This is a genomic window from Mannheimia sp. E30BD, assembly GCF_041807785.1.
Taxonomy (GTDB): domain Bacteria; phylum Pseudomonadota; class Gammaproteobacteria; order Enterobacterales; family Pasteurellaceae; genus Mannheimia.
Genome location: NZ_JBGTYX010000011.1, coordinates 1 through 57671 on the forward strand (window position 1 = coordinate 1; position 57671 = coordinate 57671).

Consider the following 57671-nt stretch of genomic DNA (forward strand, 5'->3'; position numbering starts at 1 on the left):
TGTATTAGCTGCTAAGTTATTAACTAGATGACTTTCATCACTTCCTTTAATTAAAGACTTATTAAAATCTACATGTATGGTTTTATAACCTAATGTTTCTCCAACTACTGATAAATCACTACTCGCATTAATACTATTTGGAGCTTTCCTAGAAAAATCACCTAGCTTAGAATTATTAGGTAAAACTTTTGTTGGCAATAACAACCCTGTTAATATTCCAGAGAAATTCTCTAACGCTTGTTGATCCCCTTCATAAGCTTGCTTCGCAACTGCTTTTACACCTTCCCAATATTCTCCCGTCATCAAAGCATTTAATGTATTTGATACTGCTTGGTTCTTTCCTGCTAGATCAATCTTTGCCTGATTACAATAACTATCGCCGACAGCACAAGTAGTTAACAGAGCAAATGTATCAAATACTGTATCTCCAACGAATAAAGCTGAATCAGCACCTTCCTCAACAACATCAATTACACCATTAATAAACTGTGATGCAGTATTATGACCAATTTTTTCTCTGACTTTTAGTTTCCACTTTTCAGCATCTGCTTTTTTATTTTCTCTCAACCTATCAACTACAAGTGAATTATTCTCCACCGCATTCTTCCCTACCTCTTGCCCAGTTTTCATCGCTTGAGCCGTTGATAGGGAATTTCCTCCGCTTGTAGATAATCCACCAGCCAACCCAGCCGCTACTTGGCTGAGTTCCGACACCGTTTGTTTCTCTGCTTCCGTTAGGTTTTCAGGGGATTTATCAAACACTTGCTCTGAAATAAGTTTTGCCCCCACTTCGCCTGTTACCGCTGCAACCGCTCCTGCACCAGCTTTGCCGCCTTGTGCATAGGCTTCCACCGCTCCCCAAAGGGCGTGAGCTATCAGGTTCGCTTCTGTATTACCCTCTGTTGCCTGCTTAATTTCTGTGTTGATATAAGGCGAAACCGCTCCCGTTATTACCCCTGCCGTTGGGCTGCCACCTAAGGCTAATCCTACTGCGTTGGTAATCGCATCCACACCTTGTCGGTAAGCTCCACCGGTTTCCCATTTCTCCGCTTCGTTTTCCAGTATTTTGGCTTTGGCAAGATTGCCTGCGGCTTTGGCTTGTTCTGCCTCTACCCGTTTACTTTCTGCGTGAGTGGCAACTTTTTCATTGATAGTTGCCAGCGTGATGGTTTGGAAATCGCTTAGGGCTTTTACCTGATAATCCAGCTCTTTTTGCAACTTATCTTTGTCAAAACGGTTTTCAAGTTTACCTGAATGGCTTTCAGCACTATCTGTTGTAATATCGGTTTTTACCTCCTCCTTTATTTGTGCTGTCGTTTTGCCTGTTTTATCAAGCTGGGCTTGCTCGTCTCGAATTATCAGGTTTTGGGTGTTAATGCCGGATGTTGTTTGGCTGGATTGACTGCCTTTATCCGAACCGTAACCTACATTCAGCCCGGTTTGTAATGAGGCTACACCTTTGGCTAAAACTTGGTTTCCGCTTTCATCTTTGACTGTTTTTGAACTCTGTGCTTGACCTTTATCTCCCAATGGCGTATCAAAATTCGCCGCTGCACTCGCACTTACTCCCATACTACTGCCTTTGTAGTTAGCATGATTATCCAAGTTTGTGGCATTCAGCGTGCCTGTGCTGAAACGGTTTTTACCTTCCGCTTCGGCTTTGTCCGTTGAGGTTACTAACCCAGCTTTTAAATCCGAGTGGTTGGCAATATCAATGTCATAACCCTCATCCCCCGCAAATATCCCTGCCTGTTGATTGACACTAGCATAGTCGGCATTCATTTTCGATTTGCTGTAACTGGCACTGCCTGAAACGCCATAGCCCACCGTCACTTGTCCGTTGGCACTTTCTTGCTTACCCACATACTTCATTGTGTCTTGCAAGCTTTGAATATTGAGATTTTCTGCATTCACTTTGACAGATTTACCCTTGACTTGTGAACCGACAATATTCGTATCACCTCCACTTTCAATTTCCGTTTGGCTAGTTTGGCTTCCTACTTGGCTGCCCACCCAAGCTCGGCTTTCACCGTTGCCATAGCCTTTTGCCACGTTACCACCTGCCGTTACGCCCAGTGCTGCACTGCCTGTGTTGTCAAGCTGTAATGCTATGCCAGCATTAAAACCACTCGATTTGTTTTGACTCCGTTCAAGGTGGTTTTCATCCACGGCTAAAATATTCACATCGCCTTCAGCTTTCAGATGCGTACCTCCTTTGCCTGAGACATCACTACCTGCAATCGTTAAGGTCGAGTTTTTGCCGTCTCCTTTGGTGTTGATATTTACCTTACCTCCGGCGTTAATTTGGCTTTTCTCTGCCTTGTTCCCTTCGCTATGTTGGGTTTCGACACTTTTTTGCTCGCCATAGGTTATCGATACGCTCACATCTTGGCTGAGGGCTTGTGCTGGGTTTTGCCCCATCGCGTCGACTAACTTGCCCACTTGCTCTGCGGTTCGCCACGCCTCAAAACCAGCATTCACCGCCCCTAATGCGTTGATTCGGTCATTTTTACTGCTACCCACCGATTTTGCAGAATTTACGGTTTTTTCGACCGCTTGTATCGCTTGCACCACAGGAATATTAACGGCAACCGTCACCCCTTTCTGCTCCATCGTCCGTTTATAATTACTCTCATAATCTGAACGCGTTGCGGTGATGTTGGCTGATTTGGCGGTAATATCTACATCACCGTCTTGAGAGGTCACGACGCTGCCGGTTTGTTGGTAATGTCCGTCTGTGCGGATTATTGTATCACCCGATAAGCTCCCCACTTGGCTACGAGCCGCACTTTGTTGGGTGTGGTCTAAAGTGGTTTCGTTTAAATCTATATCTTTATAACCAGCCCAGTTCATTGCATTTTTCGTACTTGAAGCTCCTAAACTGTGTGCAACGTGATCTAACGAAACTCCCTCATTCGGATTTTTTGCATTGTATGAATTGAGCTTATCCCAAATCGTGGCTTGATCTCGGCTTGCATTTGAAACCCCAAATATTCTTAGTGTATCAAAGCTATCCATTACTAATCACTTTGTATATAATGATTCAACTTGACATGAATTGCTAAATAAACAGAATCCCACAGCTGGTTTAAATCTATATCCCTTACTATATAAACATTCAAACATACCTTTATCTCCGTTATCAAATCTTTTACATTCTGAAAAAACAGAATATGTAGCTGGAGCAGCTCCATTTTTCCAAGAATTTATATATTCTCTACTGAACCCAACATACGTTTTTGCATTGTAAAATGCACATGAAGTTAGAAATAAACTTAATATTACAAAATAAAATGTTCTTCTCATCTATTTATTTCCCCCGATGGTGCGAGCGTCCTCGCTCGTACCAAAACAAGCGGTTGATTTACCGCAAAAGTTTGCAAAATACCTAACATAATTAACCGCTTGTAACTCATATTAAATAGCACTAGCGTGGATGCTAGTGCTAGCATAAGTATTATTCAGAATAACTTCATAATAAATCAACGATATTTCTGATTGATTTTACAAGTTTCCATATTACTTTCAGCAATACACCAATAGTAAGGTGCAGTGAATTTATATCCTAATTCAAAATAACATTGACTAATTATCGGTTCAGCATAATCTAAATACTTTGAGTATTCTTGATATTCGGATGGATTATTATATTTCATATTAGCTAATCCCTCTGATTTACCTTTATTACTTAAGGACAAAAAACGAATTCCTAAACTTTTATAAACCTTATTTGTACAATATTTCATATCATCATATGATATTTGCCTTGAGTTTTTTAAAAAATAGGTTGTAGCTTGTGGAGACCCATTAGCCAAATAGCAACCACCTAAAATTAATAATGATAAAGATAAAATTATTAATCTCATTTTTTACTCTCCTTAATTTGATGTTTTACATCTATGTTTCGATTTTAATTCCTCCTTTTCCCCCCGATGGTGCGAGCGTCCTCGCTCGTACCAAAACAAACGGTTGATTTACCGCAAAAGTTTGCAAAATACCTAACATAATTAACCGCTTGTAACTCATATTAAATAGCACTAGCGTGGATGCTAGTGCTAGCATAAGTATTATTCAAAATAGCTTTCACCATACTAAATCAACGATATTTCTGATTGATTTTACAAGTTTCCATATTGCTTTCAGCTATGCACCAATAATATGGTGCAGTGAATTTATAGCCTAAGTCAAAATAACATTTACTAACTAATGGTCTAGCTTTGTTAAAATACATTGAATATTCAGAATACTCTTCCCTATAATCATTAGGATTTTTATATTTAAGCTTATGGTGTAAGTACTCAAATCTATCTCCTAAGCTAGGATACACCTTTTTATCGCAATTTAAGATTTCATTATAAGTGATTTGTTTTCCATTTTTTACCCAGTAATCAGTTGAACTTGGGGAACCATTTGCTAAATAGCAACCTGTTAATAAAGGTATAAATAATGCAATTTTCTTCATTTTTATTCTCCTTTATACTCAGGTATAGAATTATTTAAAGGAACACTTTGAGTTTTGGGTCTCATTTTTTCCCATACCTTATGTTGATAATTTTTAATACGATTAAATTCATCTTCATTCCTTGCTAAAAATCTAATTACATCCTCATCACGATAATACGCTTTTGTATGATCCCCTGCGATAATCCCCCATATTGGTATTCCTGTCCAATTACTGCCTGTTGTATCTGTATTACCTATACCTAAACTAAAGCTACCAATTTGATACGGCAATCCAATTCCTGTTGCGACTATATCTCTAGGGGCAGCAGCGTAAGCTACTTCTCCATCTCTAAACAGAGATGCCGCTTTTTCTGCATAGCCTTTATCATATAAACTAAATGATAATCTTCCTCCAATCGTTTTATTTGTTATTGGGTAGGAAGTTCCGCCACATAGCCTTTTAGAGTAGTTTCATTTAAATCTATATCTTTATAACCAGCCCAGTTCATTGCATTTTTCGTACTTGAAGCTCCTAGACTGTGTGCAACGTGATCTAACGAAACTCTCTCATACGGATTTTTTGCATTGTATAAATTGAGCTTATCCCAAATCGTGGCTTGATCTCGGCTTGCATTTGAAGACCCAAATACGCTTGGTATATCTAGCCCTGCTCTTAAGCGTTCAAAAATAGTGAATGTCATTTCTTCTGCTAAACCTGCATAAGGTTTATAGCAGAACCTCATTTTTGAGTTATTAAACATAGCATTACCTAGAATATTTATCTTTATTTTGGCAAATATATGTGTTTTTAAGGTGATTTCTCATACACCAACCAAATTCTGCCTTAAACTTATAACCTTTGATATACATACAGTCTGCTATAATCTTTCCTTTCTGATTGTCGCTGATTGTTGAGCTTATATTAGAGCTACACTCATTAAAATCCCTATACGCTGCATACTTAGGTTGATTTATATCTTTTATCCAATAGACAGGTTCAGGATTAGGACCTAATCCTGATACATCTCTAAAAGTCAAACAACTAGATAACATAGAAATAAAAAATAGAAATAAACATTTTTTGAATATAATTTTCATTATTTAGACTCCAAATTTTTATAAAGAGGTCCTAGCTTTTGATCTTCACCTTTATTCCAAATATCCTTAAGAATTCCTTCCTCTTTTTCTCTACCATAGAACTCTAATACTTTTTCATCTTTAATATAACTTCCGTGATGTAGTAATAGATCAATAATTGGAATACCAACATCCTTATTCTCTGCCGTAGATGGTGTTCTACCAATCAATAAACAAGTACCAACACAATCTCTTGGAGCAATTGAATAATCCAATTTCGTTTTTCCAAACAGTCCTTTTGCTTTGTCAAAATAACCTGTTTGTAAATCACTATGTATTGGATAAGATGTTCCCAATGCCGTTAAATTTGCATTTAAGTTATCTAAACTTACTTTTTGATAATCTGCCCAATTCATTGCATTCTTCGTACTTGATACACCTAAGCTATGTGCAATATGCTTTAGATCTATTTCAGTATTTGGATTATATTCATTTAATTTATTCCAAATAGTTACTTGATCTCGGCTTGCGTTAGATGCACCAAATACACTTGGTAAATTAAATCCAGCTCGTAAACGCTCAAAGACAGTGAAGGTTATTTCTTCTGTTAAACCTGCATAAGGCTTTCTTACAATTAATGAAGAATTATTTAGTACATCCGAACCACCATATAAAATTCCTCCCTCAATTCGCTCATTATCATTCATATTAAAAATACCGTGAACATACATTCTTGAAACTAGCTCTGCTTCATCTTTAGTTAGCTTTCTATTTTTCAGTTTTTCCATATCAAGCTCAAAAGATTTTAAACAGCTTGGATCAGTACAATTTTCTGGTTTATATTTCACTAAAATATTCTTTTCATTTTTCTCCACGTCGTAATAAAGTTTATCGCCAATCGCAGAAAGGTTTTCCATAAACTCCTTAGCTACGCCTAAATCACGCTCAAAGTCAGATTTAACTCTTTCAATATCAACTTTCGCTACGGATTGATGAATATTGCCCTTATTTAAATCCGCTATTTTGGCGTTATTTTCCTTCTCATTACCTTTCGTAATCACAATATTTTTTGTGTTAATGCTACTTGTTGTGACACCTGTTTCATTACTATCACGGCTAACAACGCCTAAGGTACTTGCTGCTAGGGCTTTTGCTACGCCCCAATTACCTTGATTAAATACACCAGCTAAACCATCTAATTTCACACCAGTGTTACGCTCTTTTTCAGTATCCGATTTTTCCAGCTCTGCTTGAGAAATAGCTGTTCCACCCATTCCTTCAATAGTTTGAATAACTTTCTCATCTTCTGCAGTTGTAGGAATTTGTGTTTCTTGAGTCGGATTTGAAACAGAACTTGCATTATTTCCGAATGGAATACGGAAATCTCCATCCATTGAAACACCAGCATTTAATGAGTAGCCCTCTGTATTGTAGTTGGAAATATTTTTCAAATCACGATACTCAAGCGTCCCTGTTGAGAAGACGTTTTTATCATTATTTTCCGCTTTATCCGTTGATTGCATCACACCACCTACTAAATTCGTATGGTTTGTAATATTGACTTGATAGCCATCATCTCCCGCATAAATACCTGATTGTTCAACCACATTTTTATAGTGAGCATTCATTTTTGAAGAACCGTAACTACCAGAAACAGATGCCCCAACTCCCACAGTTGCAGAGCCTGAAACATTTTTCTGTTTACTGTCGTAATCAAGTGTTTCTTGTACACTTTCAATATGCAAGTTATCCGCAGTTAATACAACACCTTTACCTGAAACTTGTCCACCTTTTAGGGTTACATCATTACCTGAATGGATTGTTGTTTGGCTATTTGCACTACCAATATGAGAATAGGTATAGGTAACTTCATCACCATTGCCGTATCCTTTTCCATAGTTTGCCCCAGCTGTAAATCCAATACCCCCAGTACTCACTGTTACTCCAGTATTAAAACCACTCGATTTATTATTGCTACGCTCTTGATGAGTTTGTTGAGCAGCTTCAATGTTGATATTGCCCTCAGATACTAAATTTGTACCCGAACGACCTGCAATATTTGAACCAATAACATTAATTTGAGAATGCTCGCCATTACCAATAGCAGAGAGATTAATCTTACCACCAGCCTTAATTTCACTACTTGCCATTGTTGAACCCTTACTTTGGCTTGTAGAAACACTTTTTTGTTGCCCGTAAGTTGCAGAAATACCAAAATCAGAAAAAGTATTGCCTTGTATAGACCCTAGAGCTGATAATCCTGCGTCTATGGCTCTGAATGAATCCCAAGCCGCATTTACAGCAGAAAGAGCATTAATTCGGTTGTTTTGGCTTTCTCCTGCCTGCTGTAAGGAATTCATTGCTTTTTCTGCTGCATTAACTGCCGACATTACGGGGTGGTTAATCGCAACCGTTACTCCTTTTTGCTGTACCGTGCGTTTGTAATTGCTTTCATAATCCGAACGTGCCGCCGTAATGTTGGCTGATTTGGCGGTAATATCTACATCACCGTCTCGGGAGGTCACGACGCTGCCGGTTTGTTGGTAATGTCCGTCTGTGCGGATTATTGTATCGCCCGATAAACTCCCTACTTGGCTACGCGCCGCACTTTGTTGGGTGTGGTCTTGTTCAATCTGTTCTTTCTTCTTGCCCACACTAAAACCAATTCCACCTGTCCCCATTAAACCGCTTTTCGTTTTAATCTGTTCATCTTCCGCATAATGCGTGTTGGTGGCAGAGGTAATATTTACCCCTTCTTTACTATCAATCACTAGCTGCTTATCGGCAACCACCGCAGAGCCGTGAATATCGACTTTGCCAGCTTCCGAGTAGAGCGTGACATTATTGCCGTCTATCTCACTGCCGATATTTTCCGTGGTATCGTGATAGTGACGGCGGGTTTCAGTGGTTTTACTAAACCAACCTTTCCTACTGCCTTTCGAACTGCTGGCTAATTGTTCGGATTGCTCGCCTGATTCAATATGCACGTCGCCTTTTGAGCCGATAAAGGTTTCACCGTTTTCGCTGTTCACCGTGGCTTGGCGAAGCGTGGCATTTTCCATTCCAACTAGGCGAACACCGTCTTTACCTCTTAGGGTTGAGCCAATTTCACTTTGTTGGTCTAAACGATAGTAGTTATCCGCATTGCCGTTGTAGTGTTCTTTGTTGCTTACGTTCAGCGTAGTAATACTCAACGCCTTGTCTGCTGTCGCTTTTAAGCTGCCTTGGCTTTCAATATTAGCGGCTTTTATCGTGAGGTTATCGTCACTATGTAAAGTTAAACGTCCACCTTCACCGGTGACTTTTACCGAAGCGAGTTGGTCTAACACCGTGCGGGCAAAATTGCCGTCAGCACTTTGACTTGATGAGAGGGTAGAGCTGATTTCGAGATTTTTGCCTGCATAAAGGGATAAATCTTTCACCGCTTCAATCTTACCGCCTAAGTTGATGAGGTTTTGTTTAGCCGATAAATCCACCGTATCGCCCAAAATCGTGCCTCGATTTTCCAGTTGATTTGAGTGAATTCGGGTTAAATCCCGTCCTGCAATCACGCCACTATTTTGGAGATTATCAACATTACCGATAATTTGATTGGCTGAAATCACTGCACCTCGGGAAGTAATGTCACTATTACGAGCAACCAAATAAACTTGTGGCACAAGGGCTGTTACTTTTCGCCCATCAGCCAGTGTGATTTCTTTATTCACTAACCACACCATATCTGTTGTCAGTTCGGACATCTGTTTTGCGGTTAAACCAACCCCAACAGCAAGGTTAAATTCTTTAGCGTATTTCACTCCATTATTCATTAAGGCTTTGTATTGCTCTAAATCGTTAGAGTAACCTTCAATGTAACGTCTGCCAGTCAGTTGATTAATTTGTTCGTTAATTAAACGCTGTTCATAGAAACCATCACCCAAACGTTTATGCACGTTATCGTGGTTGTAGCGAAGCTGTTCAAACATATAGTCTGAACTAAGCCATTGTTTGCGGTCTGTAAATTTAGGATCGGTTTCGACCAGATAACCGTTTGGTGAATCTGGATTGATTTTATAAAGGCTGGCTTGTGGTAAACGAACATCTGGAAGATGAGTTTTTACCATCGGCATAGTCATATTAGAGATATCCTCAGCGCCAAATTTATCAATAGTTGTTTGTAATTTAGCTATGACTTGTCCTGAACTGATAATATTATGATTATCAATAGTCGGAGTAAGCGTAATTTCTGTATTGGTACCAATAGAAGAGTCTAATGGGATCTTACTAATAGAAATCGCATTCAGTTTATCTACATTATTCGACACGACCGATACGGTATCTAGCTGAATATCTTTTACTTTTGTTTTACCATCAACAGCTGCATTAGATGTAATTGGAGTACCAATAGTATTAAGTACGCGATTAAATGAAAAATGTTCAACTGGGTGATCATAAGGTCCATATTCCAATCCATTATGGTGGTAGTGGTAATGACCTTTTCTTCCTTTTTTCTTACGAACACGGTATTCAATTCTATAAGTGCCATTATCTTGACGATTAATTTCACCTATAATATCTTCATTATGAAGTTTTACTCTACCTCCATCTAGCGAACCATTTTGAGTATTTTTATCAAAAACAGTATCTCCTAGCCAAAGTTGTTTACCTACTAATAAATGACTATATTTATTATGTAGATTCTCCCCATCTAATTCCAATGAACCACCTATAGAGATTTTAGCTGGATCCGTATATTCTAGTGTCGTTGTATTCGTTGTTTGATTATAAAACCAAGAATACCAACCAAATCCCTCAATTCTCGTACCATTCTTTAATTGAAAATAAGAATATGGATTTCTCGAACCATTATTGACATTATAATAACCGTCTCGTCCTTCTCGATAACGGTCGGAATTCTTGCCTAATGCATGCTCAACTATTTTTTCAACTTTAGTATCAATCCCTGTTTTTACATAGAGATCTTGATTTAATAACTGAACTGTATTGATTTTACCGTTTCCAAGAGCCTCAATAGTTGCACTCCCATTATCTACAAAATCTGCTTTACCTGTTGCATGATGATTTTTATCTAATTGTCCACCAATTGAAAGTTTATCTAAGCTAAGAATCAGTGAGTGATCACGGTTAATCAGTTTTTCAACACCAAAATCTAATCTTTCTCTTGCAGCAATCGTACCAGCTTTAGTTTCCCCATCTACCGTTTCAGCTAAATTTTCGACCACAGAGGAATTAAATGCCACATGATTGCCATAGATTTTCCCTGTACCGATATTTGTTACAGTAGTACTATTGATTAAAGTTTTTACCCCGTCAATTAAACCTCGGTTCGTTAAAGTCTTTGAATTAAGTGTTGTCTCATTTGATGAAAGTTCTGAATTGGCGTTATTCACAATGTTATTTGCTGAAATTGTCATTTTATTCGCAATTGTCTGCTCAGTATTATTAGTGAAATTCCCATCTGTTTTAAGAGTGAGATTGCCGGCTTCAAAAGCATTATTTAAAATAAAGCTATCTTTTAAAGTAATATTTAAGTCACCTTTAGTTCTAATATTTCCTTCAGACAAGCTTTTTGCATTTAAATTAACGGTTTTATTACCTTGAATTAGCCCTTTATCATTATTTACTGTTAAATTACCACTATTTAATACATTTACTGTATTAACAGCTAATAATTCCCCTTCCTGATTATCCAAACGATTATTTGAAGTTATAGAGACATTATTCGAACTATAAACGCCCCCCTGTTGGTTATTGAATAATGAGGTTTTTAAAGAAATGTCTTTCCCTTGAATACCTTGTGTCGGAGTATTACCTTTTGCTTTTGTGCTTTGGTTATCCAGTTGCTCTGTATTAAGTGTTAATTTATCTGCATAAATGAGTGAACCATTATGAGATGTCGCACGGTTATTGATTGTCTGTGCATTAATATTTGCACTAGAAGAAGAGAGCTTACCTTCTTGGTTATCAAGTGCTTTGGTAGATAAGGTTAAATTACCGTTGCTTTGAATAATGCCCTGCTGATTTTGTGTACTCTCTACAGCAGTAATGTTAAGCTCGCTTCCACCATAGAGCTTACCTTGTTGATTAAGCAGAGTTGTTACGCCTTGTAAAACCACACTACCCAATCCAATAATCCCTTTTGCTACATCTTGAGTATTCCGGTTATCAATCATATTTTGGTTAGCATCAATTAAGAGTGAATTATCTGCACGAATAAGACCGTTCTGATTATTTATTTCACCTGAACGAATACTAGCCTGATTTTTAGAGAAGATTAGACCATATTGGTTATCAATCTGTTGTTGAGCAGTATTAATTACTAACTGATTTGATGAGGTGATATTACCTTGTCGGTTGCCCAAACCTTTGGTCATCAATGTAAGCTTATCTTCTGCACCAATTATTCCTTGTCGATTATTTAGTGCTGTTTGTGTAGTAATAGTTAAATTAGCAGATGTAGAAAAAATTTGACCTGCTTGGTTATTGATTTTATTTGCCTTCAACAAACCATCATTAACCACTAGAATTTCACCTGATTGATTTTGGATATTAGAGGCTTGAAGTGTAGCTTGATCCAAGACTGTAATCTGCCCGTGTTGGTTATCAAGTTGTTTAGCATTCAAGGTTAAATCTGTTACTACAATACCTTGATGCTTGTCTGAAAGCGTATTGCGATTATCTAAGGTTTGTAATGTTGTAACCCCTGCTGTTTTTGCACGAATAGCCCCCTGTTGATTATTAAGAGTATTAGCATCTAAGTTCAGCGTACCATTTTGTGCTGAAATAAGACCTTTTACATTATTAAGATCAGATTGGTTGCTATTAATAGTCAGTCTTTCCCCGAGGCTAGCAAGTACACCATTTTGGTTCTGAATCCCTTGTTTTACATCAACGTGTGCTGAGTGTTGTGCAATCAATTTACTCCCTTGATTGTTAAGGGTTTGTGCAGTCACATTCACTTGATTACCACTGATTTCACTCTGTTTGTTTGATTTAATGGAATCAGCAACTAAATTGACAATATTCGCAGTAATTAAACCTGTATTCTGTAAGAGTGTATTGGTATTTAAATTAAGCTGTGATTGTGTACGCATTTCCCCCTGATTATTAACGAGTGACGTAGTATTTACTGTACTATTTTTTCGTGAAAGAATATTGCCATTATTGTTATTCAGAGAGCCTGTATTTATCGTCAATGCATTCTGAGCGATAATTCCTCTATCACTCTGATTTTCCAATAGTGTATCTTGATTGTTAATTGATTGACTATTGCTATTGAGCGTAATGTTATTTGCAGAGATTAAGCCCTGACTGTTTTCAATAACTCCGCTGTTAATAATAATATTTTTAGCAGCAACAATACTTCCTTTTTCATTTTCTAGACTATGATTATTAGTATCAATCTTTAAAGAGCTTTGCTTGCTACCAATAGTTCCACTCGTATTATCTAACGTACTTCCTGCTTTAATATTGCCATCAAACTTCGAAATAATTCGGCTATCTTTATTACTTAATTCTGCTGATGTTGTAATATCCAGATTATCAGCAAAAATTAAACTTTGATTGGTTGAACTCAGTGAGTTTGCAGTTAAGTTTAATCTCTCTGCTTGGAGAGTACCATTTTGCTGATTGAAATTACCTGATAATGTCATATCTGCCTGCTTAGCAGAACGAATTCCCCCTTGATCATTAGTGAGGTTTTTAGCATTTAAAGCCAAATTTTCTTGAGAGTAAATCAAGCCTTGTTGATTATCGATATTTGTAACATTAAGAGTTTGATTCCCTACACTGACAATACGCCCTTGTTGGTTGATAATATTTGCAGACTGAATATTCAGCTTACCAAGTGCTACAATCCCTTTATCTTGAGTGTCTGTTAAAGTCTGCTTATTAGATAGGTTTTGTCCCTGAGTATTAATAGCAACATTTTGATTAGATTGAATTAAACCTTCATCATTAATGACCTCACCAGAGTTAATCGAAAGACTCTGATTAGATAGCATTACGCCATTTGTCGTATCAATTTGACGTGTTCCAGCATTAACAAATAATTTACCTTTTGCCAATAATCGACCTTGTCGATTATCCATTCCCAGGGAGTGAATAGTTAAATCACCTTGTGTTTTAAAGGTACCACCTTGGTTTTTAAGTTGATCATTGACCGAGATTTTCAGTTCATCCGTGCCGGTCTGTTCCCACACTGCATTTTGTGTATTGAGCGAACCTTGATGAGAAGTGATTTTTTCTGCTTTAAGGTAGCTTTGTTGCGTTTGGAGTTCGGTTGGTGTACTTAATGATAGGGTTTTATCTGCAATCAACGTTGCATTATTCGCTTGAATGTGACCTTGATGAGCGGACACATTCACAGAGTAAGCGTAAGCTTGGCTATTATCAAGATCGATTTCTGAACCTTGAACATTGATCTTACCTGAAGCAATATTTTTTCCCTGTAAGGCTGCTTTTGTCGTGGCCGAAACCGTAATATCTTTTCCTTGAGCAGAATGGGGTTCAAGAGAACGCACTTCACCTTGTGCAGTATCTTTGACTTCCACACCAGCAGCAATAAGTGATTGGGTTGAAGCTCTCACTTTAGGTGCTTGATAGGTAATGCTACCTTTAGCGACAGATTCTCCATTCTGGGTAATTTGGGAGGATGCTGTTTTATGGATATTACCATGACGAGCAACAATAGAGCCGTCTTGCTTAATATCAGCGGCAGTATTTAGCGTGATATCGCCCTGTTTATTTTCAATCTTGCCTTTGTTTTCAATCCCTTGACTTGCCGTTAAAGTAACTGGTTTAGCTGCATTAAGTGTACCGGTATTGACAATTCGACCTTGGCTATCAATTTGCAGGGTTTCAGCACTCGCCCCAATATGTCCGGCATTTCGCACTCCCACGCCATTTTCTGTACCAATTAAGTGAATTTTGCCGGAGTACATCCCGCCCAACTCGCCCACATCAATCGCCACCTGTGGTTTTGCCTCATTTGCAAGCGGTTGTTTTGTGCTGATAATTTGCAATTTTTTGTCAGAATCTGACCGCTTGACGGTGTTTTTGCCCGTGATAACAGTGGTTTCTTTCTTCGACCAAATCCCTGCATTGGCTTGTGTTTCTCGAGCAATGATTTCCGTGTAATCCACTCGACTGTTATCCATTCCTTTGCCCGATACTGTTACCTTGCCTTTTTCCACCACAAAGCTATCTAAATTGCCGTTGTTAATCTGCGGTTTGCCTGTGGCAAAGGTTGCACGGTCTGAATTGATAATACCGCAGCCTTCACAATGTAAACCGCTTGGGTTGGCGATAATCACATCGGCTTTTTTGCCCGCCACTTCCACATAGCCTTTCATTACGCTGGGCTTATTGGAATTGACTTCGTTTAAAATCACTTTTGCCTCGCCTCGTGCAAGATAAGGGTTGCCTGTCACTTGCCCTGCTAGTTGAGTTTGGGTGTTAGTGCGGCTGTTATTTAAAATTGCCCCCTTCTCGGCAACATCAAATTGCGAATATTTATTGTGGGAAAGCCCTTTATCATTCGGGGTTTGAATGTTGATTTGTGGTGTGCCGTTGGCGGTGGAGAGAATAATCGGCTGCTGGTTTTTCGGGGCGGATTGGTCGGCTCGAATAATCAAGGTTTCCGCTAACGCATTTTCAGCAAATGAAACAAAACCTAACGCACAGAATAGGCTAAATACAAGCGGTCTTAAACTGCAAATTTTTTGCAAAATTGCACCGCTTGCTAAGCCTTCGCTTTCAGCTTTTCCTTCGCTTTTGACTAATTCTGAAACCACAACTAAACGTTGTAGCGTTTTGCTGAAAATCACACGGAAACATTGTTTGTTCATAATAAATCCTTAAAAAGCATTTTTGCTTAAAAGTATAAAGTAGGTTGGGTTGAGTGAAACGAGAACCCAACAAGGTATTATTCATTACGTTGGGTTTTCGCAAGCTCAACCCAACCTACAATTCAAACTAAAAGCTATAGCCTACATTAAAACCTGCCACACCATTTGAGGTGCTAAATCCTTCCGGTTTGCGTATCGGTTTGCCAACAAACAAATCATAATAGAAACCTTTTATATCGCCTCTAAACCCAATCGCCGTTCCCATTAAATGATGTCCTAACTGCGGGCTTTCCGCTGACCAGCCAGAAATTCTTCCTCCATCAATCGCCCAGTAAAATGAATGGCTTGGCATAAATGCCCACACCAGTTCATTTCGCCAATTCCAGCCTCTCTCACCTGAAAGGGTTAATTCACCATCAAAGCCTCTTACTGTATAACGTCCACCAATCGAAAAGCGGTCTTGCAGAATAAGCGGCGTTTTATTCCATTGCCCGTGCCAACCGGAATTAAATTGCCAAGACTGATTACCCCACATAAAGGGCTGATTGTAAGAAAGCGAGGCAGTAATAATTTGTGGTCTCGACGTTCCCTCTCCCCATAACTCTTCTGGGGCTTGTAGCTGTCCTCTCGCTCCTGTGCCTCGCTTATAATTTGCTGATAGCTCTAACGTGCTATTGCCTAAATATTCTTTGTGAGAAAAGCCCGCTTCCCAACCTGCCATTCGACGTTTTTGCACTTCAATTTCTGCTTCATCAACATAGTTGTGTGATTGACGAGACCAAAACGATGCTGAAACGGTAGTTTTTCGGGTGCTGTCTCGATAAAGTAGGTAGGAAAGCGTAAGTTTATCCGTATTACTCTTACCTGCATAAAGATAACTTTTCGCAAAAGCCCCAAAAACTTCTTGATGATAGCGACTTTGATTATGCGAAAAGGCTAAATTCCAATAGCCAAAGGGAATGGAGTAATATAATGTTAGATTTTTGCTGGCACGGCTGCCTTTATCATCGCCTTTTTGTTTAATAGAATGAGTGAAGCTACCATAAAAAAGGTCATTGGCTGAAAAGATATTATCGATAGAGAGCGTTCCATTCGCTTGTAGTTTGCCCATTGATTTTGAGCCAGCATCATCAAGCCCTACATTCAGCCTAAACGGAAAGACCTGGCTGTAAGTAATTTTTAAATCACTATCGCCAACTTCCGCTTTTTCACTTTCACTCGGCAGAATTTCAATATTCGCCTCAACCGTTGGCACTCGTTTTAAATTCTCTAGTGACTGCTCAATATCTCGAACATTCAATAAATCCCCTGAAGCAAAGGTGAATCCTGTAAAGGCGTGTAGCGGTGTAAAACGAGGCACGTTGCCGTTATCCATAATCAAGGTGTTACGGATTTTTCCCGGAATCACCGTTAATGTGAGCTTTCCGCCTCGTAAATCCTGCTCTTCAACTACCACTCGGGTGGTAACATAACCCTTGCCAATAATTTCATTTTGCACTTGCTTCATTAAAATACTTAAACTTTCACCGCCAAAACAGTGTGGTAAGGTTAATTTAAGATTTTTCGCTGCTTGATTAAAAGCCCATTGGAATTGACTAGGCATAACTATATTGTCAGGAGAGTAATCAATAAGAGAAATGTGATGAATGGGATAGCAAGGATATTCTTGGTTAGAAAGTGAGAGTTTATCTGTAATACGAGTATCAAGCCGCACATCTGCACGATGTTGTAACTGCTCTGCTTGATTTTGTTGATATTGCTGTTGGCGTTGTTGCTGAGCAGCATCAATTTGTTGTTGGAACGGATCGATTCTTTCTGGTGCAATCGTATTAGCTTGAGAAGCTAGCGATACGCCCAATCCAATAGCAGTTAAAATAAAATCAGGTGCTTTTTTCATAATACAAACTAACTAAAGAAGAGAACTTGATTTTTCGAGTCTATAAGAATTTCTTTAGGCTAGCAAGCTCCATTTTGAGGATGAGTGTGCTTTTCTGACTTCTCTTCCTTTTTATGCTATCATTTCCGCCATTTTTATACTACAGAGAATAGAATAACCGTGTTAGTTTCAGATTTTCATTTTGACTTACCCGATGAGCTCATTGCTCGCTACCCGACTGCTGAGCGTTCTGCCAGCCGGTTGCTCCACTTAAATGGCGAAACAGGCAAGTTTGCCGATCAACAATTTGTGGATTTATACGATCATATTAATGAAGGGGATCTATTGATCTTCAATAACACCCGTGTAATCCCTGCTCGTCTTTACGGTCGTAAACCAAGCGGAGGGAAAGTCGAGGCGTTGGTCGAACGTGTGTTAGATGAACACCGCTGTTTGGCTCACGTTAAAGCCTCAAAAGCACCAAAAGAAGGGGCTGAGTTAATTTTCGGGGAAGATAAGTTAGGCGAAGGAAATGGATTTACTGCTACAATGGTCGCCCGCCACGATACATTATTTGAACTCAAATTTAGTGAGCAACAACCGTTGTTTGATTTATTACAACTGGCGGGGCATATGCCTCTGCCACCTTATATCGACCGTCCAGATGAAGATGCCGACCAAGAGCGTTATCAAACGGTTTACAGCAAAGTGTTAGGAGCTGTTGCTGCCCCAACCGCAGGCTTACATTTTGATAATGCAATGCTTGAAAAACTGAAAGTAAAAGGCGTAGATACCGCATTTGTTACACTCCACGTTGGGGCGGGTACATTCCAACCTGTTCGAGTAGATACGATTGAAGAACATAAAATGCACGCAGAATATGCCGAAGTGAGCCAAGAAGTGGTGGATAAAATTTTAGCAACTAAAGCTAACGGCAAACGTGTGATTGCGGTTGGTACAACCTCTGTTCGTTCGGTTGAAAGTGCCGCTCAAGCAGCCGAAAAGGAAGGCAAACTGATTTCACCATTCTTCTCAGATACATCCATTTTCCTTTATCCTGGAAAAACCTTCAAAGTCGTTGATGCGTTAGTAACGAATTTCCATTTACCAGAATCGACATTGATTATGTTAGTTTCTGCTTTTTCAGGCTACAAAAACACAATGAACGCCTATGCCCACGCTGTTGAGGCAAAATACCGATTCTTCAGCTATGGTGATGCAATGTTTATTAATAAAAATCCGAATGCGTTGAATGATGTGCCACTCTAACCTACAGCCCCAAAGAGCCTGAATTATGCCTAACCTAGTACGGCTTTGCCGTGCTAGGTAAACCTATTTGATCAATAAAACTGCTTATACCAAGGCGAAAATAAGTCTCTCGCTTGCGTAATTTTAAATGAGTTTTGATAAAACTTAACCCTAATCATTCCGACTTTTGCGGTATTTAATACTTCAATGCCTTTTCTTTCTAAACGCTCGACTACTTGCTTGTTTGGTAATTTCCACGGATTCCATCTGCCTGCGGAAATAAAAGCGAATTGCGGTTCGGCTAAGGCTAGTAAGGTTTCACTAGTGCTACTTTTACTGCCGTGATGCCCGACTTGTAAGAAATCAATTTTCCTGATATTTGGGGCAAATCGGCGTTCTTGCTCTATGCCAGAATCGCCTGTGAGCAAAATCTGCAAGCGGTCATTTTTTGCCAAAATAATGCAAGAGTCGTGATTTTTAGCTCGTTCTACAATTTGTGATGGGTAAAATGCGGATAAATGCCATTCTCCGAACTGCCACGACTTTCCTTGAATGCAAGGTTTTGGTGCAACATTGCGGTAACGAACTTTACTTGAGCTAATCAGCCGAGCATTTGGGTAAGCAGAGAGTAAATCGACTACTCCACCTGAATGGTCATTATCATCATGGCTGAGAAAAATGGCTTCTACAGAAATGCCGTTACGTTTTAGATAGGGCAATATTTCGAGCTTTGCCATTGAATTTATCTTGCCATCGCCAGATTGCCAATTTGAACCTGTGTCATAAATTACTGCTTTGTTTTGCTCATAAATCAATGCCATTGCTAACCCTTGCCCAACATCAAACATAATCCATTCTGATTTGGCTTGACTAGCCCATTTATGCAGATAAAAACTCAAGTTGAACAATATTGATAATGTAACTGCACTGAGCCATTTTTTATAAGAAAGCTCATATACTTTGCAATAAAGACATAATAAACCCAATAGATTAAGTGAAAGCAACTGCCATTGTTGCCAATAGCTTAGCGTAAACCACGCATTAGAAAGGGGTGTTAATAGCCATAAACTCTCTTGAGCAAGATAATCCGCCAGTTGCCAAGTAGAAAAGAGGTTGTCGGTTAATAGACTGAATAAAATCAGCGGCACAAGCAAAAAACTGTAAAGAGGTACAATAATCAGATTGGCAAGTAAGGCAAAGGCAGATACGCCCTCAAAAAAATAGAGCTGAACAGGTGAGAAAACCAGCCAAATTCCAATTTGTAAATGCAAAAGTGATAACCACAAGCGGTTGAATTTCATCATTTTTTTGCGAGTTTCATCAGAAATAAAGCGATTTAAAGGGAAAATTTGATACCACAGAATCAAGCTGACTACCGCTAACACAGAGAGCCAAAAACTGTCAGAAAGTAAACTGAGTGGGTCAATAACCACCAATAAGGCTACAATTCTCCACCAAAGTTGCCAAGCGGTGTAATGCCGCCTTAAATATTGGCAAAGCAACACAAAGGCAATAGCGAATAAGGCTCTTACTGTCGGCACGGCAAAGCCCGCTAAATAGCTATAAACAAAGGCGGTTAGAAAGCCCACTATTCTTGCAAAATAAAGTGAAAATCCGACCGCTTGTAACCACTTAAGCCTACTTTTCAAACAAAACCATTGCAGGCTTTTCGCCAAATAAAATCCAAACAGCATCGCAAGCCCAATGTGTAAGCCTGAAATAGCAATTAAATGAGCTGTGGCTGTTTGTTGAAATAGCCCCCAATCAGCTGTTTTTAGCCAAGCTCTTTCGCCGAAAGCAAGCGCTAATAATAAGCCTTGTGTAGGTAAATTTTCCGTGTCTGCTTTAACTTTATGTAGCCAGTCTGTCCGAAAGCTACTCTCTATTTGAGCTAATTGTTCCACTTTCCGAGCAGTCGCCGTCATATGGATATGATTGGCAAAATACCAACGCTGGCGATCAAAATTACTGATATTACTGCGGGCTGAAATCGGGCGTAGTGTGAGTTCTGCTTGATAATAGTGATTAAGCAATAATGGCTGCTCTGCTTGCCAATTTAGGTAGATATTCTCACCAGTTGGCAGTGTAGCAATAGCGGTTTGATAATCGGTTTGCTTAAGGATTTTGCTAATTTTAAATTGAGTGTTCTGTTTACTAGCGGTTATATTTTCCACATTTTTTGCAACTTGGAAAATGTGAAAATAACTAACGCAGATTATCATACCAAGTAGAAAAATAAGTTTGGCTCGAACATAAATGCTGTAGATTAAGATTACTCCACCCAAAGCAATGCCACCTATTAGCCAATCTCTAGGCAACAGCAAGATAGGCAGATGGAATAAAAAGAGAGCAATACAAAAACGATCCAACATAATCAAAAGGTTAATTTTTTAACCCAAGTATGCCGTTAAAGATGATAGTTTTCAGAAGAATTTGGTAAATTTTCGACGCAGATCGCAAAAATAAACCGAAAAAAGAAAGGCAGACTAAAAAGTCTACCTTATCCGAGAAAAGAGAAACTACGCTTTTTGATCTTCTGCGTAACTTACCGCTGCGGTAAATAGTACGTCTGTTGAAGAGTTTAATGCTGTTTCAACTGAATCTTGAATTACTCCAATCACAAAGCCTACACCAATTACTTGGGCTGCAATATCATTTGGAATATTAAATAAGCTACACGCTAATGGAATTAATAATAATGACCCACCGGCAACACCTGAAGCGCCACAAGCACAGATTGAAGCTACAACGCTTAATAATAATGCAGTTGCGAAATCTGGTTGAATCCCTTGTGTATAAGCTGCAGCTAAAGTTAATACCGTAACTGTAATTGCTGCACCTGCCATATTAATAGTTGCACCTAAAGGAATGGCTACAGATGCAATTTCATCACGCACACCTAAACGCTTCGCTAAGTTCATATTCACCGGGATATTCGCAGCCGAACTACGTGTAAAGAATGCAGTTACACCACTCTCACGCAAGCAAGTAAATACTAATGGATATGGGTTGCGACGTGTTTTCCAAAACACTAATAATGGGTTTAATACTAATACAACTAATAACATTGCTCCCACTAATACTAATAATAAGCGTGCGTAACCTTCAAATGCATCTAAACCATTTACAGCAACAGTTTCAGCCACCAAGCCAAATACGCCGATAGGTGCGAACGCAATCACAATTTTCACCACAAATGAAACTGCATTGGCTAAATCATTTAAAAACGCTTTTGAACTTGCTGAACCGTGACGGAATGCAATCCCTAAACCAATAGACCATGCAAGAATACCAATGAAGTTTGCATTGCTTAACGCTGCAAGAGGGTTATCCACTAAGTTAAAAATAACGGTTTTTAAAATTTCACCAATACCTTGCGGCGGCGTTAAACCATCAGGGCTTGAAGTTAGCTCTAAAGTTGTTGGGAACATAAAACTTAGCACAACAGCAGTTAATGCAGCACAAAATGTACCTAGTACATAAAGCACTAAAATTGGCTTTAATTTGCTGTCTGAACCTACTTCTTTATTCGCAATAGCTGATAACACTAATACAAAGACTAAAATAGGTGCAATAGCACGGAGAGATTTAACAAAGAATTGACCTAATACGCCAACGCTCACTGCCCAATCTTTATTAATAAATGCCAGTAGAACCCCTAGCACTAAACCGATGGCGATGCGTAATACTAAATTACCGCCAAGAATTTTTGATGATAATGATTGACTCATAACATTTCACTTCTGTAAGACAAAAATAAGGATAAATACTATTTACCCACCCGAAAAACAAGGTTGTTAGATTAGCGGAAAAATAGCCAATATGGAATAAACAAGCGGTCATTTTTTTCAATTTTTTTGCAAAAAGCTAATTTTGCTATTTTCAGATTAATTGATTTTATTCATACTAACTCCCTTGAAGATAACTTTTCTTTCAGTACAATAACATTTAACTTATTCACTTTTCTAACAACTTATGAAACCTAAAAATAAAGCTGATTTCCAACGTGTGATCAATGCAACAAATTATTCAATGAAAGGCTTAAAGGCAGCTTATATTAATGAAGCGGCATTCCGTCAAGAATTTTGGTGTGCAGTTATTTTATTTCCACTAGCCTTAATTTTAGGCGACACTAACATTGAAAAAGCCTTGTTAGTTGGAACACTCTTTTTAGTGCTTATTGTTGAATTATTAAATAGTGCGATTGAATCCGTTGTGGATCGTATTGGCTCTGACTTTCACGAATTGTCTGGCAGAGCAAAAGATTTTGGTTCGGCAGCCGTATTTTTATCAATGATTTTACTGGCAATTACTTGGATATTCATTTTATTCTTCTAATGCCCTGTTATAACACCAATACTTACTGAGGTATTTCTATGAACTTTAAGAAAACATTACTTTCTCTTGCTATTTTAGGCTCAGCCTCTGCAATAGCGTATGAAACCGATAAAACCTATAGTTTTACTGTGCTACATACCAATGACTTACACGGTCATTTCTGGCAAAGTGATAAGGGCGAGTATGGCTTAGCGGCACAAAAAACATTAATTGACGCTATTCGTAAAGAAGTTGAACAGAAAGGCGGATCAATCTTAGTGTTAAATGCAGGCGATGTGAATACAGGTGTACCCGAATCAGATATGCAAAACGCTCGTCCTGATATTGAGGGTATGAATGCGATTGGTTATGACGCTATGGTGTTAGGCAATCACGAATTTGACTTCCCTCTCCAAATCCTTTCAATGCAAGAACAATGGGCGAAGTTCCCTTTTATTTCAGCTAACGTTATTAATAAAAAAACAGATAAGCCTATTGTTAAACCCTATATTATTCTTGAGCGAGGTGGTTTAAAAATTGCCGTTGTTGGTCTTACAACTGAAGATACTGCAAAATTAGGTAATCCTGATGTAACTGAAAATGCGGTATTTAAAAACCCGATTGAAACGGCAAAAACAACGCTTGCAGAAATTAACAAAACTGAAAAACCGGATGTGCGTATTGCTTTAACTCATATGGGCTACTATTTTGACGGTAAACACGGTACAAACGCACCGGGCGATGTAACAATGGCAAGAACGCTTGATAAAGGAGCTTTTGATCTAATCATTGGTGGACATACACACGATACCGTTTGTATTGATGAGAAGGGTCAATTCAAAGCGAAATATACACCGGGCGAAGAGTGTAAACCAGATTTCCAAAATGGTACTTGGATTGTTCAAGCTGGCGAATGGGGTAAATTTGTCGGCCGTTCTGATTTTGAATTTAAAAATGGCAAAACTACTTTAGTAAAATATGAGTTAATCCCAGTAAACTTGAAAAAAACCATCAAAAAAGAAGATGGCACGAGAGAATATGAGCTTTACCAGCCTGAAATTAAAGCTGATGAAGCAACCTATGCTCTGTTAAAAAAATATCAAGATGAAGGCGACCAAAAACTAAATATTGAGGTGGGTAGCGTTAAAGGCTTATTAGATGGTAAACGTGAACATATTCGCTTCCATCAAACGAATCTCGGCCGCTTAATTGCTCAATCTCAAATGGAGCGAGTAAAAGCAGACATCGGGATTATGAACTCGGGTGGTATTCGTACCTCAATTGAGGAAGGCAAAGTAACCTATAAAAACTTACTGACCGTTCAACCATTCGGTAATATGATTGCAACGGTGGATTTAAAAGGGCAAGAACTATTAGATAGCCTTACTGCTATCGCATTAAAAGATGTTGATACCGGTGCTTATCCTCAATTTGCAGGTATTTCAATGACCGTTGATCGTAATGCAAAAACCATCTCTGAAGTAAAAATCGGCGGAAAACCGTTTGATGCTGAGAAAACCTATAAAGTTTCTCTACCTGACTATGTTGCGGCAGGTGGCGATGGTTATCCATTACTGAAAAAACACCCTAGCTATGTGAACACAGGCTTTATTGATGCTGAAATGCTGAAAACATACTTTGAAGAAAATAAAGTGATTGAAGCGGATAAATACGATCCAAAAGATGACATTATTTTCAAATAATTAAAGGTAAATGGGGAAATCAAATGATTTGTCAGATCAAGTCTGATCTTCTACAAATGATTTCCCCACTTTTTTAGCCTCCAGAAAGTTTTACTTTAAAACCTTTTCCTTCCAAAATTTGTTTAATCAGTTCACGGTTATCGCCTTGAATTTCAATAATCCCCTCTTTAAACGAACCACCGCAGCCTAACTTACGCTTCAACTCTGAAGCAAGCGAATTAAGAGCTTTATCATCTAAATCAAGCCCCGTAATCACACAAACACCTTTTCCTTTACGCCCACTGGTTTGGCGTTGAATGCGAATAATCCCATCGCCTTTTGGGCGTTCTTCTTTCATAATTTCTGGCTTAATTCTGCCTGTTTCAGTTGAATAGACTAATGTCATTTGCAAATTTTTCCTCAGATATGACCGCTTGTATCATTTAAAAAGGCGGAAAATTCCGCCTATTGATTAACCATTAATAGATTGATTTATGGATTTGAGTACCGCTAATGGATCAGCCGCTTGGGTAATCGGGCGACCAATGACTAAGAAATCTGAACCTGTTTCTATCGCTTGTTTTGGTGTCATTACACGGCGTTGGTCAGCAAAATCACTCCCTTCTGGGCGAATACCCGGTGTGATTAATTTGAAATCTTCCCCACAATGTGTGCGTAATACTTCAACCTCTTGTGGTGAACAGACAACCCCGTCTAAACCTGCACGCTGAGCTAAATGTGCTAACCGAATGACTTGCTCCATTGGTGAAGCATTAATACCAATTTGTAATAAATCTAGATCTTCCATACTGGTTAAAACCGTTACCGCAATCAATAATGGTGCATCTTTGCCATAAGGTTCTAAGATTTTTTTCGCATCTTCCATCATTTTTAAGCCGCCTGAAGCATGTAAATCTACCATCCATACGCCTAAATCAGCGGCTGAACGTACTGCACGGGCAACGGTATTTGGAATATCGTGATATTTTAAATCAAGGAATACATCAAATTTACGGTCGTGTAACTGTTTTAAGAAATTTGTACCTAATGTGGTAAACATCTCTTTGCCCACTTTTAAACGACAAAGTGATGGATCAACTAAGTCCACAAATTCCAGTGCCTCACGTTCCGTTTCATAATCTAAAGCAACAATGACTTTATTGTTCATACTGAACTCCTTAATTTTATTAGATAAGACCATCGATACTCTGTATCGGTTTAATTTTTTCCCATTGGTTACAAGATGGGCATTGCCACATTAAGCGATAACTTTGATAACCACAATTTAAGCAACGATATTGAAAACCTTTCTTGATTTGATTCCCCACCATATTATGCAGTAACACCAAACTCTCTTTACCATTTCCCTCTTCCGCAAAATCCGCTTGATATCGAATGAATCGATGGAAAGTAATCAAACTCGGATAAGCACTTAGCTGCTGATATAATTTAGAATGTGCTGCATTAATACCATCTTTTTCTTCAATAAATTCGGTTAATGCAATATCTACGCTACTATTATGTTTGACTTGATTAGCTTTAATCAAGAACAACTCATATCCATTAGGATCATTTAGAGCGATATAACATTGCTTCACTTGACTAAGCACTTCACTAATATAATCAGGATCTTGTTGTAGAATTTGCTCAAAATAACCTAATGCTTTGCTAAACTCTTCCTGTTCCAAATAGAAATCAGCTAGCATTATCGAAGCTCGTGTAGATTGAGGGTAATAATCTAAAGCTTTGTTTAACGCTTCTACAAATGCAATTTTATCGTCAAATTTGACCACTTGTGCATATTCACAATAAAAATGAGATAATGGAATTTTATCGGATTCTGGCGAAATTTTTAGTAACTTTTCAGCAACATTAATTACTTTCTTCCATTCTCGTGTTTTTTGATAAACTACCGTCAGTTGAGATAAGGAATGTTTAGCAAATTCAGGTTCATCAACTAATGAAATATAATAATTTTCTGCTCGATCATAAAAACCTGCCGCCATAAAATCTTTAGCCAATTGCTGTTTAGCGAGCAATTTCTGTTCAAATGAATAGTCAGGATTATTTTCTAAGGCTTGATGAATACGCAAAGCTCTATCAACCTCACCCCTTGAGCGAAACAAATTACCTAAGGTTAATTCAGCTTCAAATTGGGATTCAGTCGAGATTTGATTTTCAGACTCTTGCTTTTGTAGCATAGAAAGGAAAAGATCAACTGCCTTTTCCTGTTGATTAGATAAAAGGAAGTTCAATCCCGTAACATATTCACGAGAAAACTTATTATTGACAGTTTCTTGATCCTTTTTTGCACTACGCTGCCCCATATACCAACCGTATAATGCGGCAATAGGCAACAAAAGGAACAATAATTCAAGCATTGATTATTCAACCTTTGGCGTGGTTAATTCAGTTATCTGCTGACCTTGACGTTTTACACGGCGGTTTAATGCAATATTTTGCACTTTCACTTTTAAGTAAAAAATACCCGTTACTAACCAGCCTAAAATTAGCCCTAATCCAAATAAAATTGCAACTAATGTTGATAGACGTAATTCACTTTGGGCAATAATATAATTGAAAGCAATAAGTTGATCATTATTCGCACCAATTGTAATTGCAACAATAATAACAGCAATAACAAGTAAAATACCAAAAATATACTTAATCATATCATCTCCTTCACTACAGAAATTTATAATTTGATGAGAATTAGACTATATCCACTCGCTCTTTTAAATCTTTACCTGCTTTAAAATGAGGCACATATTTCCCAGATAACGTGACACTGTCCCCTGTTTTAGGATTACGTCCTACACGAGGTTGACGATAATGTAATGAAAAACTACCAAAACCTCTTACTTCAATACGCTTACCTTTTTCTAAGGTTAGTGTTAAATGTTCTAAAATCTCTTTTACACAATTCTCTACTGTTTTAATATGCAAATTTGGATTTTTAGCCAATAAACTCTCAATTAATTCAGATTTGGTCATATCTTCCTCATCAAAATCGTTATAGCAATTTTAAATAATCACTCATAATTAAATGAATATTTAAAATAGCAATTTAAGTTTAAATGGGTATGCATCAAACATACCCATTTAATTGATTGGCTAAGTACTAATTATTCACCTTTAGCTGCTTTGAAAGCTTCAGCAAATGCATTTGGTACTGCAACTTCTTCTTTGTTCACTTGAGCAATTGCAGCTGATTCTTCTGCTTGGTCTTTTGCACGAACAGATAAGTGAACGATGCGTGATTTACGATCTACGCCGGTATATTTTGCTTCAACTGTATCATTTACTGCAACTTCACCGCTTAAATCTGCTGCACGGATATAACCTTCCACACCACCTGCTAATTCAACTTTAGCACCCTTAGCATCAACTTCTACTACTGTAGCTGAAACGATTTCACCTTTTTTTGCACCATCAACAAAGTTTGTGAATGGATCAGATTCTAATTGTTTAATACCTAAAGAAATACGCTCTTTAACTGCATCAACTTGTAGAACTACTGCTTCAACTTCGTCACCTTTTTTGTAGTTACGAACAGCTTCTTCGCCTGAAATATTCCAAGAAATATCTGATAAGTGAACTAAACCATCGATACCACCTTCTAAACCGATGAAGATACCGAAATCAGTAATTGATTTAATTTTACCTGATACTTTATCGTTTTTGTTGTGAGTTGCTGCAAATTGTTCCCACGGGTTTGCTTTACATTGTTTTAAACCTAGAGAGATACGGCGACGCTCTTCATCAACTTCAAGTACCATTACTTCAACAACATCACCTACATTAACCACTTTAGATGGGTGAATGTTTTTGTTTGTCCAATCCATTTCTGAAACGTGAACTAAACCTTCAACACCGTCTAAAATTTCAACGAAGCAGCCGTAATCAGTTAAGTTAGTTACTTTACCTGTTAATTTGCTATTTACCGGGTGGTTTTCAGCGATTACTGCCCAAGGATCTTGACCTAATTGTTTTAAGCCTAATGATACACGAGTTTTCTCTTTATCAAATTTTAATACTTTAACAGTAACTTCATCACCTACATTAACCACTTCGCTTGGGTGTTTAACACGTTTCCACGCCATATCAGTGATGTGTAATAAACCGTCAACGCCACCTAAATCAACAAATGCACCGTAGTCAGTTAAGTTTTTAACTGTACCTTTAACTTCAGAACCTTCAACTAAGTTTGCTAATACAGCATCACGATCTTGGTTGCTTTCTGTTTCGATAACAGCACGACGGGATACAACTACGTTGTTACGTTTTTGATCTAATTTGATTACTTTAAATTCGTACTCTTTGCCTTCTAAATTTAAAGAATCACGAACAGGACGAATATCAACCAATGAACCTGGTAAGAATGCACGTACACCGTTTAATTCAACAGTGAAACCACCTTTTACTTTACCATTTACAAAACCAATAACTGTAGCTTGTTCTTCAAATGCTTTCTCTAAAGCAATCCAAGCTTCGTTACGTTTTGCATCACCACGAGAAACAACTGTTTCACCGAAGCCATCTTCAACAGCTTTAAGAACAACATCTACTTCATCACCAACTTGAACTTCAAGTTCACCTTGGGCATTAGTAAATTCTTCCGCTGGAATTGATGATTCAGATTTGAAACCTGTATCAACAATAACATAACCTTTTTGGATAGCAACAACAGTACCTTTAACAACATCACCTAAACGTGGTGTAGCTGAAAATGATTCTTCAAGTAGTTGAGCAAACGATAATTCTGACATAATAAATCTTCTATAAAATAAACATCCATCTAACGTCCTGTTAAACGGGGTTGGTAATAAAAGCTAAACAAATCCTATGTAAAGCCACAAACTAAAATTTAATATATTGAGCTATATGATCTAATGCTTGTTTAATCACATCATCAATAGATAAATGCGTTGAATCTAACAATAACGCATCTTTAGCTGGAATAAGAGGAGCAACTGCCCGATTTCTATCACGGAAATCACGCTCTTTTATCTCAGCTAAGATCTCATCAAAGTTAGCATTAAATCCCTTTTCTTGCAACTGTTTTACACGTCTTTTTGTGCGTTCTTCTGCACTTGCGTCTAAAAAGAGCTTAATTTGAGCATTTGGAAACACAACCGTCCCCATATCTCGCCCATCAGCAATTAATCCTTTTTCCGTGCTAAATGCTCTTTGACGTTCTAATAACGCCCCTCTAACCTTAGGAAAAGCAGCAATTTTAGAGGCATTTTGCCCTGCTTCGGCAGTACGAATTTGATCTCCTACATTTTCGCCATCTAAAATTACGCTAATTTCGCCATTTTGAGGCACAAATTGAATATTTAAATAGCGCCCTAATTCTGCTAATTTTTCTTCATCGTCAAGGGCAACATCTTTTTTAACTGCACTTAAGGCAGTAATGCGGTATAACGCCCCTGAATCTAGGAAATCGAAGCCTAATTTTTCTGCCAAAGCGTGACACAATGTGCCTTTGCCTGCACCACTAGGTCCATCAACTGTAATAACTATTTTTTCCATTATTTACCTTATTGTGCTTGTAATTCAGTAATAGTTACATCAAAGTTAAGTAATTGATCTCCACGTTGTACCACTACTTTAACCTTAGTATAAGGTGTCATTTCCGCTAACTCTTCCATCATTTGCGAGGGAGAAAGAGCATCAATATTCCCAACTTTAAGCACTAAGTCACCAGCCTCAATACCTGCTTTTGCCGCTGGGCCATTTTTATCTACATTCGCAATAATTACACCTTTTTCGTAACCTTGCATTTTCGCTGTGTCGAGTAAATCGGTACTAACCCCAAAATAACCACGAATCACACGACCATCTTTAATAATCTTATTCATAATTTGATTCGCAAGATTAATAGGGATTGCAAAATTTAAACCTTCAGATAATTCATTAGTATTCTTCCCAAAACGTAATGTATTGATACCAATTAATTCTCCGGCCGTATTAATTAATGCACCACCTGAATTTCCTTGATTGATAGACACATCGGTTTGAATAAAGTTTTGCCTTCCACTTTCAGTTAAGGTTTTACGACCAATCGCACTAACAATACCTTGCGTGATACTTTGCCCCAAATTTAACGGATTCCCAATAGCAAGTACCACATCACCAATTTCTAATTTTCTATCCAAATTTTGCGGAATAGTTGGTAGATTTTCAGCATCAATCTTTAGAACAGCTAAATCCGTAAATGAATCATCTCCAATTAATTTAACATTAGTGGAAATGACCCCATTTTGTAAAGCAATAACAATTTGATCTGCATTTTCAATAACATGCTTATTGGTTAAAATATAGCCATCACTACTCATAATTACTCCAGAACCTAGGTTTTCTACCTCAAAAGTAGAGTGCTCTGGACTAAAATTTCGACTATATACATTTACCACCGCAGGAGAAGCAATTTTAACGGCTGAATTATAACTAATAATCTCTTTTTGATTGAATGCTGTAAATACACCTACATTTTGAAATAATGGTGCAACAAATAAAATTAAAAATGCACAAAAAAGTCCAAAAATGACTGATTGTCCAATTTTTTTCAGCATTATAAATTCCTTGAAAGTGAATTATAAACGGCGGGCCTGCCAAAATGCTTTTGACCAATAAGGTGAATTCATATCAGAATAAATCACACCGCCTTTTGTTGAAGCATGTAAGAATTGCCCATTTTTAACATAGACTCCAACGTGTTTGCCGTTTGGGCCTCTACCTGTGTTGAAGAAAACTAAATCACCCGTCCTCAGATCCCGTTTAGATATACGCTGCCCTTCTTTAGCTTGATCTTTAGTTGTTCTTGGTAAGCTAATCCCGAATAAATCTCTAAAGGTAACTTGCATAAAACCAGAACAATCAATACCTGACTTACTATTGCCACCTAAACGATAACGTGTGCCTTTCCATTCGTGTTGCTGTTCACTCAAACGACTGATTGCCATAATAGGATCAGCTAGATCAGCGTGATACTCTGAATGATAAATTTTACTTTTTGCTTGTGCTTTGGAAACTGATTTATCTGAGCTAGAACAAGCTGACAATATAATTGCACTTGCTAACAAAGCCCCTAATGATAACCACCTTCTCACTAATTTCATCTTACACTCCTGATACTGAATATTTTCTTTATCATCTACCCCTGAAAGATAATTTATTTTCCTGACTGAATATTTGGTTGTTCAACACGATCACGCAACTTTTGGCTGGCTTTGAAAATGACTACTCTTCGTGCAGATACTGCTACATTTTCGCCTGTTTTAGGATTACGACCCGGTCTCGCTTTTTTCTCTCGCAGGGAAAAATTACCAAAGCCTGATAATTTAACTTCCTCACCTTTCTCTAGAGATACTCGAATTTCTTCAAAAAATAATTCAACAAATTGCTTAGCAACACGCTTTTCTAAGTCTAATTTTTCAATTAGATTTTCTGCAATTTCAATCTTGGTAAGTGCCATAATTGATCCTTATTTATTTTATGGCTGATATGACACCAGCCATATTTTATTTACTGACTAATCACGAAGTACCGCATTGAAACGAGTTGCCAATTCAGCTAATACTGCTTGAATGACCGCATTGATTTCACTTTCTTCTAATGTTTTTTCATTATCTTGAACAGTCAAACTAATCGCTAAACTTTTCTTACCTTTCGCTAAATTTGCACCACGGTAAACATCGAATAAGTTTAAGCCCACTAATTTACTACCTGCTGCTTGGCGACAAGTTTCTAACACTTCGCCTGCTGGAACAGCTTCATCAACCACTACCGCAATATCACGGTTATTTGCAGGGAATTTAGAAATTTCGCCCGCTTGTGTAACTGGACGCTCTGCTATAGCTGATGCTAGGATTTCACATACAATCGGTTTGCCTTTAATGCCAAACTTTTGCACAATCGATGGGTGAATTGTACCAATAAAACCGATCTCTTTGCCATCTAGCATAATGGCAGCAGATTGCCCCGGATGTAACGCTGGGAACTGTTTTGCCACAAATTGTAAATCATTACGGGCAGAAGTGAGAGAAAGCACACGTTCAATATCGCCTTTTAAATCAAAGAAATCCGCAGCTTCTGCTTTATTTTCCCAATGCACAGGGCGTTTATCGCCTACAATCGCCGCACCAAATACAAACTCTTGACGTACCGCAGATTCTGCATTGTTATCTGGAATAAAGCGTAAACCAGCTTCAAAAATACGCACTCGATTCTGTTGCCGACTTTGGTTATATACGATTGTATCCAATAAGCCGGTTAATAAAGATACACGCATTGCCGACATTTCACTTGAAATTGGGTTTGGTAGAATTAATGCCTCTTGCTCTGGGTGTAACCACGCTTGTTTTTTCGGATCGACAAAACTATAAGTAATTACTTCTTGATAATCGCTATCCACTAAAGCGGTACGGATACGGTTTGCCTCAAGTAATTTTTCAGGCGTACCTTTCATTGTTAAATGAGCAAGTGGCGAATTATTTGGAATGCTGTTATAGCCGTAAATTCGAGCAACCTCTTCAATCAGATCTTCTTCGATCTCAATATCAAAACGCCAGCTTGGAGCAACAGCTGTCCAAGTATCATTTGCAAATGTTACTTTTAAACCTAAGCGAGTTAAAATATCCGTTACCGTTTCATCTTCAATATGATGACCGATTACCGAATCTAATTTACTGCGTCTAAGCGTGACAGTATTACGTTTTGGTAAATTTTCTTCACTTACTGCTTCTACAATTTCGCCTGCTTCGCCACCGCAAATTTCTAATAATAGTGCAGTTGCACGTTCCATTGCTTGACGTGTTAATTCAGGATCAACACCACGCTCAAAACGATGAGAAGCATCAGTGTGTAAGCCATATTGACGAGCTCGACCTGTAATCGCTAACGGCGCAAAGAATGCTGCCTCTAATACTACATCTTTAGTATTTTCACTTACACCACTTACTTCGCCACCAAAGATACCCGCCATTCCCAATGCACCTTTGCTATCGGCAATTACAAGTGTATTCGGTTGTAATTTTGCTGTTGTGCCATCTAATAACACTAATTCTTCGCCTTCTTTTGCCATACGCACTTGAATGCCGCCCTCAATTTTGTCTGCATCAAAGGCGTGCATTGGCTGACCTAATTCTAAAAGGCTTAAGTTAGTAATATCAACAATCGGATCGATTGAGCGAATACCACAGCGGCGTAATTTTTCTTGTAACCATAATGGCGAAACTGCTTTTACATTCACATTTTTAACCACACGAGCTAAATAACGCGGGCAAGCCTCTGGCGCTTGTAATTCAACCGCCACTTTATCAGAAATCGTTGCAGGAACAGACGTAATTGTTGGGGCTTTAACATCAGCTCGGTTAATCACACCCACTTCACGAGCAATACCAGAAATGCTTAAGCAATCAGCACGATTTGGCGTTAAACTGATTTCAATCGCCACATCATTTAAATTTAAATATTCACGAAAATCTTGACCGATTGGGGCATCTGCAGGCAACTCAATAATACCGCTATGATCTTCTTTAATGCCTAATTCAGAGTAAGAACAAAGCATACCTTCTGATGGCTGACCGCGTAATTTGGTCTTCTTAATTTTGAGATCGCCCGGTAAAACTGCACCATCAACTGCACAAGCGACTTTTAAACCTTGACGGCAGTTCGGTGCACCACATACGATATCTAATAAGCGTTCGCCACCGACATTCACTTTTGTTACACGCAATTTATCAGCATCAGGGTGTTTAGCACACTCAACAACTTCACCAACAACTACCCCAGAAAAACTACCCGCTACAGGTTCTACATCATCAACTTCTAAACCTAACATTGTAATTTGGTCGCATAATTGCTCTGTGCTAATTTCTGGGTTTACCCATTCACGCAACCAAGATTCATTGAATTTCATTATTTCTATCCTTTAATTTGCAAAATTTTCTAAATTTTTAACCGCTTACATTACCCTCTCCCCTTGTGGAAGAAGGGGCAGATTTTTATTCGTTCAGAATAAAAATCAGGGAGAAGGGAAAAATCCCATACTATTTAAACTGTTTTAAGAAACGTAAATCGTTCTCAAAGAATGAACGTAAATCCGTTACATTGTAGCGAAGCATAGTTAAACGCTCAACGCCCATACCCACAGCAAAACCGCTGTATTCTTCAGGGTCGATACCAACATTGCGTAATACATTCGGGTGAACCATACCGCAACCTAACACCTCTAACCATTTACCGTTTTGACGCATTACATCAACCTCAGCCGAAGGTTCTGTGAATGGAAAGAAAGACGGGCGGAAACGCACTTGTAAATCTTCTTCAAAGAAGGCTTTTAAGAAATCGTGGATTAACCCTTTTAGCTCGGTAAAGTTTGCTTTTTTATCCACATATAATAATTCGATTTGATGGAACATTGGCGTGTGGGTTTGGTCATAATCGTTACGATATACACGACCTGGAGCTACAATTCGGATAGGCGGTTTTACATTTTCCATTGTACGAATTTGCACGCCAGAGGTTTGAGTTCTTAATAAACGATTTGCATCGAACCAGAAAGTATCATGATCGGCACGAGCTGGGTGATGAGCAGGAATGTTGAGTGCATCAAAGTTGTAGTAATCCGTTTCAATTTCAGGGCCGTTTGCCACCGAAAAACCTAACTCAGAGAAGAATTTAACAACACGTTCAATGGTAATAGAAACCGGGTGCAAACCACCTAATTCTGTTTTACGACCGGGCAATGAAACATCAATACTTTCATTAGCTAATTTTGCATTTAGCTCTTCGGCTTCGAGTTTTTCTTTTTTCTCATTTAACGCATTTTGTGCAATCTGTTTCGCATCATTAATTTTTTGACCAACGGCTGGGCGTTCTTCTGCCGGCACATCACGCAAGCCTTGCATTAAGGCAGTAAAATGTCCTTTCTTACCAAAATATTCCACTTTCAATGCTTCTAATGTCGCAATATCATTCGCTGCATTTACCGCATCAACGGCTTGTGCAACTAAACCTTCTAAGTTGTGCATTCTATCCTCTAATAACTTGATGATTTAAAATTGGTGAGATGATAATACTTTAAAGGATAAAAGTAAATGTGAAGCCACGCTAAATTGTTGATTTTTAAGGTAAAGGATTTGACTACAAGCGGTTATATTTTTTCATATCTTTGCAAGTGCTAGTGATGAAATTGGCATTAGCTCTTAAAAGCGTTATGATAAGTAATATTTTTCAGCTAACAAAGGAAACAACAATGTTCAATATCAGTAAACAACAAGTTTTAGAGGCTTTTAATTTCCGTTCAGCTTGCCGTAGTTATGATCCAGCTCGCAAAATCAGCAAAGAAGATATGGATTACATTTTAGAACTCGCTCGTCTTTCGCCAAGTTCGGTAGGTTCTGAGCCTTGGAAATTTTTAGTGCTACAAAATCCTGAAATTCGCAGCAAAATTGCCCCTTTCTCTTGGGGAATTAAACACCCAATGGAAGAAATGAGCCATTTAGTGATTATTCTTGCTAAGAAAAATGTCCGCTATGACTCGCCATATTTAAGAGATTCACTGACTAAACGTGGTTTAACAGAGGAGCAAATTGAAGGCTCTATCGCTCGCTATAAAAGTTTCCAAGAAGAAGATATGAAAATTTTAGAAAGCGAAAGAACCTTATTTGATTGGAGTACCAAACAAACCTATATCGCATTAGGGAATATGATGACTGGTGCGGCTTTAATCGGTATTGATTCTTGCCCGATTGAAGGTTTTCATTATGATAAAGTCAATCAAATTTTAGCCGATGAAGGCTTATTTGATCTCAATGAATATGGTATTTCATGTATGGTTACCTTTGGTTATCGCAACAAAGATATTAAGAAAAAATCACGCAAGCCTGTAGAAGAAGTGATTGAGTGGATTGAATAACTATCTGAAATCAATCAAAAAGGGCGATTAAATCGCCCTTTCTCGTCTCTTTTATTCAGGTTTTACCCATTTATTGGTGATTGTGCCTGCCACCATTGCACCATTTACATTTAATGCGGTGCGTCCCATATCGATAATTGGCTCAACTGAAATTAACAGTCCCACTAATTCAATCGGTAAGTTTAAGGTTGATAGTACAACAATCGCAGCAAATGTTGCACCACCACCTACACCTGCAATCCCAAATGATGAAATCGCCACCACTAAGATCAAGGTCAAAATGTAATTTAAGCTAAATGGATCAACGCCAACTGTTGGTGCAATCATTACCGCTAACATTGCAGGGTAAATTCCCGCACAACCATTTTGACCGATGGTTGCCCCAAAGGTTGCGGCAAAGTTTGCGATTACACTGTGATTACCTAATTTGTTCGTTTGCGTTTCAATATTTAGTGGAATCGTTGCCGCACTTGAGCGTGAAGTAAATGCAAAACTTAAGGTTGGTAATACTTTTTTGTAATAATCAAACGGGTTTACTTTTGCAACAAAAAGCAAGATACCGTGTACTACAAACATCAATCCGATTGCAATGTATGACGCAACAATAAAGCTACCTAAATTGACGATATCCACCCATTGTGATGAGGCTGCCATTTTGATCATTAAGGCAAACACACCGTAAGGAGTTAAGCGAATAACAAAACGAACCAAACGCATCACTAATTTATTTAGGGTTTCTACCCCCTGAGCAATACGCTCACCTAAATCTCTATCTTCTTTGCCTAAACTTAATGCGGCAAAACCCAATAAACTTGAAAAGATAACTACACTAATAATGGAAGTTGGATTGGCACCGGTTAATTCTAAGAACGAATTTCTTGGAATAAATGAAAGTAACATTGCTGGCACAGATAAATTACTCACCTGCTCTACACGCCCTGCAACTCGTTCTTGTGCAGCAATTTCACGAGTACCGGCTACTAAACCTTCTGCTGAAAGATCGAACAGATAAACTAACGCAATACCGATAAGTGCAGCAATAGCTGTGGTAACTAATAATACAGAAAGTACACCAAAGCTAATTTTGCCTAATGCTCCCGCTTCTTTTAAACGAGTAATTGCCGATAGAATTGAAACAAACACGAGTGGCATTACGATCATTTGCAATAAGCGGACATAACCATTCCCCACTAAATTGATCCAATCGAGCGTTGCATCAATCAGTGGCTTTTCATAAAACGTTTGTAAAATCACACCGCTTGCAAGACCTAACACTAAACCGATAAATACGGTTTGCCCTAGTTTTTGTGTCGAGTTATAAATCCTCGCCAGTAAAAATAAAATAGCAGCAAACACCGCTAAATTGAGAATAAGCACAAAGCCTCCTAATTAAATAGTTATATAATAAAAAATGCCGCAAGATTATTATGTTTACGGCATTTCTAAAAGACGAATTGTCACTTGAATATAACTAAAAGTTATAAAAACTCCCAACTTAGGTTAGAAATTAAGCGGCAATGATCACATTTGAAGTGAAAAATATCGTGCAATGGCGTTGCCAATTTCCACTCCCCATTGCAAAACGGACACTTACGATTATGTTCTTCCTCTTTATCTGTTCCTAAACGATAAAGATAGTAAAAAGTCGGAATCTGCGTTTTTTCTTCCACTTGTTTGCATAAATCTAAACCGAGTAATGCCAGTTCACTTCGATTATCAGCGATCTGCTTTAACGCATTTTCCTCTAAAACAGATCCTTTCATTTGCAAGAGATCGCAAGCTTGCCAATTTTGTTGCCACTCTAGCAATGCTTCGCTTAATGCTTGATCTTTTAGACGATAAAGTGGAATTGGGGCAAATTGGTCTCCGTCATAAAGTGGCGAACAGGTATCTAAATGCGTTGTGTATAGCATTTGGAATTTAGGCTGTTTATTATGGCTCGTTTCTTCGCCTTGATAATCACGCCCAACAATTTCAAAACCGGTAAAATTTACGCTATTTTCGACCGCTTGTAATAGTGCTTCATTCACTTCTTCGCTATTATTAACAGGCAATAAACTCTCTTGCTCAGGCGTGCAAACTCTTGCTTGAAATTCAGTTTGATGAAAGGTAATCGGCATTTCTCTACCGATGACTTGCCCGTTATATAACCATTGATTTAACACTTGGCTAATTAAGGTAACTGGGTCTTGCTGAAAATTTTGATAACTAAAATGCACGATAACTTGATACATTAAATATTCTCTACCATATCTTGGAATTCTTGCTTAACCACCGTTGTTGGCTCTTGATGGATAATCACTTTTGACATAGGAAATGCCGCCAGTAATTTTTGCTCAAGATTATCAGTAATTTCGTGAGCCACTAAAAGCGTTAAGTGATCATCTAGCTCTAAATGTAACTGAATAAAACGCACTGCCCCAGCACGGCGAGTTTGGATATCGTGAATGCCTAAAATGTTGGGGTGATGCGAAGCAATCTCTTTAATACGTTCGATTTCTTCATCAGGCAAAGATTTATCAAGCAAAGTCTGCACCGCTTCCCAAAACATTTTGACTGCATTGAATGCAATATAAAGTGCAATACCAATCGCAAAAATGGCATCTGCATAAATGAAGCCTGCTCCATTAAGTAACATTGCCAACAAAATCGTCGCATTCATAAATAAATCGGTTTGATAATGTAATGAATCTGCTTCAATCGCCGGACTTTGCGTGATTTTTACCACATAGCGTTGGTATAGCACTAAAATTGCCGTTGCAACAATAGAAACAATACTCACAATAACACCAATATGGGATTGGTTAATCAATTCCGGGTTAGTTAATTTATGGAAGCCTTGCAACAGCAAGAACACCGCTGAACCCGAAATAAAGGCACTTTGAGCAAGAGCCGCCAAAGATTCTGCTTTGCCGTGCCCGAAAGCGTGATTATCATCAGCTGGTTGCAACGCAAAACGCAGCACTAGAATATTGGTAAGCGAGGCAAACAGATCCACAACCGAATCGGTCATTGCCGCTAAAATAGAAATTGAGCCTGTTTGCCACCACGCAAAGGCTTTAATAATAATAAGTGAAACTGCCACAATAATGGCAAAGTTCGCTGCTCGTTTCACTAATTTGTTATAATTTTCTGTCATTTTCTACATTCAACTAACCAAGCAAGTTGGTTAAACTCAAGGGCAAGTTGCACCATTGCTTGGTTGTAAGCGGTCAATTTTTTTGATTTTTTTGCAAACTCTGCTTTATTTAGCCATCTTTTATCTGAAAACTGAATCTGACCATAGCCACAATTCAAATTACGCCCACGAGTTACTTCTAACATCACATTGTTAAATCGCTCTGTTGGCGGATAAATTACCTGACTTTGTAATTCACTGTTCTGAATATTGATATCCGCAAGTACATTTTGTTGTTTGTTAAAACTAGATTGGCGAAAAGCGGCTCTCTGCTCTAACGTTTGTTTGTTACTATTTTTATCTAAGAAAAACAAAATGCCTTTTTCCCAATTTTCAGGATTTTTCTCGCCAATTTCAGGCAAGTAAAGTAAATGCTGCATTTCATCAAGCTGATTTGCGGTTACTTTAACGTAAGTTTGACCTTGAAAATTGACTTTTTCTGGCACAGAAAATGGCTTGTGTTGGCTAACACAGCCTGCCATTATCAAAACAGTAGGAGCGAATAACATTCGCCCGCTCAATAAACGCTTAACCATTTTGTTCTTCTCGTTTGAAAACCAGCTCTGTTGCCGTTGAGCTTTCTTCATCAAACCAATAACCGCCGTAGTTAAACTGTTTGAGTTGTTCAACGTTGGTTGGTTGAGTTTCTAGCATAAAGCGAACCATCATTCCTCTTGCCTTTTTAGCGTAAAAGCTGATTACTTTATATTTACCGTTTTTCTCATCTAAAAAGACGGGCTTGATGATTGTGGCATTTAGATTTTGCGGCTTAATTGCCCCATAATATTCATCAGAGGCGAGATTCACTAAGATATTATCGCCTTGTTCATCAATCGCTTTTTGTAAATTTTCAGTAATCGTATTTCCCCAAAAGGCGTAAAGATCTTTACCTTTGGGATTCGCTAATTTTGTACCCATTTCCAAACGATATGGCTGCATTAAATCTAACGGTTTTAATAAACCATACAAACCTGAAAGCATACGTAAATGTGTTTGAGCATATTCTATTTGCTCTTTGGCTAAGGTTTCTGCATCTAGCCCTGTATAAACATCGCCCTTAAAGGCAAAAATCGCTGCTTTTGCATTTTGTTCGTTATGCTCAAGTTGCCATTCGGTAAAGCGAGCGACATTCAGAGCGGCTAACTTATCACTAATTGACATCAAACTCCCAACTTCCGCAGGCGAAAGTTGTTTGCAAATATCAATTAACTCTTGACTGTAAGCGGTTAAATTTGGCTGAGAAAATGCAAATCCATCAATTTTTGTTTCAAAATCAAGGGTTTTAGCGGGGGAAATAATGGCTAACATATTGATCCTTTACTCTTTTAATTTTTCAATTTCTTTTGTGAATTCTTCAATATCGCTAAAACTCAGATAAATTGAGGCAAAACGAATATAAGCCACTTTATCTAGCTGTTTTAACGCATTCATTGCAAGTGTGCCGATATGTCGGCTTGGCACTTCTCGCTCGCCCATTGCTTGTAGCTGAATGATAATTTGGCTAATCGCTTTTTCGACATCATCAGCACTGACAGGGCGTTTATTTAAAGCACGTCTTAGCCCCATTCTAAGTTTTTCAACATCAAACGGCTCTCGACTACCGTTATTTTTAATCACATAAGGCACAACCAACTCTGCTGATTCAAAAGTGGTAAAGCGTTCTTTACACTTGACACACTCACGACGACGGCGAATTTGGTAGCCATTTGCCGCCAAGCGTGAATCAATTACTTTGGTTTCTTCGGTGGAACAAAATGGGCAACGCATTATTTTTCCCCTTTTTGTTGTGCCACTTGTTGAGCTAAAAAGGCTTTATGCAAATTTTCAGGCGGTGGTGGCATTTGTAAATAATAACCTTGCTCTGCTAATTTTTGCAGCACTTCGTCATTCTTCGCTCGCACAAGTGGTTTATCGCCCGTTAAATTAAACATCATCACAAATTCAGGCTTGCCAAACATTTGGCGTAACGCTTCTGGCACCTGTTCAAATTGATCTCGCTTTGCTACATAAAGATACATTTCATCTTTTGCTTTGCTTTTATAAATCGCACAAAGTGTTATCGGTTTAGTATTCGTCGTCATAATGTCCGCCACTGTAATTATCAAATCGGGAATATTGCCCTTGAAAGGTTAATCGCACTCGTCCAATCGGTCCGTTACGCTGTTTACCGATAATAATTTCCGCAATGCCCTTAAGATCAGAGTTATCATTGTAAACTTCATCACGGTAAATAAACATAATTAAGTCCGCATCTTGCTCAATAGAGCCTGATTCACGCAAATCCGAGTTTACAGGGCGTTTATCTGCACGCTGTTCTAAGCTACGATTAAGCTGAGAAAGTGCCACTACAGGCACTTCTAGCTCTTTAGCTAAGGCTTTTAATGAGCGAGAAATTTCGGCAATCTCAAGGGTTCGGTTATCGGAAAAACCCGGAGCACGCATTAATTGTAAATAATCCACCATAATCAGGCTCAAACCACCGTTTTCACGATAAACACGTCTTGCTCTGGAACGAAGCTCTGTTGGTGTTAAGCCTGAACTGTCATCAATATAGATATTATTGCGTTCTTGCAAAATCGCCATTGTAGTGGAAATTTTTGCGGTATCTTCATCATCTGAAATCTGCCCGGTTCGGATCTTAGTTTGATCCACGCGAGAAAGTGAGGCTAACATACGCATCATAATCTGATCGGCAGGCATCTCAAGGCTGAAAATCAACACAGGTTTTGCTGGTTTTTTCTTCGGATTGCCTTGTTCGTCCAAATCGTCTTTATCTTCAATATCAATCAGTGAGGCATTTTCGCATAAATTCATCGCAAAAGTGGTTTTCCCCATTGAAGGGCGGGCAGCCACAATAATTAAATCCGAAGGCTGTAATCCCGCCGTTTTTTTATTGAGATCGGTAAAGCCTGTGGAAACGCCCGTTACTCCACCGTTATGGCGATTTTTAGACAAGGTATCCATTCTCGCCAACGTTTTCAGCAAAATATCATCAATACGCTGCGGGCCTTCATTCGCATTATTTCGCTTTTCCGCAATTTCAAATACGATTCGCTCGGCTTCGTCTAAAACCTCTTTGGAGTTTCGCCCTTTGGTTTTATAGCCCATTTCTGCAATTTGATTACCTGCACTAATCACGCTTCTTAAATCGGAGCGATCTCGTACAATATCGGCATAGGCAAGAATATTTGCAGCACTTGGAGTGTTCTTAGAAAGTTCCGCAAGGTAGGCAAAACCGCCCACATCTTGTAGCACACCTTTGTCTTTTAACGCTTGATCAAGCGTAATAATATCGACCGGCTTGTTTGCTCGCACCAAATCCGCCATCTGCTCAAAAATAATGCGATGAGCATAATTATAGAAATCGTGTGATTGTACACGCTCAGCCACGTTATCCCAATGATCGTTACTTAGCATAATACCGCCAAGCACTGCCTGCTCTGCTTCAATAGAGTGCGGAGAAATGCTAATCTGCTCAACTTGCTTATCTTTTACTTTTTCACGAAGTGTGCTGTTATGTTCTGCCATTTTTATCTCTATTAATGATTATTTTCAATAGTGCATAGTTTATCGGAATTTGTATTAAATTGAAATTTGCATTTTTTATACCTTATTAGAGCAATAACAAGCGGTCAATTTTGTTTAAATTTTTGCAAAATTCTGACAAAACTCAATCACCTGTTTAAAAAACAAGCGTTATGCAGTGATCTTTACTGATACATCAAGTAAAATACACAAGATTTCAAATTGGAAGTCATTTTAAATTTATCATTATGGAGATATCCTATGGCACTGAATAACATTTTAGGTTTATTCGCCCAGTCCCCACTTAAACCGTTACAAAAACACTCGAATAAAGTTGTAGAATGTAGCGAATTGTTAGAATCTTTTTTTGACGCGACTTTTGAACATAACTGGGAAAAAGCCTCTTTAGTTCGCGGTCAAATCGTTGATTTAGAACGCCGTGCAGACTCACTAAAGCGTGAAATCCGCCTAAAACTTCCTCGTGGCTTATTTATGCCTTTAGAAAGAACGGATTTGTTAGAGCTGGTAACGCAACTAGACAAACTTGCAAATTATTCAAGAGATATTTCAGGTCGCATTATCGGACGCCAATTAGTCATTCCTGCAGAAATGCAGCCTCTTTTTAAGAAATTCCTTTCTCGTAGTATTGACGCCAGCCGTCAAGTCGGCAAAGTTTTAGATGAAATGGATCAATTATTAGAAACCGGCTTTAGAGGTAGAGAACTTGATTTCGTTAATAAGATGATTTTAGAACTTGACCAAATCGAAGACGATACTGATCAATACCAAATCACATTACGCCATACCCTGTTATCATTGGAAAAAACGCTTAATCCGATTGATGTAATGTTCTTGTACAAATGTATCGAGCGTATCAGTATTTTAGCCGATCAAGCACAACGTATCGGTTCCCGCATTGAGTTAATGTTAGCGAAATCATAGGAAGTACAATGGAACTGATTAACAACTACGGTTTTATTATTGTTGTCATTACGGCTATTTTCGGCTTTATTATGGCATTCGGTATCGGTGCAAATGACGTTGCAAATGCAATGGGAACTGCCGTTGGCTCTCGTACGATTACCGCAAAACAAGCTGTTTATATTGCATTAGTTTTTGAATTTTTTGGGGCTTATCTCGCAGGTGGTGAAGTAGCGGAAACAATCAAAAGTGGTGTTATCTCAACTGAAGCTTTCATCGGTCATCCAGAAGTTCTTATTCTAGGTATGATGTCTGCTCTTTTTGCTGCAGGTATTTGGTTAGTTGTCGCCTCTCAAAAAGGCTGGCCAGTTTCAACAACTCACTCCATCATCGGAGCTATTGTCGGCTTTACTGTTATTTCAGTGGGTATGGAAGCTGTTCAATGGTCTCAATTCGGTGGTATTGTTGGTAGCTGGTTTGTTACGCCTTTCATTTCTGGTGTTATTGCTTATCTTATCTTTGTTTCCACACAAAAAATGATATTTGACACAGATAAACCAATGGCAAATGCTGAGAAATATGCGCCTTACTATACAGCCTTGACGGTATTTATTATTTGTATCGTCACCCTAGAAAAAGGCTTAAAGCACGTCGGCTTAAATCTTAGTGGTTTACAAACTACACTTCTCTCTGCTGTAATTTCTATGATTTGTGCAATCATTTGTTTGTTCTATCTTCGCAGCAATGCATTCAAAGCAAGTTTAAAAGAAAAAGCTACATTTAGCGGTGTAGAAAAAGTATTCAGTATTTTAATGCTGATTACCGCTTGTGCAATGGCATTTGCACACGGTTCAAATGATGTTGCGAATGCAATTGGTCCTTTAGCTGCAGTTGTTTCTATTGTAGATCACGGAGGTGTTATCGATGGCAAAACAGTTATGGCTCCTTGGGTTTTACCATTAGGTGCGGTAGGTATTGCAATTGGTCTTGCAGTAATGGGGCATAAAGTGATGGGCACTATCGGTACAGGTATTACTGATTTAACACCAAGTCGTGGCTTTGCGGCACAATTTGCTTGTTCAATCACGGTAGTAATTGCATCTGGTACTGGTCTGCCAATTTCTACCACACAAACACTTGTGGGTGCAGTAATTGGTGTTGCCTTTGCACGAGGTATTGCGGCACTTAATCTTGGTGTAATCCGTAATATTATCGCTTCTTGGGTGGTTACATTACCAGCAGGTGCATTACTTGCGATTATCATCTACTATATTTTGAGTGCAATTTTTATTTAATTCACTTACTATTCTTTAGGGGTAACTCGTTTACCCCTTTCCTTCTTTAGATTGCAAGGAGAATTATGAAAAAAATCGTTTATTTACTGGTGGGAATGTTATCCTACACTGCTCTTCCTACACTTGCTCAAACGCAATATATTAGCGAAAACCTGAATACTTATATGCGTAAAGGTGCAGGAGATAATTTTAGAATTTCTGGTGCAATCCAAGCAGGGGAAAAAGTAACAGTATTAGATAAAAAAGAGCGTTATAGCTTAATTAGAGACAGCCGAAACCGTGAAGGCTGGGTGTTAAACTCTGATTTAAGTGATACTGCAAGCCCAAAAGAGCTTATTCCACAATTAAACCAACAAGTTCAAGATTTAACTAATCGTTTAAGTAAAATTGACAATGAATGGCAACAACGCACAGCAGAAATGCAGCGTAGAACGCAAGATGCGGTTCAAAAAAGCAGTGATTTAGTGGAAGAAAACGCACAGTTAAAACGTGAGCTTGAGATCTTAAAAAACAAAAACCGTGATTTAGAAACGATGCACGATTCTGAAAAGCGTGAAATTGTGATTCAATGGTTTATTTACGGCGGTGCTGTATTAGGAGCTGGCTTACTACTTGGCTTGATTGTGCCGCTCTTAATTCCTCGCCGCAGACGTAATAGCGGTGGTTGGGCATAATAAGTAGAGATTAAAAAAGGATTTAGTTTTAAACTAAATCCTTTTTGTTTTCATCTTACCGATAGCTTTTCTAGTTCAGTGAAATAGGTCGGGAATGTTTTTGCCGTGCAGTTCGGATCTAAAATCGTAACCGCTGTATTAGACAACGCAATTAATGAGAAACACATTGCCACTCGGTGATCGTTATAGGTCTCAATTTCTGCGTGTTGGAATTTATCTAATTCAAGCGGTTGAATGCGGATAAAATCTTCTCCCTCCTCAACAGTTGCCCCCACTTTACGCAACTCTGTTGCCATTGCGGTTAAACGGTCGGTTTCTTTCACTCGCCAGTTGTAGATGTTACGAATAACCGTCTCGCCTTCTGCAAAAAGTGCCGTTGTGGCAATAGTCATTGCCGCATCAGGGATATGATTCATATCCATATCTACACCTTTTAATAGGGCTTGTTCTGCTTGAATGAAATCCTCTCCCCAAGTGATTTTTGCCCCCATTTTCTCTAACACATCAGCAAACAAGCGGTCGCCTTGTATCGATTTTTTACCAATACCTGTAACCTTAACGCTCCCTTTAATCGCCCCAGCAGCTAAGAAATAAGAGGCAGATGAAGCATCACCTTCCACTAAATAATTGCCTTGTGGAGCGATATAAGTTTGATTGCCTTTCACAATAAATGTGTTGTAATCACGGTTTTCAACGGTTACACCAAAATCTTTCATCATTGAGAGTGTGATGTCGATATAAGGTTTTGATACCAGATCACCAATAATCTCAATTTCCATATCATTTTTAGCGAGCGGTGCAGACATCAATAATGCAGTTAAGAATTGGCTAGAGATAGAACCAGCAATCTGTACTTTTCCGCCATTTAAACCTCTGTTTGTAATCGCAAGCGGTGGATAGCCTTCGTTTTCTAAATACTCCACCTCTGCCCCAACTTGACGTAACGCATCAACCAAATGCTTAATTGGGCGTTCTTTCATTCGAGGCTCGCCTGTTAAAATAACTTGAGCCTTGTTTTCGCCTTTTAAACATAATGCGGCGGCTAATGGTCGCATTGCCGTACCCGCATTTCCTAAAAAGAGCGATAAGCCATTTTGAGCTTGGAATGCACCGCCAATACCCTGTACCTCGCAAACAGTTTTGTCTTCTGATAATTCGTAAGACACACCTAAGGCTTTTAACGCATTCAGCATATGGCGAATATCATCACTATCTAATAAATTAGTTACTCGTGTTGTGCCTTTAGCTAATGCTGCCAATAATAATGCACGGTTAGAAAGGCTTTTTGAGCCGGGTAAGTTAATTTCTCCCTCTACTCGGGAAATTGGGTTTAAGGTTAATTTTTCCATTTGTTTCTATAATTTGTAAAATTTTGATAAAAGAGACCGCTTGTTAAGCTAAAACCTTTAATAATGCGGTAAAGAATCTGTCATTTTCTTCAGGCAGCCCGATACTCACACGTAAGTGATTTGGCATTCCATAGCCTGCAATTGGGCGAACAATCACACCTTCACGCAATAATGCATCATAAATTGGGGCGGCAGGGCGTTTAAAATCGATAGTGATAAAATTACCTTTAGACGGAATATAGTCTAATCCGTTTGCTTGGCAAAATGCTTCATAGCGAGCCATTTCCAAGCTGTTATTTTTTGCGACTTTTTGTACAAAAGCATCGTCATTCATCACAGCAATCGCAGAAGCAAGTGCAAGGCTGTTGCAATTAAACGGCTGGCGAACACGATTTAATAAGTCCGCAATTTCAGGATTTGACACCGCATAACCAATGCGAAGCCCTGCTAAACCATAAGCTTTGGAAAGCGAGCGAGACACAATTAAATTCGGGTATTTTACTAATAAACCGAAAGAATTAATTCGCTCTTCTGTCGCCGTAAATTCAGTATAGGCTTCGTCTAGCACAACAATGACGTTAGCTGGCACTCTTGCTAAAAATACCTCAATATCAGCTTGAGTTAAGAAGTTACCTGTTGGGTTATTCGGGTTTGCAATAAAAATGAGTTTAGTCTTTTCATTGATTGCTGCTAAAAAGCCCTCTAAATCGTGTCCCCAATTTTTAGCAGGAATTTCACGAGCAACGGCATTGATGGCTTTTGTTACCAGCGGATAAACAATAAACGCATATTGTGAATAGATAATTTCATCTTTATCGCTGGCAAAGGTGTGGGCAAATAACTCTAATAAATCATTTGAGCCATTGCCTAAGGTAATTTGATTTGGCTGTAAATTGAATTTTTTGGCAATGGTTGATTTCAGTTCAAAACCGTTTGAATCTGGGTAACGGGTTAAATCATCAAGTTGATTGATAATGGCTTGTTTCGCACTTTCAGGAAAACCAAACGGGTTTTCATTTGAAGCTAGTTTGATGATATTTTGAATGCCCAGTTCACGTTCTAATTCCTCAATAGGCTTACCTGCTTGATAAGGGGAAAGTGATTTCACCCCATCATTGGCGATGTTGAAAAATTGCATAATGACCTCTGTTTTTCTTATTAAAATATCGAGTGATTTTAGAGGAGAACGCACGATTTTGCCAGTAAAAATTTTGTTACAAACGGAAAGAAATTATTACAGGTTAATTCTTTACCCTATTTGCAAAAAATTAGCAAAAAACGACCGCTTGTAAACAAAAAACCGAGAGTAATTTTTACTCTCGGCTTTTAAATTATCTCTTAGTTTTCTGCTTTTGTATCAGCAAGAGAATCACCAATATTATTATCCTTAGCTGGCTTATCATCTAAGGTAATAGAGGTTGTATNTCTTAGTTTTCTGCTTTTGTATCAGCAAGAGAATCACCAATATTATTATCCTTAGCTGGCTTATCATCTAAGGTAATAGAGGTTGTATCTGCCGCTTGCTCACCGCTTGGTGGGGTTGCATTGTCATCTTTGGTTGGGGTATCTGTCCAACCTGATGGTTCTCTAACTGAGCGACGAGCCATTAAGTCATCAATTTGTTTACTATCTAGCGTTTCGTACTTCAATAGGGCATCTTTCATTGCGTGTAAGATGTCCATATTCTCTTCTAACGTCTGTTTTGCACGTTGATAGTTTCTATCAATGATCTTACGCATTTCGGTATCAATGAGTTTTTGCGACTCTTCAGATACGCCTTTAATCGCTCCCATTCCATCTTCATTTTGATAGAAGATTGGCCCAAGCTCTTTCGAGAAGCCCCATTGTGTTACCATTGCGCGAGCAATTTGGGTTGCACGGTGAATATCAGACGATGCCCCTGTGGTAATTTTGTCTTCGCCAAAAATCAAGCCTTCCGCAATACGACCTGCAAATAAGGTTGAAAGCTGGCTTTCTAATTTTGTGAAGGTTTCACTTACACGGTCGCCCTCTGGCAAGAACTGAGCAAAACCTAAGGCTTGACCACGAGGAACAATGGTCACTTTATTTAATGGATCGTGTTCCGGCATTAAATAACCAACAATAACGTGGCCTGCTTCGTGATACGCTGTGTTGATGATCTCTTTTTCTGTCATCGTATTTGAGCGGCGTTCCGGTCCCATATTGATCTTATCACGAGCTTCTTCAAAGTCTTCCATTGTGACTACACGTTTGTTCTTGCGTGCAGCAAACAATGCTGCTTCATTCACTAAGTTCGCAAGCTGAGCCCCTGAGTAACCTGGTGTACCGCGAGCAATTTGCATAGGATCAACACCTTCTGCAAGCGGTACTTTTTTCAAGTGAACTTTCAATATCTGCTCACGACCTTTTACATTCGGTAAATCAACCGTTACTTGGCGGTCAAAACGACCCGGACGAGTTAAAGCATCATCAAGTACATCAGAACGGTTTGTTGCTGCGATAATAATTACACCTTCAGAGCCTTCAAAGCCATCCATTTCTACAAGCATTTGGTTAAGGGTTTGTTCACGCTCATCGTGCCCGCCGCTAAAGCCTGCTCCACCACGTTTACGGCCTACCGCATCAATCTCATCAATGAAAATGATACAAGGTGCATTTTTCTTGGCTTGGTCGAATAAATCACGCACACGGGAAGCACCCACGCCAACAAACATTTCAACAAAGTCTGAACCTGCCATTGTGAAGAACGGCACTCTTGCTTCGCCAGCAATAGCCTTCGCTAATAAGGTTTTACCTGTTCCTGGAGGACCAACCATTAAGATTCCTTTTGGTATGCGTCCACCTAGTTTTTGGAATTTGGTTGGATCACGCAAAAATTCAACCACCTCGCCCACTTCTTCTTTTGCTTCATCACAGCCGGCAACATCAGAGAAACGGGTTTTGACTTCATCTGCAGTAAGCATTTTCGCTTTACTTTTACCAAAGCCCATTGCTCCACGACCACCACCGCCCTGCATTTGTCGCATATAGAAAATGTAGAAACCGATTAATAGTAGCATCGGGAACCACGAGATTAAAATTTGGGATAACAATCCACGACGTTCTGCCGGTTGCCCGGTAATTACCGCATTGGTTTTCGCCAAATCTGCCATTAGATATTCATCATACATCGGCATTACAGTTTGGTAAGTTGCACCATCATTTTTAGTTACTATTATGGTGTCATTGTTCTGTTTAAAATCGACACCTTTTAAGCGATTTTCTTTGATATCACTCAAAAAAGTCGAGTATGGTACAGTATTTGAGTTAGCACCAAAATTAGAATTGAAGCCTTCATAGGCTGTCATCATTACGATGGCAACCACAACCCAAAGTAAAATATTTTTAACCATATCGTTCAAGGTTAATCCCCTATTCTGTTAATAAATCTATCCAAGGTTACTATAAAAGCGGTCAAATTTCCTAACTTTTTTGCAAATTTTTAATAAAAAATGACCGCTTGCGTGGTTTCTAGCCTTTGTAGCCTGTTGCAACAATATAGACTTCTCGTGAGCGATCTCTAGAGGCTTCAGGTTTTCTCACTTTTACTACGCTAAATAACGAACGTATCTCTCGGAGATATTCATCAAATCCTTCACCTTGGAAAACTTTCACTACAAAGCTACCTTTTGGTGCTAGCACTTGGCGACACATATCTAACGCCAACTCAACCAAATACATCGCACGAGGAATATCCACTGAAGGCATACCACTGAAATTAGGTGCCATATCAGACATTACTACATCAACTTTTTCTTCGCCAACACGCTCTAATAATGCATTTAAAACGGATTCCTCACGGAAATCGCCTTGTAAAAAATCCACTCCAGCAATCGGATTCATATCTAAAATATCACAGGCAATCACTCTGCCTTTGCTACCAATTTGTGTTACCACATATTGCGACCAACCTCCCGGTGCAGCACCTAGGTCAACCACAGTCATCCCCAGTTTAAAGAGCTTATCGGTTTGCTGAATTTCATCAAGCTTAAAATACGCTCGTGAACGCAGTTTCTGTTTATGTGCTTTTTGTACAAATTGATCTTTAAAATGCTCTGCAAGCCAACGTGATGAGCTTGCACTACGTTTTCTACCCATATTTTTCTTTCTTTTTAAAGTAAATTTAGCCCTATTAATAAGGGCTATTTAAAATAATTCAAGAGATAGCGAGAAATCTCCTCGCTATCTCTTAATATTTGATCATATATGAATTAAGGCACAATAACCGTAAATATATAGGTTGCCAAAATCACTAATAACACAATACCATAAAGCATATTGGTTTGCCCGTGATTCAGCGAAAGCATTGCCACAAAAGAAGAAAGTGAAAGTAACACCATTGATTTCCAGTCTAAGCCTAACACCATATTAATGTCATATATTAAACATACAATAACTACTGCTGGGATAGTTAAGCCGATACTTGCTAATGCCGAACCTAATGCAAGATTCACACTGGTTTGTAAACGGTTACGGTGTGCAGCAGTTAATGCAGCAACACCTTCTGGTAAAAGTACTACTGCTGCGATAATTACACCCACTAATGCCAATGGTGCACCAGCACCAACAACCATTCTCTCAATAGATGGAGAAAGTGCTTTTGCAAGGAATACCACTACTCCCAAGCAGACAATCAATAATAATAAACTGATTAATGCTACTTTTGTTGATGGGGGCTCTGCGTGATGAGATGGATTATCGTCATCTGCTAAAAAGTAATCACGGTGGCGAACTGTCTGAATTAAAATAAATGATGCATAAAGTACAATTGACGCGATCGCTACAAAGATTAATTGAGAAGGGCTATAAGTTGCGCCTACCGTGGTGGTCGTAAAGTTTGGTAGCACTAATGTAATTACTAAAATTACAACTAATGTAACCAATGCCGTACTTGCTGATTTTTGGCTAAAAAATTGCTCACGGTGTTTTAAGCCACCAATCAATAAACATCCACCTAAAATACCATTCAATATCAGCATTATCGCCGCAAAAACAGTATCTCGAGCTAAATATGCAGTATTATCCCCACCTGCAACCATTAATGACACAATAAGTGACACTTCAAGAATGGTGATAGCTAAGGCAAGAATAATCGTACCAAAAGGCTCACCAACTTTATGTGCTACAACCTCTGCATGGTGAACAGCTGAAAGCACACTACCAATCAGTAAAGCACTACCAATTAGTTGTAAAATAACACTTTCTTTTACTCCAAAGAAATAAACTACCCACGCAGCGATAGGTAGTAATATCGACCAAAGCGGTAAAGCCTGATGACCTTTGTCTACACTTGGCATTAATTTCTCCTTATTTTTTTAGTTATGTCTATCTACATTATTCTATCAAAATATAGATTAATGTAATACCTATTTATCTGATTTAATTTTAAATATCTCATTGAAAAATAAGATAAAAAATTCTCCTTTACAAAATAATCATACTAAGCAATGAAATTCCCTACCAAAAAGAGTAAAATACCGCGAATTTTATGCTTTAATACTCTAATTTAAGGATTTTTTATGACTCAACTGAGCGTTGTAATTTTAGCCGCAGGTAAAGGCACTCGTATGTATTCTGATTTACCAAAGGTATTGCACCCAATTGCAGGTAAACCGATGGTAAAACACGTTATTGATACGGCCAAGCAGCTAGACTCCCAACAAATTCACTTAATTTACGGACACGGTGCAGATTTACTCAAAGCTCGTTTAAGCGAAGAGCCTGTAAACTGGGTATTCCAAGCTGAACAATTAGGAACAGGGCACGCAATGCAACAAGCAGCACATTTCTTTGCTGATGATGAAAACATTGTGATGCTTTATGGCGATGCTCCACTCATTACCAAAAGCACATTGGAGCGTTTAATTGCGGCTAAGCCTGAAAATGGTATTGCGCTATTAACGGTTGAATTAGAAAACCCAACAGGTTACGGACGCATTATTCGTGAAAACGGATCTGTAGTTGCGATTGTAGAGCAAAAAGATGCGAATGAAGAACAGCTTAAAGTAAAAGAAGTAAATACTGGCGTAATGGTTGCAAGCGGTGCGAGCTTCAAAAAATGGCTGAAAAACTTAAATAACAATAATGCACAAGGCGAATACTACATCACTGATGTGATTGCAATGGCAAATCAAGACGGTTTCAAAGTGCAAGCCGTTCAAGCCACTGAATTTATGGAAGTGGAAGGGGCTAATAATCGTTTACAGCTTGCCGCATTAGAGCGTTTCTACCAAAAACGTGAAGCAGAAAAACTATTGTTAGCAGGTGTAACCATTATCGACCCAAGCCGTTTTGATATTCGTGGAACAGTAACACACGGTAAGGATGTTCAAATTGATGTGAACGTGGTTCTAGAGGGCGAAATAAAACTTGGCAATAATGTAAAAATTGGTGCTGGCTGTGTATTAAAAAACTGTGAAATTGGCGACAATGTTGAAATTAAACCTTATTCTGTGATTGAAGATTCTGCTGTTGGTGCAAAATCCGCTATCGGCCCATTCTCACGTTTACGTCCGGGTGCAGAATTAGCCGAAGAAACGCATATCGGCAACTTCGTTGAAATCAAGAAAGCAACCATCGGCAAAGGTTCTAAAGTAAATCACTTAACCTATGTAGGCGATGCAGAAGTGGGTAAAGATTGCAACATCGGTGCAGGTGTCATTACCTGTAACTATGACGGTGCAAACAAATTCAAAACCATCATTGGTGATAACGTATTCGTTGGCTCAGACAGCCAGTTAGTTGCCCCAGTAACCATTGCCAATGGTTCAACCATTGGCGCAGGTGCTACAGTTACCAAAGATGTTGGCGAAAATGAATTAGTGATTAGCCGTGTGCCACAACGCCATATTCAAGGTTGGAAACGCCCTACTAAGAACAAATAGCAAGCGGTTAGATTTCTCTGATTTTTTACAAATGAAAGCCCCTAAAGTAGCCATTAACTTTAGGGGCTTTCATATTAGGATAATCTTGCTAATGCTTTTTGATAAACTTCACTTCGATCTCGTTTCCCTACTGCAATCACTTTAACGACAATTCTCTCATTAATCACTTGATACACCAATCGATATCCAGCATTACGCAATTTGATTTTATAACAATCTTTCATTCCACGCAGTTTGGCACTTTCTACACGTGGGTTCTCTGCTCGCTCCTTTAATTTTTCAACAAACTGTTTTCGCAATGCTAAGTCTAGCTTACGGAACTCCTTTTCTGAAGATTTAATAAATTCAACGGTGTATTTCATTTTAATAAATCCGCTAATTCTACCTCGTAACTTTCTTCAAATTGTCGCTCTTCCACAATTTTAGCAAGCTCAGCATCATCAGCTAATTCCATTAAATACTCATAAATATGAGGTGGCACACAATAAAATGCAGGCTCATTACGATTAAGAATTGCAATAGGCTCGCCTGCTGCAGCTCTTATTGTTGCCATTGGGTTTGTTTTCAACTCTGTGATACTTGCAACCGTATTGGTTAATACTATACTAGGCATAAATAACACTCCTTATTTAGGGCTATTTATCGCCCTTTTTACTGGTTTTGTCAAGCCCCTACAAACCAAAGAGCCTTACCAATTAAAGATTAGTAAGGCTTTTAGTTTAAAATCTACTCCCACTCAATAGTTGCTGGAGGCTTTCCACTTACGTCATATACCACACGGGAAATGCCATTCACTTCGTTGATAATACGGTTGGAAATTTTACCTAATAAATCATACGGAAGATGAGCCCAATGTGCGGTCATAAAGTCGATGGTTTCAACGGCACGCAAGCTAACTACCCAATCATATTTACGCCCATCACCCATTACGCCTACCGATTTTACTGGTAAGAATACCGTAAAGGCTTGGCTAACTTTGTAATACCAACCAGAGTTGTAAAGCTCTTCAATAAAAATTGCATCGGCTTTACGCAGTAAGTCGCAATACTCTTTTTTGATTTCCCCCAACACCCGTACGCCTAAGCCCGGCCCCGGGAATGGGTGGCGGTTAAGCATTTCTGCGGGCAAGCCTAGTGCTAGGCCAATTTTACGCACTTCGTCTTTGAAAAGCTCTCTTAACGGCTCAACTAAGCCCAATTTCATATAATCAGGTAAGCCGCCTACATTGTGGTGTGATTTAATCACATGGGCTTTACCTGTTTTGCTCGCTGCAGATTCAATCACATCTGGATAGATTGTGCCTTGTGCCAGCCATTTTACAGAAGTAAGTTTTTTGCTTTCATCATCAAATACATCAACAAAAACCTTACCAATCATTTTGCGTTTGGCTTCTGGCTCATCAGTGCCTTTAAGGGCATCTAAGAAGCGATCTTCCGCATTCACACGCACAATGTTTAAGCCAAATTTATCGCCAAACATTTCCATTACTTGATCACCTTCGTTTAAACGGAGCAAGCCATTATCCACGAATACACAGTGTAAGTTTTTGCCGATAGCTCGGTGTAAAAGCAACGCTGTTACGGAAGAATCTACGCCACCCGATAAGCCTAAAATCACTTCATCATCGCCCACTTGTTCTTTAATGCGAGCAACGGCATCTTCAATAATGTTTTCTGGTGTCCAATTTCTTTCGCAACCACAAATACCTACCACAAAGTTGGTTAATAATTCTAAGCCGCTTTTAGTATGCGTTACTTCTGGGTGGAACTGTACCCCATAAAAACGGCGACTTTCATCCGACATCGCCGCAATCGGGCAAGTTGGCGTTACACCTGTAATCTGGAAATGCTCTGGTAAATGAGTAACTTTATCGCCGTGGCTCATCCAAACATCAAGTTTCGATTCACAAGCGGTCGAATTATCATTAAGATTTGCAAATAGGCTATCTGTTGCTTTTAAATCAACAGAAGCATAGCCAAACTCTCGGTGGTCAGACGTTTCGGTTAAACCGCCCAGCTGCATTGCCATTGTTTGCATTCCGTAACAAATACCAAGTACAGGCACGCCTGCATTAAAGACATACTCTGGAGCACGAGGGCTATTTGCTTCGGTAGTACTTTCAGGCCCCCCCGAAAGAATAATCCCTGTTGGGTTAAATTCACGGATCTGCTCTTCCGTTACGTCCCAAGCCCAAAGTTCGCAATACACCCCTATTTCACGCACTCGGCGGGCGATAAGTTGAGTATATTGTGAACCGAAGTCGAGGATTAAGATTTTATGGTTGTGGATGTTGGTCATTATTCTTTCTCTTTGATTAAATTATTTATCTGATTGCTCACATTCAGAAGTTTTAAGAACTTGTAAACCTTCTTTTTTGTAAATTGCAAATTGACCTTGACGACAATCACGTCCAAAAAGATTTTGGAATTGTTTTGTTGGTTTTCCTTCAGCAATCAAATATAGATCCCCTTTTTCATCAGTCATTTGCTTTTTGATGTTCCAGTTATTTTTTTGCAGTGCTTTTAATACGCTTTCTTGTGATTGTCCCTCGTACATATCAGGTACACCACTAGATGACCAATCGTTAGTACAACCTAAAAGTATAAATAATGGAATTGCAAGGGAAAGTTTTTTCATATAGGTTTCCTTATCTTAGTCTTAGTAATACAAGCGGTCAATTTTTACAAATCTTTTGCAAAATGCTCAAAATCTCATTCATATCCTTCCCCATATAATCTGCTAGACTTTGGTCGATCAGCATTCGTTTTTCTTCATAGCCAATCACGGTTAGGCCTGCAGTTTTAGCGGATTTCATTCCGTAGTAGGAGTCTTCAATCGCAACGGCATTTTGGGGATCTACATCTAATTTCTCACAGGTGTAACGATAAATTGTTGGATCTGGTTTGCTGTGTTCAAACTGCTCGCCGCTGACAATGAAATCGAACTCATCTTTAATGCCACATACCGTCAGAATATTATCAATATGCGATTTCGCCGATGAAGAGGCAACCGCTAATTTAATATTATTTTGCTTGGCAAATTGAATAATATGCTGAATGTCTTCTCTGAAAATCGTTTTAAAATCAACCTTGCTAAATAGATCTTGGAAAAACGCATAGTAACGCTGGCGAATTTCATCAATCGGCAAGCTCGACTCTGCTAATTTTTGCACGATAACCGGAATTTCTTTTAAACATTTGCCAACCACTTCAGATTGTTGTTCTAAAGTAATCGGGCGGTTATGTTCTTTAATATCTTCAATGAACTGCTTTTGCAGTGAAAATTCGAGATATTCGGTATCAACAACCACACCGTCCATATCAAAAATAATGGCTTGTAGCATTTTGTTTCCTTAATAATGGGCGAATAATGATTCGCCCCTTGTATATCTCAAATGAGTTAAACTA

At 38.6% G+C, this 57671-nt stretch carries 48 protein-coding genes; 8 read left to right on the top strand and 40 right to left on the bottom strand.

Features of this window, described 5'->3' with window-relative positions:
- From ACERCG_RS07595 to ACERCG_RS07630, 8 genes are all read right to left on the bottom strand, one after another.
- Positions 1-3018 (bottom strand): hemagglutinin repeat-containing protein (locus ACERCG_RS07595; protein WP_373611437.1); only part of this gene is annotated, 3018 nt, incomplete at its 3' end.
- A 464-nt stretch (positions 3019-3482) separates the two neighbouring features.
- Entirely contained in the window at positions 3483-3866 is a 384-nt protein-coding gene (locus ACERCG_RS07600) for a hypothetical protein (protein WP_373611438.1), read from the bottom strand.
- Positions 3867-4096: 230 nt separating this feature from the next.
- Positions 4097-4462: a hypothetical protein gene (locus ACERCG_RS07605; protein ID WP_373611439.1), complete on the bottom strand. Its 366-nt coding sequence runs from the start codon at positions 4460-4462 to the stop codon at positions 4097-4099.
- Between the two features lie 2 nt (positions 4463-4464).
- Positions 4465-4734, bottom strand: coding sequence for a hypothetical protein (locus tag ACERCG_RS07610; protein WP_373611440.1), 270 nt, complete (start codon positions 4732-4734; stop codon positions 4465-4467).
- A gap of 137 nt (positions 4735-4871) precedes the next feature.
- On the bottom strand, positions 4872-5204 hold the full coding sequence (locus ACERCG_RS07615) for a hypothetical protein (protein ID WP_373611441.1): 333 nt from the start codon (positions 5202-5204) through the stop codon (positions 4872-4874).
- 4 nt (positions 5205-5208) lie between these two features.
- Positions 5209-5541 (bottom strand): hypothetical protein, encoded by a 333-nt coding sequence (locus tag ACERCG_RS07620; protein WP_373611442.1) that lies wholly within the window; start codon positions 5539-5541, stop codon positions 5209-5211.
- Positions 5541-15368 carry a hemagglutinin repeat-containing protein gene (locus ACERCG_RS07625; RefSeq protein WP_373611443.1) on the bottom strand — a complete coding sequence of 3276 codons (9828 nt, stop codon included), beginning with the start codon at positions 15366-15368 and terminating at the stop codon, positions 5541-5543. Before ACERCG_RS07625 ends, ACERCG_RS07620 begins: the two co-directional genes overlap by 1 nt.
- 127 nt (positions 15369-15495) lie before the next feature.
- Positions 15496-17265: a ShlB/FhaC/HecB family hemolysin secretion/activation protein gene (locus ACERCG_RS07630; protein ID WP_373611444.1), complete on the bottom strand. Its 1770-nt coding sequence runs from the start codon at positions 17263-17265 to the stop codon at positions 15496-15498.
- Positions 17266-17424: 159 nt separating this feature from the next.
- Here ACERCG_RS07630 and queA point away from each other — a divergent pair, with 159 nt between their 5' ends.
- Positions 17425-18513, top strand: coding sequence for a tRNA preQ1(34) S-adenosylmethionine ribosyltransferase-isomerase QueA (queA, locus tag ACERCG_RS07635; protein ID WP_373611445.1), 1089 nt, complete (start codon positions 17425-17427; stop codon positions 18511-18513).
- 71 nt (positions 18514-18584) lie between these two features.
- Here the strand turns inward: queA and ACERCG_RS07640 are convergent, their stop codons facing one another.
- A complete protein-coding gene (locus ACERCG_RS07640; protein WP_373611483.1) occupies positions 18585-20867 on the bottom strand; it encodes a DNA internalization-related competence protein ComEC/Rec2 in 2283 nt (760 codons plus the stop codon).
- 144 nt (positions 20868-21011) lie between these two features.
- Entirely contained in the window at positions 21012-22223 is a 1212-nt protein-coding gene (gene sstT / locus ACERCG_RS07645) for a serine/threonine transporter SstT (RefSeq protein ID WP_373611446.1), read from the bottom strand.
- Between the two features lie 244 nt (positions 22224-22467).
- Between sstT and ACERCG_RS07650 the strand changes: the two genes are divergently transcribed.
- Together ACERCG_RS07650 and ushA are read left to right on the top strand one after the other, a co-directional pair.
- Positions 22468-22830: a diacylglycerol kinase gene (locus ACERCG_RS07650; protein WP_373611447.1), complete on the top strand. Its 363-nt coding sequence runs from the start codon at positions 22468-22470 to the stop codon at positions 22828-22830.
- Between the two features lie 38 nt (positions 22831-22868).
- Positions 22869-24512 carry a bifunctional UDP-sugar hydrolase/5'-nucleotidase UshA gene (gene ushA / locus ACERCG_RS07655; protein WP_373611448.1) on the top strand — a complete coding sequence of 548 codons (1644 nt, stop codon included), beginning with the start codon at positions 22869-22871 and terminating at the stop codon, positions 24510-24512.
- 73 nt (positions 24513-24585) lie between these two features.
- Here the strand turns inward: ushA and yciH are convergent, their stop codons facing one another.
- The 12 genes from yciH to pheS form a co-directional block, all read right to left on the bottom strand.
- Complete coding sequence (yciH, locus tag ACERCG_RS07660) at positions 24586-24897, bottom strand: stress response translation initiation inhibitor YciH (RefSeq protein WP_373611449.1); 312 nt, start codon at positions 24895-24897, stop codon at positions 24586-24588.
- Positions 24898-24963: 66 nt separating this feature from the next.
- Positions 24964-25659: an orotidine-5'-phosphate decarboxylase gene (pyrF, locus tag ACERCG_RS07665; RefSeq protein WP_373611450.1), complete on the bottom strand. Its 696-nt coding sequence runs from the start codon at positions 25657-25659 to the stop codon at positions 24964-24966.
- A 19-nt stretch (positions 25660-25678) separates the two neighbouring features.
- The gene (gene lapB / locus ACERCG_RS07670; protein WP_373611451.1) at positions 25679-26872 is read right to left on the bottom strand and encodes a lipopolysaccharide assembly protein LapB; all 1194 of its coding nucleotides are present in this window, start codon (positions 26870-26872) and stop codon (positions 25679-25681) included.
- 3 nt (positions 26873-26875) lie between these two features.
- The gene (locus ACERCG_RS07675) at positions 26876-27163 is read right to left on the bottom strand and encodes a LapA family protein (RefSeq protein WP_373611452.1); all 288 of its coding nucleotides are present in this window, start codon (positions 27161-27163) and stop codon (positions 26876-26878) included.
- 40 nt (positions 27164-27203) lie between these two features.
- A complete protein-coding gene (locus ACERCG_RS07680; RefSeq protein WP_373611453.1) occupies positions 27204-27485 on the bottom strand; it encodes an integration host factor subunit beta in 282 nt (93 codons plus the stop codon).
- A 131-nt stretch (positions 27486-27616) separates the two neighbouring features.
- Positions 27617-29260 (bottom strand): 30S ribosomal protein S1, encoded by a 1644-nt coding sequence (gene rpsA, locus ACERCG_RS07685; protein ID WP_373611454.1) that lies wholly within the window; start codon positions 29258-29260, stop codon positions 27617-27619.
- Between the two features lie 91 nt (positions 29261-29351).
- On the bottom strand, positions 29352-30026 hold the full coding sequence (gene cmk, locus ACERCG_RS07690; protein ID WP_373611455.1) for a (d)CMP kinase: 675 nt from the start codon (positions 30024-30026) through the stop codon (positions 29352-29354).
- A gap of 8 nt (positions 30027-30034) precedes the next feature.
- Positions 30035-31069 (bottom strand): outer membrane-stress sensor serine endopeptidase DegS, encoded by a 1035-nt coding sequence (gene degS / locus ACERCG_RS07695; protein ID WP_373611456.1) that lies wholly within the window; start codon positions 31067-31069, stop codon positions 30035-30037.
- 21 nt (positions 31070-31090) lie between these two features.
- Positions 31091-31615, bottom strand: a complete 525-nt coding sequence (locus ACERCG_RS07700) for an NlpC/P60 family protein (RefSeq protein WP_373611457.1) — start codon at positions 31613-31615, stop codon at positions 31091-31093.
- Positions 31616-31668: 53 nt separating this feature from the next.
- Positions 31669-31971: an integration host factor subunit alpha gene (locus ACERCG_RS07705; protein ID WP_373611458.1), complete on the bottom strand. Its 303-nt coding sequence runs from the start codon at positions 31969-31971 to the stop codon at positions 31669-31671.
- A 57-nt stretch (positions 31972-32028) separates the two neighbouring features.
- Complete coding sequence (pheT, locus tag ACERCG_RS07710; protein ID WP_373611459.1) at positions 32029-34416, bottom strand: phenylalanine--tRNA ligase subunit beta; 2388 nt, start codon at positions 34414-34416, stop codon at positions 32029-32031.
- Between the two features lie 130 nt (positions 34417-34546).
- Positions 34547-35530, bottom strand: coding sequence for a phenylalanine--tRNA ligase subunit alpha (gene pheS, locus ACERCG_RS07715; protein ID WP_373611460.1), 984 nt, complete (start codon positions 35528-35530; stop codon positions 34547-34549).
- A gap of 224 nt (positions 35531-35754) precedes the next feature.
- Here pheS and ACERCG_RS07720 point away from each other — a divergent pair, with 224 nt between their 5' ends.
- The gene (locus ACERCG_RS07720; protein ID WP_373611461.1) at positions 35755-36417 is read left to right on the top strand and encodes an NAD(P)H-dependent oxidoreductase; all 663 of its coding nucleotides are present in this window, start codon (positions 35755-35757) and stop codon (positions 36415-36417) included.
- Positions 36418-36468: 51 nt separating this feature from the next.
- On the opposite strand, the gene ACERCG_RS07725 is transcribed toward ACERCG_RS07720, so the two are convergent.
- The 8 genes from ACERCG_RS07725 to ACERCG_RS07760 form a co-directional block, all read right to left on the bottom strand.
- Entirely contained in the window at positions 36469-37794 is a 1326-nt protein-coding gene (locus tag ACERCG_RS07725) for an L-cystine transporter (RefSeq protein WP_373611462.1), read from the bottom strand.
- A 101-nt stretch (positions 37795-37895) separates the two neighbouring features.
- Positions 37896-38651 (bottom strand): Zn-ribbon-containing protein, encoded by a 756-nt coding sequence (locus tag ACERCG_RS07730; protein WP_373611463.1) that lies wholly within the window; start codon positions 38649-38651, stop codon positions 37896-37898.
- Positions 38651-39556 carry a cation diffusion facilitator family transporter gene (locus ACERCG_RS07735; RefSeq protein ID WP_373611464.1) on the bottom strand — a complete coding sequence of 302 codons (906 nt, stop codon included), beginning with the start codon at positions 39554-39556 and terminating at the stop codon, positions 38651-38653. The genes ACERCG_RS07730 and ACERCG_RS07735 overlap by 1 nt, the downstream gene beginning before the upstream one ends.
- The gene (locus ACERCG_RS07740; RefSeq protein ID WP_373611465.1) at positions 39553-40131 is read right to left on the bottom strand and encodes an ABC transporter ATPase; all 579 of its coding nucleotides are present in this window, start codon (positions 40129-40131) and stop codon (positions 39553-39555) included. The genes ACERCG_RS07735 and ACERCG_RS07740 overlap by 4 nt, the downstream gene beginning before the upstream one ends.
- Positions 40124-40903 (bottom strand): peroxide stress protein YaaA, encoded by a 780-nt coding sequence (gene yaaA, locus ACERCG_RS07745; RefSeq protein ID WP_373611466.1) that lies wholly within the window; start codon positions 40901-40903, stop codon positions 40124-40126. Before yaaA ends, ACERCG_RS07740 begins: the two co-directional genes overlap by 8 nt.
- Before the next feature lie 9 nt (positions 40904-40912).
- Complete coding sequence (nrdR, locus tag ACERCG_RS07750; protein WP_373611467.1) at positions 40913-41362, bottom strand: transcriptional regulator NrdR; 450 nt, start codon at positions 41360-41362, stop codon at positions 40913-40915.
- Positions 41362-41676, bottom strand: coding sequence for a YcgL domain-containing protein (locus ACERCG_RS07755; RefSeq protein WP_373611468.1), 315 nt, complete (start codon positions 41674-41676; stop codon positions 41362-41364). The genes nrdR and ACERCG_RS07755 overlap by 1 nt, the downstream gene beginning before the upstream one ends.
- Positions 41660-43123, bottom strand: a complete 1464-nt coding sequence (locus ACERCG_RS07760) for a replicative DNA helicase (protein ID WP_373611469.1) — start codon at positions 43121-43123, stop codon at positions 41660-41662. Before ACERCG_RS07760 ends, ACERCG_RS07755 begins: the two co-directional genes overlap by 17 nt.
- A 258-nt stretch (positions 43124-43381) precedes the next feature.
- Between ACERCG_RS07760 and ACERCG_RS07765 the strand changes: the two genes are divergently transcribed.
- The 3 genes from ACERCG_RS07765 to ACERCG_RS07775 all read left to right on the top strand — a co-directional run bounded on the left by ACERCG_RS07765 (position 43382) and on the right by ACERCG_RS07775 (position 46010).
- The gene (locus ACERCG_RS07765) at positions 43382-44062 is read left to right on the top strand and encodes a TIGR00153 family protein (RefSeq protein ID WP_373611470.1); all 681 of its coding nucleotides are present in this window, start codon (positions 43382-43384) and stop codon (positions 44060-44062) included.
- Between the two features lie 8 nt (positions 44063-44070).
- Complete coding sequence (locus ACERCG_RS07770) at positions 44071-45336, top strand: inorganic phosphate transporter (RefSeq protein WP_373611471.1); 1266 nt, start codon at positions 44071-44073, stop codon at positions 45334-45336.
- A 95-nt stretch (positions 45337-45431) separates the two neighbouring features.
- Positions 45432-46010 carry a TIGR04211 family SH3 domain-containing protein gene (locus ACERCG_RS07775; protein ID WP_373611484.1) on the top strand — a complete coding sequence of 193 codons (579 nt, stop codon included), beginning with the start codon at positions 45432-45434 and terminating at the stop codon, positions 46008-46010.
- Positions 46011-46060: 50 nt separating this feature from the next.
- Here ACERCG_RS07775 and aroA read toward each other — a convergent pair whose 3' ends face one another.
- The 5 genes from aroA to ACERCG_RS07800 form a co-directional block, all read right to left on the bottom strand.
- Positions 46061-47359, bottom strand: a complete 1299-nt coding sequence (aroA, locus tag ACERCG_RS07780; RefSeq protein WP_373611472.1) for a 3-phosphoshikimate 1-carboxyvinyltransferase — start codon at positions 47357-47359, stop codon at positions 46061-46063.
- A gap of 43 nt (positions 47360-47402) precedes the next feature.
- Positions 47403-48497: a histidinol-phosphate transaminase gene (gene hisC, locus ACERCG_RS07785; protein ID WP_373611473.1), complete on the bottom strand. Its 1095-nt coding sequence runs from the start codon at positions 48495-48497 to the stop codon at positions 47403-47405.
- A 289-nt stretch (positions 48498-48786) separates the two neighbouring features.
- A complete protein-coding gene (gene ftsH, locus ACERCG_RS07790; RefSeq protein ID WP_373611474.1) occupies positions 48787-50733 on the bottom strand; it encodes an ATP-dependent zinc metalloprotease FtsH in 1947 nt (648 codons plus the stop codon).
- A gap of 118 nt (positions 50734-50851) precedes the next feature.
- Positions 50852-51478 (bottom strand): 23S rRNA (uridine(2552)-2'-O)-methyltransferase RlmE, encoded by a 627-nt coding sequence (gene rlmE / locus ACERCG_RS07795; protein ID WP_373611475.1) that lies wholly within the window; start codon positions 51476-51478, stop codon positions 50852-50854.
- A gap of 113 nt (positions 51479-51591) precedes the next feature.
- Positions 51592-52677, bottom strand: a complete 1086-nt coding sequence (locus ACERCG_RS07800; protein ID WP_373611476.1) for a calcium:proton antiporter — start codon at positions 52675-52677, stop codon at positions 51592-51594.
- A gap of 222 nt (positions 52678-52899) precedes the next feature.
- Between ACERCG_RS07800 and glmU the strand changes: the two genes are divergently transcribed.
- A complete protein-coding gene (gene glmU, locus ACERCG_RS07805) occupies positions 52900-54264 on the top strand; it encodes a bifunctional UDP-N-acetylglucosamine diphosphorylase/glucosamine-1-phosphate N-acetyltransferase GlmU (protein WP_373611477.1) in 1365 nt (454 codons plus the stop codon).
- 74 nt (positions 54265-54338) lie between these two features.
- Here the strand turns inward: glmU and ACERCG_RS07810 are convergent, their stop codons facing one another.
- The 5 genes from ACERCG_RS07810 to ACERCG_RS07830 all read right to left on the bottom strand — a co-directional run bounded on the left by ACERCG_RS07810 (position 54339) and on the right by ACERCG_RS07830 (position 57607).
- Positions 54339-54626, bottom strand: a complete 288-nt coding sequence (locus ACERCG_RS07810; protein WP_373611478.1) for a type II toxin-antitoxin system RelE/ParE family toxin — start codon at positions 54624-54626, stop codon at positions 54339-54341.
- Positions 54623-54877 (bottom strand): type II toxin-antitoxin system Phd/YefM family antitoxin, encoded by a 255-nt coding sequence (locus ACERCG_RS07815; protein WP_373611479.1) that lies wholly within the window; start codon positions 54875-54877, stop codon positions 54623-54625. Before ACERCG_RS07815 ends, ACERCG_RS07810 begins: the two co-directional genes overlap by 4 nt.
- A 113-nt stretch (positions 54878-54990) precedes the next feature.
- On the bottom strand, positions 54991-56562 hold the full coding sequence (guaA, locus tag ACERCG_RS07820) for a glutamine-hydrolyzing GMP synthase (RefSeq protein ID WP_373611480.1): 1572 nt from the start codon (positions 56560-56562) through the stop codon (positions 54991-54993).
- Positions 56563-56583: 21 nt separating this feature from the next.
- Positions 56584-56901, bottom strand: a complete 318-nt coding sequence (locus ACERCG_RS07825) for a hypothetical protein (RefSeq protein ID WP_373611481.1) — start codon at positions 56899-56901, stop codon at positions 56584-56586.
- A gap of 37 nt (positions 56902-56938) precedes the next feature.
- Positions 56939-57607, bottom strand: coding sequence for an HAD family hydrolase (locus tag ACERCG_RS07830; protein WP_373611482.1), 669 nt, complete (start codon positions 57605-57607; stop codon positions 56939-56941).
- Between the last annotated feature and the right edge of the window lie 64 nt (positions 57608-57671).

What these genes read in the sequence shown, in the direction of transcription:
- yaaA (WP_373611466.1), bottom strand. Translation starts at nt 40,903, where the DNA reads ATGTTAGCCATTATTTCCCCCGCTAAAACCCTTGATTTTGAAACAAAA.
- ACERCG_RS07825 (WP_373611481.1), bottom strand. Translation starts at nt 56,901, where the DNA reads ATGAAAAAACTTTCCCTTGCAATTCCATTATTTATACTTTTAGGTTGT.
- degS (WP_373611456.1), bottom strand. Translation starts at nt 31,069, where the DNA reads ATGCTGAAAAAAATTGGACAATCAGTCATTTTTGGACTTTTTTGTGCA.
- ACERCG_RS07680 (WP_373611453.1), bottom strand. Translation starts at nt 27,485, where the DNA reads ATGACCAAATCTGAATTAATTGAGAGTTTATTGGCTAAAAATCCAAAT.
- sstT (WP_373611446.1), bottom strand. Translation starts at nt 22,223, where the DNA reads ATGAGTCAATCATTATCATCAAAAATTCTTGGCGGTAATTTAGTATTA.
- pheS (WP_373611460.1), bottom strand. Translation starts at nt 35,530, where the DNA reads ATGCACAACTTAGAAGGTTTAGTTGCACAAGCCGTTGATGCGGTAAAT.
- ftsH (WP_373611474.1), bottom strand. Translation starts at nt 50,733, where the DNA reads ATGGTTAAAAATATTTTACTTTGGGTTGTGGTTGCCATCGTAATGATG.
- ACERCG_RS07605 (WP_373611439.1), bottom strand. Translation starts at nt 4,462, where the DNA reads ATGAAGAAAATTGCATTATTTATACCTTTATTAACAGGTTGCTATTTA.
- ACERCG_RS07810 (WP_373611478.1), bottom strand. Translation starts at nt 54,626, where the DNA reads ATGAAATACACCGTTGAATTTATTAAATCTTCAGAAAAGGAGTTCCGT.
- ACERCG_RS07770 (WP_373611471.1), top strand. Translation starts at nt 44,071, where the DNA reads ATGGAACTGATTAACAACTACGGTTTTATTATTGTTGTCATTACGGCT.
- rpsA (WP_373611454.1), bottom strand. Translation starts at nt 29,260, where the DNA reads ATGTCAGAATTATCGTTTGCTCAACTACTTGAAGAATCATTTTCAGCT.
- ushA (WP_373611448.1), top strand. Translation starts at nt 22,869, where the DNA reads ATGAACTTTAAGAAAACATTACTTTCTCTTGCTATTTTAGGCTCAGCC.
- pyrF (WP_373611450.1), bottom strand. Translation starts at nt 25,659, where the DNA reads ATGAACAATAAAGTCATTGTTGCTTTAGATTATGAAACGGAACGTGAG.
- ACERCG_RS07705 (WP_373611458.1), bottom strand. Translation starts at nt 31,971, where the DNA reads ATGGCACTTACCAAGATTGAAATTGCAGAAAATCTAATTGAAAAATTA.
- ACERCG_RS07755 (WP_373611468.1), bottom strand. Translation starts at nt 41,676, where the DNA reads ATGACGACGAATACTAAACCGATAACACTTTGTGCGATTTATAAAAGC.
- lapB (WP_373611451.1), bottom strand. Translation starts at nt 26,872, where the DNA reads ATGCTTGAATTATTGTTCCTTTTGTTGCCTATTGCCGCATTATACGGT.
- ACERCG_RS07625 (WP_373611443.1), bottom strand. Translation starts at nt 15,368, where the DNA reads ATGAACAAACAATGTTTCCGTGTGATTTTCAGCAAAACGCTACAACGT.
- ACERCG_RS07720 (WP_373611461.1), top strand. Translation starts at nt 35,755, where the DNA reads ATGTTCAATATCAGTAAACAACAAGTTTTAGAGGCTTTTAATTTCCGT.
- yciH (WP_373611449.1), bottom strand. Translation starts at nt 24,897, where the DNA reads ATGACATTAGTCTATTCAACTGAAACAGGCAGAATTAAGCCAGAAATT.
- ACERCG_RS07620 (WP_373611442.1), bottom strand. Translation starts at nt 5,541, where the DNA reads ATGAAAATTATATTCAAAAAATGTTTATTTCTATTTTTTATTTCTATG.
- ACERCG_RS07765 (WP_373611470.1), top strand. Translation starts at nt 43,382, where the DNA reads ATGGCACTGAATAACATTTTAGGTTTATTCGCCCAGTCCCCACTTAAA.
- ACERCG_RS07735 (WP_373611464.1), bottom strand. Translation starts at nt 39,556, where the DNA reads ATGACAGAAAATTATAACAAATTAGTGAAACGAGCAGCGAACTTTGCC.
- ACERCG_RS07740 (WP_373611465.1), bottom strand. Translation starts at nt 40,131, where the DNA reads ATGGTTAAGCGTTTATTGAGCGGGCGAATGTTATTCGCTCCTACTGTT.
- nrdR (WP_373611467.1), bottom strand. Translation starts at nt 41,362, where the DNA reads ATGCGTTGCCCATTTTGTTCCACCGAAGAAACCAAAGTAATTGATTCA.
- ACERCG_RS07700 (WP_373611457.1), bottom strand. Translation starts at nt 31,615, where the DNA reads ATGAAATTAGTGAGAAGGTGGTTATCATTAGGGGCTTTGTTAGCAAGT.
- hisC (WP_373611473.1), bottom strand. Translation starts at nt 48,497, where the DNA reads ATGCAATTTTTCAACATCGCCAATGATGGGGTGAAATCACTTTCCCCT.
- ACERCG_RS07775 (WP_373611484.1), top strand. Translation starts at nt 45,432, where the DNA reads ATGTTATCCTACACTGCTCTTCCTACACTTGCTCAAACGCAATATATT.
- rlmE (WP_373611475.1), bottom strand. Translation starts at nt 51,478, where the DNA reads ATGGGTAGAAAACGTAGTGCAAGCTCATCACGTTGGCTTGCAGAGCAT.
- pheT (WP_373611459.1), bottom strand. Translation starts at nt 34,416, where the DNA reads ATGAAATTCAATGAATCTTGGTTGCGTGAATGGGTAAACCCAGAAATT.
- ACERCG_RS07630 (WP_373611444.1), bottom strand. Translation starts at nt 17,265, where the DNA reads ATGAAAAAAGCACCTGATTTTATTTTAACTGCTATTGGATTGGGCGTA.
- glmU (WP_373611477.1), top strand. Translation starts at nt 52,900, where the DNA reads ATGACTCAACTGAGCGTTGTAATTTTAGCCGCAGGTAAAGGCACTCGT.
- ACERCG_RS07800 (WP_373611476.1), bottom strand. Translation starts at nt 52,677, where the DNA reads ATGCCAAGTGTAGACAAAGGTCATCAGGCTTTACCGCTTTGGTCGATA.
- ACERCG_RS07650 (WP_373611447.1), top strand. Translation starts at nt 22,468, where the DNA reads ATGAAACCTAAAAATAAAGCTGATTTCCAACGTGTGATCAATGCAACA.
- ACERCG_RS07600 (WP_373611438.1), bottom strand. Translation starts at nt 3,866, where the DNA reads ATGAGATTAATAATTTTATCTTTATCATTATTAATTTTAGGTGGTTGC.
- ACERCG_RS07730 (WP_373611463.1), bottom strand. Translation starts at nt 38,651, where the DNA reads ATGTATCAAGTTATCGTGCATTTTAGTTATCAAAATTTTCAGCAAGAC.
- ACERCG_RS07815 (WP_373611479.1), bottom strand. Translation starts at nt 54,877, where the DNA reads ATGCCTAGTATAGTATTAACCAATACGGTTGCAAGTATCACAGAGTTG.
- ACERCG_RS07760 (WP_373611469.1), bottom strand. Translation starts at nt 43,123, where the DNA reads ATGGCAGAACATAACAGCACACTTCGTGAAAAAGTAAAAGATAAGCAA.
- aroA (WP_373611472.1), bottom strand. Translation starts at nt 47,359, where the DNA reads ATGGAAAAATTAACCTTAAACCCAATTTCCCGAGTAGAGGGAGAAATT.
- cmk (WP_373611455.1), bottom strand. Translation starts at nt 30,026, where the DNA reads ATGGAAAAAATAGTTATTACAGTTGATGGACCTAGTGGTGCAGGCAAA.
- guaA (WP_373611480.1), bottom strand. Translation starts at nt 56,562, where the DNA reads ATGACCAACATCCACAACCATAAAATCTTAATCCTCGACTTCGGTTCA.
- ACERCG_RS07675 (WP_373611452.1), bottom strand. Translation starts at nt 27,163, where the DNA reads ATGATTAAGTATATTTTTGGTATTTTACTTGTTATTGCTGTTATTATT.
- ACERCG_RS07830 (WP_373611482.1), bottom strand. Translation starts at nt 57,607, where the DNA reads ATGCTACAAGCCATTATTTTTGATATGGACGGTGTGGTTGTTGATACC.
- ACERCG_RS07615 (WP_373611441.1), bottom strand. Translation starts at nt 5,204, where the DNA reads ATGTTTAATAACTCAAAAATGAGGTTCTGCTATAAACCTTATGCAGGT.